We start from the raw sequence: 52,329 nt of genomic DNA, 5'->3' as shown, positions 1-52,329 counted from the left end.
CAGTCGGACGTGTTTCGATTCCCATCATGTCTGGAACACTAAAGCCGTAGATATCGGCATCAATCAACCCGACCTTCTTCCCTGCTCGTGCGAGGGCGACTGCTAAGTTAACGGAAACCGTCGATTTCCCGACGCCCCCTTTACCAGAAGCGATCGCGATGAACGTCGTACCAGATTCTGGTTTGAGAATTGATGGTGTCGTAGCTGCTTGAATCCCGTGATCACCGAGTGCCTCAAAACGGAGTCCCACCGTCTTGAATCCTTTTTCTTTCAGTTCCTTGACGATTTGCTGTTGGAGCACGAGTTGCTCCCCAGAACCGGATTGTGCTAAAGCGATTTTCAGACTGACATAATCACCTTTAATCCGGACGTCACGAATGCCGTTCGTATCTGCAAGCGGGCGGTCAATCGTCGGATCGACGAGCGTTCCGACTACCTCGCGAATTTCTTGTTCATTCAACATAGTGCCTTCCCCCTGAAAACGTTCGATTTAATCCCTATTAGTATAACAAAAATAAGAGAGCGCTTGCACATTTCGACACCGGAAAGGATGACTTTTCCATGTCCAGTGTCAGTTTTCATCATTTTACTCGATCATTCGCTCGTTTTAGAACATTCGGTTCCATGTACGAGGACCCACGACACCATCAACGTCAAGTCCTTGACGTGTTTGATAGGCACGCACCTTCTGAGCCGTCTCTGCATCAAAGCGCCGAGTCACGGTTGCTTTGACTGCACGCTGAATTCGTTCGATATCCCGTGGATTCATATTGGTTGCCCTTTGATACAACGGACGACCTGGATACGGAACGATCGCACGAGAGCGATTCGGCGTTTCTTCAGACACTCCTAGTAATTCAAAGTGTGGATAATCCTTAAAGCTCGTCCAGTCCCCACCCCAAGAAAAGCCACGTCGTTTCATCGCAGCAACAATCTTTTGAAAGCTTTGGTCATTTCGAAATAGCGCTTGTGTACCGTCTTGGGAATATTGAAAGAGGTCGACGGCAATTCCACGGTTATGATTCGATTGTCCCCCGCGTGCATTCGTTACGATTGGTCCCGGTAATGTCCGTCCCTGTGCGTACAACCGATTCTGTTCTGCAATCGATCGGTACCCTTGTGCGACGCCTACATAAATCCCTTGTGCATGCATCTCCCGAATGACCTCTTGCGTTCGTTTAGCGACTTCTCGTGACAGTCCCGAAGCATTCAACTTCCGATTCGCTCGCTCGAGTAACCAGCTGATCGATAATGCCATCTATGCTCACTCCCTTTGTCTCCTGTTCCCGAAAACAAAATCCGCTATACTTATGGAATGTAGAATGATTTTAACTCATATCAAAAGGAGCATCCTATGAAAAAACGCATCATTTGGACACTTAGCGTCACCTGTCTTTTACACCTTAGCTTCGTCCTGTATCTGACGCTGCAACTGACTGTCGCTACCAAGACGGAGTTACCGGACAATGCAACCGTCTTAAGTGAAGAAACCTCTTTTACAGGACATGTCGGTCAAACGACGGCACATACACCTACCCAATTCATACAATCTCTCTTTGTTTGGAGCATCCCGCTGACGATCGTCATCTTCTATCTTCTTCTGACGGTGTTGCACCGATTACGCTCCACTAAATCGACTTGACTTGAATCGCTGTTCTGACACCTCGTCAGGAGAGCGGTTTTTTAGTGCAAAAAAAAACCTCCCACCACAAGGGTGAGAGGGATTCGAAAATATTTAACTTTTTATCTCTCTTTATGCTAATTTAATTGAGCGACATAGTCTTCGTAATATTAGCCAAGCTCATTAACACTGATGTTATTTTTAGCCATAATAGTTTTTATGACTTCTATCCCAATTTCTTTAGAAAAATCTGTTTTAACAGTCGAGAGAAATTCTCTTTCGTCAGCTTTGTATAAACTTAGAACAGTAGGGATTAAGTAAAAGAATATGTACATAGGAACAACATACTCTATTTCTTCATTGTTCATAATACTAGTTATGCTTGATCTTTTCTCTACAACTATTCCTAACTCTTTACCTTCAGAGATTTCACTTAAATAAAAATTGATAGAAGCATCAGAAATCTGTAAATCTACTTTTATAGACGTGATAGGATGACCATTCGTTATAAATGCCTTAGTGATGATCAATTCTGCAGTTTGAGAGCTGTTTCCTTCAAACATATGATCTTGATTTATTACCATTCCAGTAAATCCGTTTATGTTATCTATCGATATGTTTCCATCTAACTCATAATCTTCTTTTATATATTTGAAGAAAAGCCAATGAAATAGATCTGAGTGAATGTTATGAGTTGCAGTCAAAGGTTCTATTGAATTTTCTCCGATTAATATTTTCACCCTTCTTAAACCATAAAATTCATTTGAAAAAATTACAACATGTATTTCGTTCGAAATCTCTACAAAAAGGACTTCAATTAATGCGATATTTAATCTTTCACTTTTCGGTAATAAATTTTTACCATCAGTAGGGTCAAAGACTCTCCTTGTACTAAATTCACATGACGCGGTTACTTTGAGGTATTTAAACTCTTGGTTAGCGTTTTCAAATTTAATTTGACTTGGATCAGATGCATTATTCCATTCGTACTTAAATGTTAACTCATCTTGATTTGCATCTGACGGTATATTTTTTACAGTCAATGGTTCATCGTGATCCCTTGTTAAAATTCTTTGCTGGACATCTTCAATGCTAGTAAAGCTTGTTTTCAGCTTTAATAAAGTATATCTTTGGCTCTTACTCAAATAGCTCATTTAATTCATCTACCCCTCTAAATTAATAGTGGAAACTTCGAATTTGCAGTATCTCTTCAGTAGTAAATTTGAAAAAGAATTAGAAAAGCTCAAATTAGCCTTAACCTCTCCTTGAGCAGAATTCATTAAGAGTAAGGAGAGATCTATGTCAAGTCGTTGTTCTTCATCAGAAGCTTGAAACAAAGAAAAGATGTCGCATTCTAGAGCTCCGTCTACAACCTTGTAATATTTACTATTACCGATAAATCCATTGTGAAGTTCTATAGCACACATGTTAGGATTCAAGCTTATCAACATCTTAGCTTGAAGCAAATCTTTTAATGCGTACAGCTGAAAAGATGAAAATTTTGTAGTCAAAGCTACTTTAAGGTACTTTGGTTGTCCTGGAGATTCTTTGAAATCAATTTCGTGTGCAATTTTACCTTTCTTGTCGTAAAAGGTAATGACCACTTTGGGTCGCGAGAAAAACATAAGCAACTTTTCAATTATTGTTAATATCGATAAAATTATTATGAAGATTAACGTGACCATAAGAGAAAAATACGTTCCAATCACGAGCGCAATTCTATCTTTGGGTACTTTTAAAGTTTCTAAGAGATAACTCTCGACAGTTGCATTGCTTTTTACTAATAAAAAAAGAGCTATTAAACTACTTAAAAGAGTCAGTAAAAAATCTGGAAGTTTAGTTTTTAATTTTTCTTTCATAATTTGTTAATATGTCCTGTAAATAAATATTCGATGAGATTAATAATATATGGGGAGTATTTCTCTGAAAAATTGTTCGGTACTGAAATATTTCCACTAGAATCAATTCTAATGGGATGTTTAGAGTCACATACAATTAAATCTATATATTTTATGGTTTGATCTTTACTTTCTAAGAAATCAAATGAGGCTTGAACATTTCTTTCTCTAGAAATTATTTCTTCTACAAATTCTTTTTCCTGATCTCCTTCATCTCCATCTTGTTTAAAAGAAAAATCTATAAATTTGTAGTTTGGATCCTCAGAAATTTCAAGTAATAAAGATAAAAACTTGTAATTAGTCATAATAAGAGGCTTAAAATAATTACTTATAAAATAGCTATTATTTTCGTGTATGTTTTTAAAGTAAACATCCGGAGTGAACGAGACACAAACATAAGGCTTACTTTCAACGAAGATAAGCCTTTCTTTTTCAGAGAATAGAGAAGAAATATTTTTTAATTCATTCACTGCCTTTTCATTTAATAAATGAATTGCCTTATAAGTTTTCATACTCTATTCTCCTTTCAATTTTTTATATTATGTAAATTATACCTTACCGTAGTTAATAGTTCTATTTTTTTATGTGTTAGTACGCTAAGACTTTTCTAATATATTTGTCCAAAAAAAAGCACCAGCAAGATGCTGATGCTTTAAATCTCTTAAATACGTTGTGATTAAATTAGATGATTGAACCAACTTGAACCAAGAAAACTTAATTTTCGCTGGTATATCAGTAACTCGATTAACGTTTCGAGAATTGTGGTGCACGACGAGCTGCTTTAAGACCGTATTTTTTACGCTCTTTCATACGAGCATCACGAGTCAAGAAGCCTTTCGCTTTGAGTGCGCCGCGGAATTCTGGATCCGCTTGAAGAAGAGCACGTGAGATACCGTGACGGATAGCGCCTGCTTGACCAGTGAAGCCGCCGCCTTTGACCGTTACGATTACATCGTACTTGCCTTCTGTTTCTGTGATTACGAGTGGTTCTTTTGCAGTCATGATCAATGTCTCATAACCGAAGTATTCGCTGATATCGCGACCGTTAACTGTGACTTTACCGTCTCCAGCAACGAGGAAAACGCGCGCTGCCGCGTGTTTCCGGCGACCAGTGCCGTAGTAACGTACATCTGCCATCGTGTAGTTCCTCCTAAATTCGTATTAACCGCGAAGTTCGTAAACTTCTGGTTGTTGTGCTTCGTGCTTGTGTGCAGCTCCAGCGTAGACGTGGAGTTTGTTGAACATTTGACGACCGAGGCTACCTTTTGGAAGCATCCCTTTGATCGCGAGTTCAAGCATGCGCTCAGGTTTGTTAGCAAGCATATCGCGTGCAACAGTCTGCTTTAAGCCGCCTGGATGACCAGAGTGACGGTAGTAGACTTTTTTGTCGAGTTTGTTACCAGTTAAAACGATTTTCTCAACGTTGATGAGGATAACATTATCCCCACAGTCAACGTGTGGTGTGAACGTAGGCTTGTGCTTACCACGGAGAAGTGATGAAACTTCGCTCGCAAGGCGACCGAGTGTTTTACCTTCAGCGTCGATAAGGAGCCATTTGCGTTCTACATCAGTAGCTTTCGCCATGAAAGTTGTGCGCATGTAAAATACCTCCTAAGGAATTAAAAGTTCTGTTTTTGATTTTTCATTTATTCACTAGGTGAATCTATCATAATCTTAGGTGTACGGGGCTAAGATTGTGGTTTCATAATAAATGAAATGCCAATAAACATTGTATGTTTTTTAATAGCCAATGTCAATTGCCTTTTTTCACTCCGGATAGAAAACTTCCCATAGATAGAGTCCATGAGGAGGCGCCGTCACACCTGCGACGTTTCGGTCCTTTGCCAGCAACATTTTTTTAATGTCCTCTGGTGCAAAACGACCGCGTCCGACGTCGAGTAACGTCCCGACCATGATCCGGATTTGATTATAGAGAAAACCACTGCCTTGGAACCGAAAAACGAGTTCGTCACCGATCGTCATCAACTCTGCCTCGTAAATCGTCCGGACCCGGTTATACGTTTCCGTCTTCGCGACACAGAACGAACTGAAGTCGTGCGTCCCGACGAGATGCGCCATCCCTTGGCGTATCCGCTCAAGATCAATCGGATACGGAACATGAACCGACAGATTCCGACGAAACGCATTTTCTTCGCGGCGGACGAAATAGCGGTATTCCTTCCCTACGACATCGTAACGTGCTTCAAAGGTCGATTCGACCTCCTCGCAGCTCCGGACACGAATATCCGCTGGTAAGAGCGTATTAAGTGCCTTAACGACGTTCTCCGGGGGAATCGCTAGTTCCGTATCAAAATGAATGACTTGCCCGTAGGCGTGAACTCTTGCATCCGTCCGTCCCGATCCGATGATCTTGATGGGATGTTTGTGCATCCGCGCAAGCGTCGTTTCAATCACTTCTTGAATCGTCAATCCGTTTGGTTGCACCTGATACCCGGCGTAGCCGGTTCCGTCATATTGAATCGTACATTTTAAACGACGCATTACCCGATCCCTCGCAATCCTACTAAACTGATCGTCAGGAGGACGAGTAGGATCATCAGACCCGTATCCCGCATCGTCCACTTGGACTCCCGTAGACGTGTCCGTCCCTCTCCTCCACGATAACCACGTGCTTCCATCGCTGTCGCAAGATCCTCTGCCCGCTTAAAGGCGGAGATGAACAAGGGAATCAATAACGGAATGATCGCTCGTAAACGTTCCTTGATCGGTCCTGCTGATAAATCAACACCACGCGCTTGCTGTGCCTTCATGATCTTCTCCGTCTCCTCTGCTAAGGTTGGTAAGAACCGAAGTGAGATCGATAACATGAGCGCGATCTCATGCGTCGGGACACGGACGACCTTGAACGGCTTCAACAACAATTCAATCGCATCTGTCAATTCGATCGGCGAGGTCGTCAGCGTGACGAGTGTCGTGATCGAGACGAGATAGAAGAAACGTAACGAGACGATGATCGCGAGTCGCAGTCCTTCTTCGTAGATCCGAAGCCAGCCGAACTCAAAGAGGACAGCCCCTTCGCGCGTGAAAAACAGTTGGATGACGAACGTAAAGACGATCAAGAACAGAATCGGTCGCAGTCCCTTTAGAACATAACGAAGCGGTAACCGACTACTCATGAGTGCTAAGAACGTAAAGACAAGTAAAAAAATGTTCGTTGCTGCATTGTTTGCGAGAAAGACGAGCGGAATGAAGCAAAAGGCGAAGATGATCTTCGCGAGTGCTGACGAGCGGTGCAAATACGACTGACCGGGAATATGTTGTCCGACGATCATTCGCTCACCCCTTTCGTCATCAACCAATCGATCAATTCAGTCTCCGTCCGGAGGTCCGGACGTTCTAGCCCACGCTGATCAGCGACTTGCCAAGCAAGCGATAAGACGTGTGGGAGATCGAGATGGAATTGCTCGAGTAGTGTTTCTTCTTTGAACAGGTCAAGCGGTAGTCCGTCAAACGCCACCTGTGCATCTTCCATGACGATCACGCGCTCGGCATACTCAAGCACCTGATCCATGTCGTGCGTGATTAGGAGCAACGTCATACCGGTTTCTGCATGGAGCCGGGCAAACAGACTCAGCATATGCTTGCGTCCTTGCGGATCGAGTCCTGCCGTCGGCTCATCGACGATCAACACGTCTGGTTGACTAGCGAGTACGCCGGCAATTGCAACACGCCTCATTTGCCCACCAGACAGGTCAAACGGCGAACGACTCCAAAAGACTTCATCGAGTCCGACAGTCCGTAATGCCTCTTTCGCTAATTGCTCAGCCGTTGCGGCATCATGACCGAAGTTCATCGGACCGAACATGACGTCTTTTAAGACCGTCTCTTCGAACAATTGATATTCCGGATATTGAAAAACAAGCCCGACGCGACGTCTTAATGGCTTGAGGTCCTGTTTTTTCTTCGGTTCGACGATGATGTCATCGACTTGTACCTTCCCCGCTGTCGGCTTGAGCAACCCATTGATGTGCTGCACGAGCGTCGATTTCCCGGATCCGGTATGCCCTACAAACGCAACAAGCGCCCCTGACGGAATCTCAAGATTCACATCACGCAGCGCGACTCGTTCGAACGGACTATTGAGTTGATACGTATAATTTAATTCCTGGATTAAGATTGGCATAAACGGTTCACCAATTCTCTTTCATCTAGTATCGTCTCCTCGAGTGAGAGACCTTGCGCCCGTAAACGTTCTTGTACCCGAACAACGAATGGAACATCGAGTCCGATGTCTTCTAAGAACGATGCATGACGAAAGACTTCCTGAGGGGATCCTTCTAATACGATTTTCCCGGCATCCATGACGATGACACGACTAGCTCGTAATACTTCGTCTAATTCGTGTGTAATCGCGATGACCGCCATTGGGTGAGTCGCATGGAGTTCTTGAACGGTCGACATGACCTCTTGTCGTGCTAATGGATCAAGCATCGATGTAGCTTCATCGAGCACGAGAACATCAGGGCGCATCGCAAGCGCCGAAGCGATTGCGACACGCTGCTTCTGTCCGCCGGATAGTTGATGGGGTTCCCGATCAACAAAATCCGTAAGGCCAACGCGCGCTAGACTGTCGTCGATACGACGAACCATTTCCTCGCGTGGCACACCCCAGTTTTCTAGAGCAAATGCCACGTCGTCGCGCACGGTCGTGCCAACGAATTGATTATCTGGATTTTGGAAGACGATGCCGATCGCTCGGCGCATCTCCCACAGTTGCTCCGGATTTGCACTTGAAAAGCGCTCAGCAACCGTAACGGTCCCTGTCTCCGGTAACAACAATCCATTAAACAATTTCGTCAGCGTTGATTTTCCAGAGCCGTTGTGACCAACGATAGCAACCCATTCACCTGAACGAATCGTCAGAGAGACCTCTTGTAAGGCTGCTTGTTCCTGTTCCGGATACCGATAGGTGACCTGTTCCAGTTCAATCAGCTTGTCCATGATCTCTCCTCCTTCATCAAATCAATACTTTCATTTTGTAGCAAAAGGGCAGAAGCGGGATACGCACTGCCCTTTTATGGCGAATCATTTAATGAGGATTAAACGAGTTCGATGATGACCATTTCTGCGCCGTCACCACGACGTGGTCCCATTTTCATGATGCGTGTGTAACCACCTTGACGCTCAGCAAAACGTGGAGCCACATCAGCGAATAATTTTTGGATCGCGTCTTGTGCTTTGCCCTCTGCGTTTTGACCAGCAGCTTCACGGCGAACGAACGATGCAACTTGACGACGAGCGTGGAGATCACCGCGTTTACCTAAAGTGATGAGTTTCTCTACGACTGGACGAAGTTCCTTCGCTTTTTGTTCTGTAGTTTGGATACGCTCATTGATGATGAGATCAGTCGCAAGGTCACGCAAAAGTGCCTTACGTTGTGAGCTTGTACGGCCTAATTTCGAGTATGCCATGGATGGATTCCCTCCTTCGTGCAATTAATAGTATTAGTCTTCTTTGCGCAAGCCTAGTCCGAGTTCGTCGAGTTTCGCTTGAACTTCCTCGAGTGATTTACGTCCGAGGTTACGGACTTTCATCATCTCGTCTTCGCTCTTGTTCGCGAGTTCTTGAACCGTGTTGATACCAGCGCGTTTCAAACAGTTGTACGAACGAACTGAGAGATCGAGTTCTTCGATCGTCATTTCGAGTACTTTTTCTTTTTGATCTTCTTCCTTTTCGACCATGATTTCAGCATGGAGCGCTTCGTCTGTAAGACCAACAAAGATGTTTAAGTGTTCTGTCATGATTTTCGCACCGAGTGACACTGCTTCTTCAGGGCGGATTGAACCGTCCGTCCAAACATCAAGCGTCAATTTATCGAAGCTCGCATCTTGACCAACACGTGTTTTTTCAACTTGATAATTTACACGTTGAATTGGCGTGTAAATTGAGTCGATTGGGATGACACCAATTGGCATATCGTCCCGTTTGTTATCTTCAGCCTGAACATACCCACGACCACGGCGTGCTGTAAGACGCATATGAAGTGATGCACCTTCTGCAAGCGTTGCGATGTGAAGTTCTGGGTTGAGGATTTCGACGTCGCTGTCATGCGTAATGTTCGCAGCAGTGACAACACCAGCGCCTTGAATATCGATCTCAAGCGTTTTCTCTTCTTCCGAGTACACTTTGAGGGCGAGTTTCTTAAGGTTCAAGATGATTTGGGTAACGTCTTCTACAACGCCATCAATCGTCGAGAACTCATGAAGAACGCCATCGATTTGGACTGCAGTGACTGCAGCACCCGGAAGTGAAGACAATAGGATACGACGCAATGAGTTACCAAGCGTTGTACCGAATCCACGCTCAAGCGGCTCAACTACGAATTTACCAAACGTAGCGTTCTCGCTTAACTCGATCGTTTCAATCTTCGGTTTTTCGATTTCGATCATCTGAACCCCTCCTTGAATATCGTCATGTTGGCCATCGCGTTCAATCGCCAACCGCCTTGTGTACGTTTCTACTGCCTTGCTTGGTCAAACGATCAACAAAAGTCTACTCGAATCCCCGCTCTGCAGTACAAGACGGGTTACACGCGACGACGTTTTGGAGGGCGGCAACCGTTGTGTGGTACTGGAGTAACGTCACGGATTGCAGTGACTTCGAGACCGATTGCTTGAAGAGCACGGATAGCTGCTTCACGACCTGCACCAGGACCTTTAACGTTAACTTCTACAGTACGCATACCGTTATCCATTGCTGTTTTAGCAGCTGTTTCAGATGCCATTTGTGCAGCGAAAGGAGTCGATTTACGTGAGCCTTTGAAGCCCATGTTACCTGCAGTTGCCCAAGAGATTGCATTCCCTTGCATATCAGTGATCGTAACGATCGTGTTGTTGAATGTTGAACGGATATGCACGATACCAGATTCAATATTCTTTTTGACTTTACGTTTACTACGAACGTTCTGTTTGCGTTTTGCCATCTTAGTTTACCCTCCCTTACTTCTTCTTGTTCGCTACTGTACGGCGTGGGCCTTTACGAGTACGCGAGTTGTTTTTAGTGTTTTGACCACGAACTGGAAGACCACGACGGTGACGAACACCACGGTAGCAACCGATTTCGATCAAACGTTTGATGTTGAGTGAGATTTCACGACGAAGGTCACCCTCAACTTTGATTTTGTCTAAACCATCACGAAGTTGGTTCAATTGTTCCTCAGTCAAGTCGCGAGTACGAGTATCTTCAGAGATACCAGTTTCTTTCAAGACTTTTTGAGCAGTCGTTTTACCAACACCATAGATGTAAGTGAGTGAGATGACGATGCGTTTCTCACGTGGAATATCTACACCAGCAATACGTGCCATGTGTGCACCTCCTTGTTTAATTACCCTTGTTTTTGTTTATGCTTAGGGTTTTCGCAAATAACCATTACTTTGCCTTTACGGCGGATAACTTTACATTTTTCACAGATCGGTTTAACCGAAGGTCTTACTTTCATTGTGAATACCTCCTCCTGAAAAAATCGGAGTTTTTATTTGAAACGGTATGTGATCCGTCCGCGAGTCAAGTCGTATGGTGACAACTCAACCGTTACTTTATCTCCTGGCAAGATCCGAATGAAGTGCATCCGAATTTTTCCTGAGACGTGCGCGAGGACCGTGTGGCCGTTTTCTAACTCCACCTTAAACATCGCGTTTGGAAGCGGCTCGATAACCGTACCTTCCACTTCGATTACATCTTGTTTCGCCATCAATTATACCCCTTTCTCTATAAAGTTGATTGGGAGCCCAGACGATTTGTAGCGCTAGGGGCTTTCTACAAGAGCCATTGAGAGATCATCGGTCACAAACACGAGTGGATACTGGCTTATAGAAAGGTGACACCAATAACGCGCACAGCTCACTCTGCATCGACCGTTAAGATCTCGTAGCCGTCGTCTGTGATGGCGATGGTGTGCTCAAAGTGGGCGCACATGCTACCGTCCACCGTCACTACCGTCCAATTGTCGGATAGTGTGCGAACATAGCGTTTCCCGACGTTGACCATTGGCTCAATTGCCAGTGTCATGCCGGTTTTCAGGCGCGGCCCTTTCCCCGGTGGTCCATAATGTGGAATTTGCGGATCTTCATGCAAATTTTGTCCCACGCCGTGGCCCACATATTCGCGGACTACAGAAAAATTCGCTGCTTCAACATGTGACTGAATCGCATGCGAAATATCTGTCAGGTGCACGCCAGCTTTGGCGCGCTCCAATCCTTTATACAGAGATTCTTCAGTTACGTCAAGTAACCGCTTCGTCTCTTCAGAGATTGTACCTACCGGATATGTCCAGGCTGAATCTCCGTGATACCCATTGTACTCTGCTCCGATGTCAATCGAGATGATGTCACCGTCCTGAAGTACACGATCTCCCGGAATACCATGGACAAGCTCTTCGTTCACGGAAGCACAGATGCTACCCGTGAAACCATTATACCCTTTAAACGATGGTGTTGCCCCTTGACTTCGAATATAGCGTTCAGCGATCGCGTCGAGTTGCCCCGTCGTGATACCTGGGCGAATGTGAGCTTGAAGCTCCTTATGCGTCCGGGCGACGATTTGTCCTGCCTTACGCATGATGTCGATTTCACGCGGCGCTTTCGTGATGATCATTACTGATCACCAAGGAGTGCCTGAACATCGGAATATACATCGTTGATTGGACGATCACCGTCCAAATTACGAAGATACCCTTTTTCTGCGTAAAAGTCAATCAAAGGTTGCGCTTGAGCGACGTTGACTTCCAAGCGACGACGTACTGTCTCCTCTTGGTCATCTTCACGTTGTACAAGTGCTGATCCGTCGATATCACAGATCCCCTCCACTTTTGGTGGGTTGTAGAGAACATGATACGTTGCTCCGCAAGTTGGGCAAATCCGGCGACCTGTCAAACGAGGGACAAGTTTCTCCGGGTCTACACCGATGTGGATGACGTGATCAATTTGTTTGCCCAGATCTTCAAGTAATGCTTCAAGAGCATCTGCTTGTTTCACTGTGCGTGGGAAACCGTCAAGGAGAAAACCATTTGCACAGTCTTCTTTGGCGAGACGCTCACGTACGATGCCGATTGTGACTTCGTCCGGAACGAGTTCCCCTTTATCCATGTATGATTTCGCTTCTTGTCCGAGTGGCGTTGAATCTTTGATCGCCGCGCGGAACATGTCGCCTGTCGAGATGTGGGGGATCGCATAGTCTTCGATGATTTTCGCAGCCTGCGTTCCTTTACCAGCACCCGGCAAACCCATCAATACTAGATTCATGTCGGTAGCCTCCACTTCTATAGCTCTATAGACACAACAGAAAGGAAAGGGATGGTCCCCTTCCTCCCGCCTTATCGGATAAAGCCTTTGTAGTGTCGTTTAACCAATTGACTTTCAATCTGTTTCATCGTCTCTAGTCCTACACCGATGACGATCAACAAGCTCGTTCCACCAATCTGCACCGAGTTCGGTAAGCCAGCAAACTTAATGAAGAATGTCGGCGTCACCGCGATGACAGCGAGGAAGAGTGAACCGAAGAATGTCAGACGGTATAGAATCTTCGTGATGTACTGCTCCGTTTGCTTACCAGGACGAATACCAGGAATGTATCCGCCTTGTTTTTGAAGGTTCTCTGCCATTTGTTCCGGGTTAACCTGAACGAATGTGTAGAAGTACGAGAACGCGATGATCAGTGCCACATAGATCGACATACCGATTGGACTCGTATAGTCGAAGATGTCACGGATCTTCGTTGCCGTCTCCGGACTTGCAAAGAAACTCGCAATCGTTGGTGGCGTCACCATGAACGACACCGCGAAGATGACTGGAATAACACCGGCAGCGTTCAATTTGATCGGCAAGTGTGCCGATTGACCGCCAACTGGTGTCCGGTTCACCGTACGCTTAGCGTACTGAATCGGAATCTTACGTGCAGCTTGCTGGACGTAGATGACTCCGACGATGACCGCGATGATGATTAAAAGCAAGAGTACGATATAAAGCACGTTTACAAACAAAGCATCCCCTGCATTTTGGAGCTTCGTTTCGTAAATCTGGCGGAATGCATTCGGGAAGCCCGCGACGATCCCAGCGAAGATGATCATTGATATCCCGTTACCAATGCCCTTCTCCGTGATGAGTTCACCGATGAACATCAAGAATGCTGTTCCCGCTGTCAATACGAGTGCAATCATAACGTATGTCCAGGTGCCGAACTGTTCGTCGACAAGACCTGGGTAGATACGGTTAAATCCAAGCGCGATTCCAAACGCTTGGACTAAGCCGAGTACGATCGTTCCATAGCGCGTTACCGTTGCTAACTTCTTACGGCCCGCCTCTCCTTGTTTTGCCCATTCGGCAAACTTTGGAACAACGTCCATCTGTAAGAGTTGGACAACGATCGAGGCCGTGATATACGGCATGATTCCCATCGCAAAGAGTGAGAAATTCTGCAAAGCATTCCCACCGAACGAGTTCAAGAAACCAAGAATACCATTCTGGTCGATCTTGAACACTTCCGTGTTTACCATTGGCACCGGGATATGTGCTCCGATACGGAACACGATGACCAAGGCCAAGGTAAAGAGAATGCGCCGACGAATGTCGGCTACGCGCCACATATTGGAGATCGCTTGAAACATTAGATCACCTCAACCGTACCGCCGGCAGCTTCGATTGCTTGCTTCGCAGCGTCGGAGAACTTATGAGCTTTAACTGTTAGTTTCTTTTCGATCTTACCGTTAGAAAGAATTTTCACGCCGTCTTTCATGCCTTTGACTGCACGAGTCTCGACAAGAAGTTCTGGAGTGACTTCAGTTCCTTCTTCAAAACGGTTGAGTGTGTCAAGGTTAATGACCGCGAACTCTTTACGAGTTGGGTTGTTGAAGCCGCGTTTTGGTAAACGACGGTAAAGTGGGTTTTGTCCACCTTCGAAACCTGGACGAACACCACCGCCTGAACGAGCTTTTTGACCTTTGTGACCACGGCCAGAAGTCTTACCGTTACCAGAAGACATACCGCGACCTACACGGTTGCGTTCTGAACGTGAACCAGCAGCTGGTTTCAATTCATGGAGTTTCATAGTGGGGCACCTCCTCATAAAATTATATCGAACTATTACTCTTGAATTTCTTTTACTGTCACTAAGTGTGACACGTGGTTAATCATCCCACGCATAGCAGCGTTGTCAGGTACGACAACAGTCTGGTGCATCTTACGGAGACCAAGCGTACGAGTAGTAACGCGTTGGTTCTCCGGACGACCGATCATGCTGCGTGTGAGGGTAACTGCGAGTTTCGCCATCTGTTTTCCCTCCCTTTCTTAACCGCGAAGTTCTTCGACGGTTTTACCGCGGAGTTTCGCAACTTCTTCAGCACGTTTGAGTGATGTGAGACCTTCGACAGTCGCACGAACCATGTTGATTGGAGTGCTTGATCCAAGTGATTTTGAAAGAATGTCGTTGATTCCCGCTAATTCGAGAACCGCACGAACTGGACCACCAGCGATGACTCCAGTACCTTCAGAAGCAGGCTTCAAGAAGACGTGACCTGCACCGAATACACCGTTGACTTCGTGTGGAATTGTTGTGTTAACGATTGGAACGTTAACCATGTTTTTCTTAGCATCTTCGATTGCTTTACGGATCGCTTCAGGCACTTCCTGAGCTTTACCCGTACCGAAACCTACGTGACCATTCTTGTCACCAACGACGACGAGTGCAGCAAAACGGAAGCGACGGCCACCTTTTACTACTTTCGCGACGCGGTTTACGGTAACAACGCGTTCTTCGAGTTGATCCATGTTAATTTCTAACTGGCGCATGTAGAGGTTCCCTCCTTTTCTATTAGAATTTGAGACCAGCTTCACGAGCTGCTTCAGCTACAGCTTTGATACGTCCATGATAGAGATATCCTCCACGGTCGAAAACGACTGTTTCGATACCTTTTTCAAGAGCGCGCTCAGCTGCGAGCTTACCAACTGCTGCCGCAGCGTCAGTCGTGTTGCCTTTTTCAAGGTCGAGTGATGATGCAGATGCGAGTGTTGCATGTGTTGCATCGTCAATGACTTGTACGTAAATGTTCTTGTTCGAACGGAATACGTTCATACGTGGACGTGTTGCAGTCCCGATGATTGTACGACGGACACGACCATGACGTTTTTTACGCGTAGCGTTTTTATCTGCCTTTGAGATCATTTATGCCACTCCTTTCCGGTCAATTCGCATGTGCGAATTACTTACCTGTTTTACCTTCTTTACGACGAACGACTTCATCACTGTAACGAATACCTTTACCTTTGTACGGCTCAGGTTGACGGTACGAACGGATCAATGCAGCGACGTGACCAACACGTTCTTTGCTGATTCCGCGAACGATGAGTTGCGTATTCGTAGGAACTTCGACTTCGATGCCTTGTTCCGGAGTGTACTCGATTGGGTGTGAGTAACCGAGGTTGAGTACGATTTTGTTACCTTGCTTTTGTGCACGGTAACCAACACCTTGGATATCGAGTGTCTTAGCGAAACCGTTGCTTACACCTTCAACCATGTTCGCGATAAGCGCACGAGTCGTTCCGTGGATCGTACGGCTTGCTTTCTCGTCGTTCGGACGAGTGACAGTCAATTCATTACCTTCTACGTTGATCGCCATAGCTGGGCTGAACTCGCGTGAGAGTTCCCCTTTAGGACCTTTTACCGTAACCGTGTTGTTTTCAACTGTTACTGTAACGCCTGCTGGGATGACGACTGGCTTTTTACCAATACGTGACATTTAAGACACCTCCGTTCTTTTTATGCGTGTATTACCAGATGTATGCGATCACTTCGCCGCCGACTTTTTGTTGGCGAGCTTCTTTGTCAGTCATTACACCTTTAGATGTTGAAACGATAGCGATTCCGAGACCACCGAGTACTTTCGGGATTTCATCAGCTTTCGCGTAAACGCGAAGACCTGGTTTCGAGATACGTTTGAGTCCAGTGATAACGCGCTCGTTGCTTGCGCCGTATTTAAGGAATACGCGGAGCGTACCTTGTTTGCTGTCCTCGAGATATTCAACATCGCGGATGAAACCTTCACGTTTGAGGATTTCAGCGACTTCACGTTTGATTGTAGAAGCTGGCATTTCCAACTTCTCATGGCGAACCATGTTTGCATTACGAATGCGTGTAAGCATATCTGCAATCGGATCTGTCATAACCATGCGATGTACCTCCTTTCACAACTTTAATGAATTACCAGCTTGCTTTTTTAACACCAGGGATTTGACCTTTATGAGCAAGATCACGGAACTTAATACGGCTGATACCGAATTTACCAATGTAACCGTGTGGACGGCCAGTGATACTACAACGGTTGTGTAAACGAACCGCTGAAGAGTTACGTGGGAGTTTGCTCAAGCCGATGTAGTCGCCTTGTGCTTTCAATTCTGCGCGTTTTTCAGCGTAGCGCTCAACGAGTGCTTGACGTTTTACTTCACGTGCGATCATTGATTTCTTAGCCATGTTGTCGACCTCCCTTATTTTTGGAATGGCATGCCGAGTGCAGTGAGAAGCTCACGTGACTCTTCATCCGTGTTAGCAGTAGTTACGATAACGATGTCCATACCACGGACTTTCGATACGCGATCGTAGTCGATCTCTGGGAAGATCAATTGTTCCTTCACGCCTAGCGTGTAGTTACCACGGCCATCGAAAGATTTTTTCGATACGCCACGGAAGTCACGTACACGTGGAAGTGACACGTTGATCAACTTGTCGAGGAATTCGTACATGCGCTCGCCACGAAGTGTAACCTTCGCACCGATTGGCATACCTTCACGAAGTTTGAAACCAGCGATTGATTTCTTAGCTTTCGTGATGAGTGGCTTCTGACCAGTGAGGAGCTGAAGCTCTTCAACTGCCATGTCAAGTGCCTTAGAGTTCGTAACAGCGTCACCAACACCCATGTTGATTACGATTTTATCGACTTTCGGCGCTTGCATTACAGAACTGTAATTGAATTTCTCCATCATTACTTTGACGATTTCGTCTTGGTATTTAGCTTTTAAACGGTTCATCAGAAAGTGGACCTCCTTTCTTTAAATCTTCTTATTTATCTAAAGCTTCGCCCGATTTTTTAGCGATACGTACTTTCTTGCCGTCAACCACAGTGAAACCAACGCGTGTTGGGTTACCTGTCTTAGGGTCGATGAGCATAACGTTCGATACGTGAATCGGTGCTTCTTTCTCGACAATTCCGCCTTGCGGGTTGAGTTGAGAAGGTTTTGAGTGTTTTTTGATCATGTTAACGCCTTCGACGATTACGCGATCTTTTTTAGGCATAGCTGTAAGGACAACGCCTTGTTTGCCTTTGTCTTTACCAGTCATAACCTGAACTTTATCACCTTTTTTGACATGCATCGTTAGAGCACCTCCTTGTAGGAATTCTTTGGAATTAAAGTACTTCCGGTGCCAACGAGACGATCTTCATGAAGTCTTTTTCACGAAGTTCGCGTGCGACTGGTCCGAAGATACGTGTGCCACGTGGGCTTTTGTCATCTTTGATGATGACTGCTGCGTTTTCGTCAAAACGGATGTACGAACCGTCTTTACGACGAACGCCACGTTTAGTACGAACGACTACTGCGCGTACAACTTCACCTTTTTTGACAACGCCACCTGGTGTTGCTTGTTTTACTGTACAAACAATAACGTCACCGATGTTAGCAGTTTTACGACCAGAACCACCGAGGACTTTGATCGTCAAGACTTCACGAGCTCCTGAGTTGTCTGCTACTTTTAAGCGAGATTCTTGTTGAATCATACGATTGTACCTCCCTCCGGATGTTTATTCACCCGAACTAATTAGAGTTTAGATGATTACTGCTTCTTCAATGACTTCTACGAGACGGAAACGTTTGTCCTTAGATAATGGACGTGTTTCTTGAATGCGTACAACATCACCGATTTTAGCTGTGTTGTTTTCATCATGCGCTTTGTACTTTTTAGAGTAGTTTACGCGTTTGCCGTAAAGCTTGTGCTTTACTTTTGTTTCAACTGTAACTACGATCGTTTTGTCCATTTTGTCAGAAACGACGCGTCCAGTTAACACTTTGCGGTTGTTAGTGCGTTCCATTGAGTGTTCCTCCTCTCAGAATCCGAGTGAATTATGCGTTGTTGATGCCGAGTTCGCGTTCACGAAGAACGGTTTTCGCGCGTGCAATCGACTTGCGCACTTCACGGATACGAGCAGGGTTCTCAAGCTGACCAGTCGCGAGTTGGAAACGAAGGTTGAACAACTCTTCTTTCCACGAACCGACTTTACCGTTAAGCTCTTCAGTTGTTTGCTGACGGAGATCAGTTGCTTTCATTCGTATCACCACCATTTTCTTCACGTTTTACGAACTTACATTTTACTGGAAGTTTGTGTGATGCAAGACGGAGAGCTTCGCGTGCGATCTCTTCCGATACTCCTGCGATTTCGAACATTACTTTACCCGGTTTGACGACTGCTACCCAGCCCTCCGGAGCACCTTTACCTGAACCCATTCGGACTTCAAGAGGTTTTTTAGTGTATGGCTTGTGTGGGAAGATCTTGATCCACACTTTACCACCACGTTTCATATAACGAGTCATCGCGATACGCGCTGATTCGATTTGACGGCTAGTGATCCAGCTAGCTTCTTGAGCTTGGATACCGAACTCGCCGAAGTGTACTGTAGTACCACGTTTCGCTTTACCACGCATGTTGCCGCGGTGAACACGACGATATTTTACACGTTTTGGTAACAACATGTTGTGTTGCCTCCTTCCCTAGACGGATGTGGATTATTCTTCGTTTGCTGCTGCTTTTTTCGTAGGAAGCACTTCACCGTGGTGGAGCCATACTTTTACGCCAATTTTGCCGTAAGTTGTATCAGCTTCTGCAGTACCGTAATCGATGTCTGCACGGAGTGTATGAAGTGGAACTGTTCCTTCCGAATACTTCTCAGAACGAGCGATATCAGCGCCACCAAGACGACCAGAAACTTCAGTCTTGATTCCTTTGATACCAGAACGCATTGAGCGTTGGATTGATTGCTTCATAGCACGACGGAACGATACGCGACCTTCAAGTTGGCGAGCGATGTTCTCAGCGACGAGCTTAGCAACTGCATCCGGGTTTTTCACTTCAACGACGTTAACGTGAACGCGTTTGCCTTTTGCAAGGTTAGTGATGTCTTTACGAAGTGTTTCGATTTCAGAACCGCCTTTACCGATAACCATACCAGGCTTAGCAGTGTGAAGTGAGATGTTCAAGCGGTTAGCTGCGCGCTCGATTTCTACTTTAGAGACACTAGCGTCTTTAAGACGTTTTTCGATATATTCACGAACTACGTAGTCTTCATGAAGGAGATCAGCATAGTCTTTATCTGCGAACCAACGTGATTCCCAGTCTTTGATGATACCTACGCGAAGACCAGTTGGGTTAATCTTCTGACCCACGGTAATCCCTCCTTATTTTTCAGATACCACGATGTGAACGTGGCTCGTACGTTTGTTGATGCGGCTTGCGCGACCCATTGCACGTGGGCGGAAACGTTTGAGCGTTGGACCTTCGTTTACGTAAGCCTCAGTGACTACGAGGTTTTCGATGTTCATGTCGAAGTTGTGCTCAGCGTTCGCGATTGCCGATTTCAATACTTTCTCAACGATTGGCGTTGCTGCCTTGTTCGTGTAAGCAAGAATCGAAAGTGCTTCGCCGATTTGCTTCCCGCGGATTAAGTCTACTACGAGACGTGCCTTACGAGGAGCAATGCGAACCATATTAGCCGATGCTTTTGATTGCATAATGAGTACCTCCCCTCAGATTAACGTTTCGTTTTCTTATCGTTTCCAGCATGTCCTTTGTAAGAACGTGTTGGAGCGAATTCACCAAGTTTGTGACCGACCATATCTTCTGTCACGTAAACCGGTACGTGTTTACGACCATCGTAGACAGCGATCGTGTGACCGATGAACTCTGGGAAGATTGTCGAGCGGCGTGACCAAGTTTTGATGACATGTTTGTCACCAGCTTCGTTGGCTTTATCAACCTTAGCGAGCAGATGGTGATCTGCGAATGGACCTTTTTTCAAGCTGCGACCCATAGTTGTACCTCCCTTTGGCATGATTCAGGAACGGTTCCTACGAACCGTCCAGAAATCATGTAATTATTTTTTAGAACGACGGACGATATATTTATCGCTCGCTTTGTTTTTCTTACGAGTTTTGTATCCGAGTGCCGGTTTACCCCAAGGAGTAAGTGGGCCCGAACGACCGATTGGAGCACGTCCTTCACCACCACCGTGTGGGTGATCGACTGGGTTCATGACAGAACCACGAACTGTAGGACGTTTTCCGAGCCAGCGTGAACGACCAGCTTTACCGATATTGACGAGCTCGTGCTCTTCATTACCGACAGCGCCGACTGTTGCACGGCAAGTAGCAAGGATCATACGAGTTTCGCCTGATTGAAGACGAACGATCGCGTATTTACCATCTTTACCGAGAAGCTGAGCAGAAGTACCAGCTGCGCGAACGAGCTGACCACCTTTACCTGGCTTAAGTTCGATGTTGTGGATCAACGTACCGACTGGGATGTTTGAAAGTGGAAGAGCATTACCGACTTTAATGTCAGCTTCTGGTCCAGCCATGACTTGCATGTCTACTTTCAAGCCTTTCGGTGCGAGGATGTAGCGTTTTTCACCATCGATGTAGTGGATCAATGCGATGTTAGCAGAGCGGTTTGGATCGTACTCAATTGTAGCGACACGACCAGCGATGCCATCCTTGTTCCGTTTGAAGTCGATGATACGATATTTACGTTTGTGTCCGCCACCTTGGTGACGTACTGTCAAGCGACCTTGGTTGTTACGTCCGCCCTTTTTCGAAAGCTTTTCAGTTAACGATTTTTCAGGACGTGAAGCCGTAATCTCAGCAAAGTCAAGTGCAGTCATATTACGACGACCGTTAGTGGTCGGTTTAAACTTTTTAATTCCCATCGAGAGTTCCCTCCTTTTCTACAGAGTTCCGATTAACCGAGGTAATCGAGTTCTTTGCTATCTGCAGTAAGCGTGACGACCGCTTTTTTGCGGCGTGCTGTGTAACCAGCGTGACGACCTACGCGTTTTGCTTTTGGTTTTGAGATCAATGTGTTGACTTTGTCAACTTTCACTCCGAAGATCGCTTCAACTGCATCTTTGATTTGAGTCTTAGATGCCTTCACGTCTACTTCGAATGTGTACTTTTTCTCAGCCATTTGGTTTACTGAACGTTCAGTAATGACAGGACGTTTGATAATGTCGTGTGTGTGTGCCATTATGCAAGCACCTCCTCTACTCTCGCAACAGCGTCCTTCGTAATGATGACTTTGTCATGAGCGACAAGATCAAGGACGTTTACACCTGCAGCGTCAACGACTGTGACACCTGGGATGTTGCGTGTTGAAAGAACGACTGACTCGTTGTAATCAGCAGTAACGACGAGAACTTTACGTTCGATTGAAAGAGCAGCGAATACTGCGATCATGTCCTTAGTTTTAGGAGCATCGATTGTCAATCCTTCAAGAACGATGAACTCGTTGTTAGCGACTTTCGAAGAAAGTGCTGAACGAAGTGCGAGACGACGAACCTTTTTAGGAAGTTTGTAAGCGTACGAACGTGGTGTTGGACCGAAGACTGTTCCACCGCCAACCCATTGTGGCGAACGGATCGAACCTTGGCGTGCACGACCAGTACCTTTTTGTTTCCATGGTTTACGGCCGCCACCGCGAACTTCCGAGCGACCTTTTGTATCATGTGTACCTTGGCGACGTGAAGCTTGTTGCATGACGATTGCATCGTATACGACTGCTTCATTTGGCTCGATTCCGAAAACGGCATCTGCGAGCTCGATGTCTCCAACTTGTGTACCTGTTTGGTTAAGCAAAGCTACTTTAGGCATTCGTTATTCCTCCTTTCCTTGCAAACGGATTAGTTGCCTTTAACCGCAGTTTTGATGACAACTTGGCTCTTACGTGCGCCTGGGATAGCACCCTTGACGAGGAGTAAGCCGCGTTCTGCATCAACTTTTACGATTTCAAGGTTTTGAACAGTGATTTGCTCTCCACCCATGCGTCCAGGGAGCAATTTCCCTTTGAATACACGGTTAGGAGCAACAGGACCCATTGAACCTGGGCGACGGTGGTAACGCGAACCGTGAGCCATTGGACCACGTGATTGGTTGTGACGCTTGATTGCACCAGCGAAACCTTTACCTTTCGACGTACCTGTTACATCAACCATTTCGCCTGCAGCGAAAGTATCTGCTTTAATCTCTTGACCGATTTCGAAATCTGCTACTGATGTACGGATTTCTTTAATGAAGCGCTTAGGTGTCGCGTTTGCTTTCGCAGCGTGACCTTTTTGCGGTTTGTTTTGACGACCTTCTTTGATATCACCAAAGCCGAGTTGAACTGCTTCGTAACCGTCAACTTCCGTTGTTTTCAATTGAAGAACAACGTTACCTTCGACTGAAACGACAGTAACAGGGACGACTTCGCCTGACTCGTTGAAGATTTGTGTCATACCGAGTTTAGTTCCTAAGATTCCTTTAGCCATGAGATACACCTCCTAATATTGAATGATTTTGATCTTCTGGCTAGTATCAACTATCTATAGAAGAAAAATTAAAGTTTGATTTCGATGTCAACGCCCGATGGAAGTTCGAGACGCATAAGCGCATCAACAGTTTTCGGTGTTGGGTTAACGATGTCGATCAAACGTTTGTGTGTACGCATTTCGAACTGCTCACGAGCATCTTTGTACTTGTGAACGGCACGAAGTACTGTGTAGACCGCTTTCTCCGTTGGGAGTGGGATCGGACCAGATACAGTAGCACCTGAACGTTTTGCTGTGTCGACAATCTTCTCAGCCGATTGATCAAGCACGCGGTGATCGTATGCTTTCAAACGGATCCGAATTTTTTCATTTGCCATGTTATTTCCCTCCTTTTCGCCTATTTCGTAAATAGACATTCTCCGCGGAAATTTCCACACTAGCCATGGCAATGCCGCCTGGTGTGTCATAACCTCCCGCTTCATCGCGTTGTGTTTGTGACCAACATATTCTATCATACTGAATCACCAGCAAGAATGCAAGCACTAATAAAATAGAATATGTATTCAAGTCTCTCACCACTCGCACAAACACTTTCCTCAGTATATAAGATGTCAGACCATGTTGCAAGACTGTTTTCAAAGAAATGAAAAAAGGTCTTCCGCCACGGGAGACGGAAGACCTTTATCTTAAAAATTACTCAACGATTTCTGTAACTGATCCAGCGCCTACTGTACGGCCACCTTCACGGATTGAGAAACGAGTTTCTTTTTCAAGAGCGATTGGTGCGATGAGTTCAACAGTCATTTCGATGTTGTCCCCAGGCATAACCATTTCAGTACCTTCTGGAAGTTGAACCATACCAGTTACGTCAGTTGTACGGAAGTAGAACTGCGGGCGGTAGTTCGCGAAGAATGGCGTGTGACGGCCACCCTCTTCTTTAGAAAGAACGTAAACTTGCGCTTTGAACTTTTTGTGTGGTGTGATTGTGTTTGGTTTCGCGAGAACTTGTCCACGCTCGATGTCGTCACGTGATACACCACGGAGAAGAGCACCGATGTTGTCGCCAGCTTCAGCATAGTCAAGAAGCTTACGGAACATCTCTACACCAGTACATACTGATTTTTTAGTTTCTTCGTGAAGACCAACGATTTCGATCTCGTCGTTGACTTTAAGAACTCCACGCTCAACGCGGCCAGTAGCAACTGTACCACGACCAGTGATTGAGAAGACATCCTCAACTGGCATCATGAAGTCTTTTTCAGTGTCACGAGTTGGTTCTGGGATGTACTCATCGACAGCTGCCATGAGTTCCATGATTTTTTCTTCCCATTTAGCTTCGCCGTTAAGCGCGCCAAGAGCAGAACCTTGGATAACTGGGAGGTCATCACCTGGGAAGTCATACTCAGAAAGAAGTTCACGGATTTCCATTTCGACGAGCTCAAGAAGCTCTTCGTCGTCAACCATGTCAACTTTGTTCATGAATACTACGATGAAAGGAACACCTACTTGACGTGAAAGCAAGATGTGCTCACGTGTTTGTGGCATTGGACCATCTGTTGCAGAAACAACGAGGATCGCGCCGTCCATTTGTGCAGCACCAGTGATCATGTTTTTAACATAGTCAGCGTGACCTGGGCAGTCAACGTGTGCATAGTGGCGTTTTTCTGTTTCGTACTCGATGTGAGCTGTTGCGATTGTGATACCGCGCTCGCGCTCTTCTGGAGCACCATCGATTTGGTCAAACTTAGTTGCAGCTTTACCTTGTGATTTTGCAAGTACAGCTGAGATAGCTGCTGTCAAAGTTGTTTTACCGTGGTCGACGTGGCCGATTGTACCAACGTTAACGTGCGGTTTAGAACGGTCGAATTTTTCCTTACCCATTCTGAATTCCTCCTCTATGTGTCTAATAATTTTTTATAACTAGGAAGGTGAGTCGTAAGATAACGTACACCTTCCTTAGCTTACACTAATCAGAAAAGCGTGACAACCTGTGAAGGATTAGCCGTTTGCTTTTTTGATGATTTCTTCTGCAACTGATTTCGGTACTTCTTCGTAGTGATCGAAGTGCATCGAGTACGTTCCGCGACCTTGTGTGCGTGAACGAAGACCAGTAGCATATCCGAACATTTCAGAAAGTGGAATCATTGAACGGACAACTTGAGCGTTACCGCGTGCTTCCATACCTTCTACGCGACCACGGCGTGATGTAACATCACCCATGATGTCTCCCATGTATTCGTCTGGGATGACGATTTCAACTTTCATCATTGGCTCAAGGATAACAGCGCCGCTCTTATCTTTAAGTTGTTTGACTGCCATTGAAGCCGCAACTTTAAATGCCATCTCGTTTGAGTCGACATCGTGGTACGATCCGAAGACGAGTGAAGCTTTTACGTCAACGACCGGGTAACCAGCAAGGATACCGTTTTGAAGTGCTTCTTCGATTCCGTTCTCAACCGCTGGGATGTATTCACGTGGAACAACACCACCGACGATTTTGTTGTTGAACTCGAAGCCAGCGCCTTCTTCGTTCGGCTCGAATTCTACGACGACGTGACCATACTGACCACGACCACCAGATTGACGAGCGAACTTCGAATCGATCTTCGCCGCTTGGCGGATCGTTTCACGGTAAGCTACTTGTGGAGCACCAACGTTTGCTTCGACTTTGAACTCGCGACGCATACGGTCAACGATGATGTCGAGGTGAAGCTCACCCATACCTGAGATGATCGTTTGACCAGTCTCTGGGTTTGTTTCAGTGCGGAACGTTGGATCCTCTTCAGCAAGCTTAGCGAGGGCTTGACCCATTTTATCTTGGTCAGCTTTCGTTTTTGGTTCGATAGCGACCGAGATAACTGGTTCTGGGAATGTCATTGATTCGAGAACGACGTTGTCTTTCTCTGCACAAAGCGTATCTCCAGTAGTCGTATCTTTCAAACCTACAGCTGCAGCGATGTCACCCGCGTATACCATCGGGATCTCTTCACGGCTGTTTGCGTGCATTTGAAGGATACGTCCAAGACGCTCACGTTTGCCTTTTGTTGAGTTTTTAACGTACGATCCTGCCGAAGCTGTACCAGAGTACACACGGAAGAATGTCAATTTACCGACGTAAGGGTCAGTCATGACTTTGAACGCGAGTGCAGAGAATGGTGCTTCGTCCGAAGACTCACGCACGATTTCTTCATCCGTATCCATGTCGATACCTGAGATCGCTTTTACGTCGATTGGTGATGGGAGGTAATCGAGAACTGCGTCAAGCATAAGCTGAACACCTTTGTTCTTGAATGCCGAACCTACGAGTACAGGATAGAAGTCAACTGTCAGAGTTGCTTTACGGATAGCCGCTTTCAACTCGTCGATTGTGATTTCTTCACCCTCGAGGTATTTCATCATCAATTCTTCTTCGTAATCCGCAACTGCTTCGATCAATGATCCACGGAGTTCTTCAGCTTGATCAGCGAGATCAGCTGGGAAACCGTCAGTCACTTCGATGTCAGTTCCAAGATCGTTACCGTACATGTATGTTTTCTGTTCGACGAGGTCGATGATTCCTTTGAATTCATCTTCCGCACCGATTGGAATTTGGATCGCGTGTGCGTTCGCTTGGAGGCGTTCGCGAAGCGTTCCGACCGAGTACAAGAAGTCTGCACCGATTTTATCCATTTTGTTAACGAAAACGATACGTGGTACGCCGTAAGTTGTAGCTTGGCGCCATACTGTCTCAGTTTGTGGCTCAACACCAGACTGAGCGTCAAGTACTGCTACCGCACCATCAAGTACGCGAAGTGAACGTTCAACCTCAACTGTGAAGTCTACGTGTCCAGGTGTATCGATGATGTTTACGCGGTTACCTTTCCATTGAGCAGTTGTTGCTGCCGATGTAATCGTGATCCCACGCTCTTGCTCTTGCTCCATCCAGTCCATTTGTGAAGCACCTTCGTGCGTTTCACCAATCTTGTGGATACGACCCGTGTAATACAGGATACGCTCAGTCGTTGTTGTTTTACCAGCATCGATGTGAGCCATGATCCCGATGTTACGAGTGTTCTTAAGGGAGAATTCTCTTGCCATCTTTAAACATTCTCCTTTCGCATTTTAGTTTAGTGGTCGTGTGTTGCCACACGTCATGACTATACCCGAAAGCCACCTCATAATTCCATTAAAAATGGCATGCATGAGGTGGTGATTTTCGGAATTACCAGCGGTAGTGAGCAAACGCTTTGTTCGCTTCCGCCATTTTGTGCATATCTTCGCGCTTCTTAACAGAAGCACCAGTGTTGTTTGCAGCGTCCATGATTTCGTTAGCAAGGCGCGCATCCATAGTTTTTTCGTTACGGAGACGTGAGTAGTTCACGAGGTAACGAAGTGCGAGTGTCGTACGACGCTCTGGGCGAACTTCGACAGGAACTTGATAGTTAGCTCCACCTACACGGCGTGCTTTAACTTCAAGAACTGGCATGATGTTGTTCATCGCTTCTTCAAAGACTTCCATTGCATCGCGACCTGAACGTTCAGCGATAGTTTCGAAAGCTTTGTATAAGATTTGTTGAGCAGTACCTTTTTTACCATCTAACATAAGACGGTTGATAAGGCGGGTAACGAGTTTAGAGTTGTAGATCGGATCAGCCATTACATCACGACGTTCTGCTTGACCTTTACGTGGCATTCCGAGTCCCTCCTTTCATATAGTGAGGTGATATCTTAAGATATCTAGATTATTTTTTAACTTTAGGACGTTTAGTACCGTATTTCGAACGACCTTGCATACGGCCGTCAACACCAGCTGTATCAAGTGCACCACGAACGATGTGGTAACGTACCCCTGGTAAGTCTTTTACACGGCCGCCGCGGATAAGAACAACACTGTGCTCTTGAAGGTTGTGGCCGATACCTGGGATGTAAGCTGTTACTTCCATTGTGTTCGTCAAACGTACACGTGCGTATTTACGAAGAGCCGAGTTCGGTTTCTTCGGAGTCATTGTACCTACACGAGTACAAACACCACGTTTTTGTGGTGAGCTGATGTCAGTACGAGCTTTAATGAAGCTGTTGTACCCTTTGTTCAGCGCTGGCGAATCTGATTTCACAACTTTTGATTGACGTCCTTTACGGACTAATTGGTTGATAGTAGGCATCTTTGAGATCCTCCCTTCCTGAATTCATGACAAATTTCAAAACCACCGAGCCGGGTGGTTCATCGAAAGTCATAATGAAACGTTTTGCGTGGCTCAGGCATTCCATCGCCACACAAAACGCATTATCAAACTTTCTTAATGGCAACAGCTGTTGCTGCGACATCGATTCCACAAGCTTTTCCAAGCTCTTGCTTAGAAGGAACATTCACGACTGGAACGTTAGCTTGTTTCGCCGCATCGAGCAATGCTTGTTTTACGTGTTCATCTGCGTCATCCGCAATGATCACTTCCGACGCCTTGCCAGATCGCAATGCTTTGAGCGTTTGCTTTTGACCGACAAACTTCAAATCTGCGCCGACTACTTTTTTGTAAGACATGAAGATATCCTCCAAAATAACACAGCCGGTTGGCAACACTATATCATAGTAGCACCGCCATACCGGCGTGTCAAGGCGTTTTATTCTACCGGAGAATCGGCTTCTACAGGTGCTTCGCCAGCTACTTCGAGATCGATCTGACGGTAACGTGACATCCCAGTACCAGCTGGAACCAACTTACCGATGATGACGTTCTCTTTCAAGCCGCGAAGGTAGTCGCTCTTCCCTTTAATCGCTGCATCCGTAAGGACACGAGTCGTTTCTTGGAACGACGCAGCCGATAGGAATGAATCTGTTTCAAGTGACGCTTTCGTGATACCGAGAAGAACTGGTTTCGCCGAAGCGAGAGCTTTCCCGTTACGGAGCGCTTCTTTACAAGCTTCCTTGAACGTGCTGATATCGACGAGCGAACCTGGTAAGAGTGAAGTCTCACCAGACTCGATGACACGTACGCGACGGATCATTTGGCGAACCATGACCTCGACGTGTTTGTCACCGATCTCAACCCCTTGCATCCGGTATACTTTTTGAACTTCTTGAAGCAAGTAGTTCTGAACGCCGGATACACCTTTAACGTTCAAGAGTTCTTTCGGATCGATCGAACCTTCCGTGAAGACTTGACCGGCTTTGACCTCGTCCCCAAGCTGAACACGTAGACGCGAACCGAATGGGATCGTGTATGTGCGTGTTTCGCTGAGTCCTTGGACCGTCAATTCACGTTTGTCACGCGATTCCGTGAAGTCGATGACTTGACCATCGATTTCCGAGATAACCGCTTGACCTTTCGGGTTACGCGCTTCGAACAACTCTTGGATACGCGGAAGACCTTGTGTGATATCGTCTCCGGCAACCCCACCTGTGTGGAAGGTACGCATCGTAAGCTGCGTTCCTGGCTCACCGATTGATTGTGCCGCGATGATACCGACAGCTTCGCCGACTTCGACGTCGTTGCCTGTTGCCAAGTTGCGTCCGTAACATTTCTTACAGACACCATGGCTTGTGTTACATGTGAAGGCAGTACGGATCTCGACGTTGTCGACACCAGCGTCAGTGATGACACGTGCGATGTCTTCATCGATGAGTTCGTTCGTCGAAACGAGGACTTCTCCTGTTTCGGGGTGAACGACGTTTTCGAATGCAGTACGGCCGACGAGGCGGTCGTAGAGGCTTTCGATCTCTTCCGTTCCTTCACGGAGTGCTGTGACGCGGATACCACGATCCGTTCCACAATCATCTTCACGGATGATGACGTCTTGAGCAACGTCAACGAGACGACGAGTCAGGTAACCCGAGTCAGCCGTTTTCAAGGCTGTATCGGCAAGACCTTTACGTGCACCGTGTGTCGAGATGAAGTATTCCTGTACCGTTAGACCCTCACGGAACGATGATTTGATTGGGAGCTCGATGATCCGTCCACTTGGAGCGGCCATGAGTCCACGCATACCAGCGAGCTGCGTGAAGTTCGACGCGTTACCACGGGCACCGGAGTCACTCATCATGAAGATCGGGTTGAGACGGTTGAGGGATTTCATCAGACGAGACTGAATTTCATCCTTCGCATCATTCCACGATTTAACGACGCGCTCATAGCGCTCGTCTTCTGTGATGAGACCACGACGGTACGATTTCATGACGCGGTCGACATTGTCCTGGGCTTCAACAAGAATCTCTTGTTTATCCGGAAGAACGATGATGTCCGCGATCCCTACCGTGATACCGGCACGAGTCGAGTGTTTGAATCCGAGGTTTTTCATGCGGTCGAGCATGCGGCTTGTTTCTGTCGTCTCAAACCGTTTGAAGACTTCCGCGATGACATTTCCAAGGAATCCTTTTTTGAACGGGTCGATGATCGGACGGTTCTTCAGTTCTGCCGCGACATCTGTTCCTTTTTCAAGGAAGTACTTGTCTGGCGTCGCTTCTTGAAGGTTCGTCATCGTTGGTTCGTTCAAGTAAGGGAACGTCGTTGGGAGGATCTCGTTGAAGATCAACTTACCGACTGTTGTAATCAATAATTTCTCGTTTTGCTCTTCCGTGAATGTCGGGTTCTTGAGAACGCCGGCTGGAATCGCAACACGTGTATGGAAGTGCGCATAACCGTTTTGATAAGCGATGAGCGCTTCATTCACTGTCGAGAAGATTTTACCTTCGCCGATCGCATTTTCGCGCTCGAGCGTGAGGTAGTAGTTACCGAGGACCATATCCTGCGATGGTGTAACAACAGGTTTACCGTCTTTCGGGTTCAAGATGTTTTGTGCAGCGAGCATGAGAAGACGCGCTTCTGCTTGTGCTTCTGCCGAAAGTGGTACGTGAACCGCCATTTGGTCACCATCGAAATCGGCGTTATATGCCGTACATACGAGTGGGTGAAGGCGAATCGCGCGTCCTTCGACGAGCGTTGGTTCGAACGCCTGGATACCGAGACGGTGAAGTGTCGGTGCACGGTTCAAGAGAACCGGATGCTCACGGATGACTTCTTCAAGAACATCCCAGATTTCAGGTTGAACGCGCTCGATTTTCCGTTTCGCACTCTTGATGTTCGGTGCGATGCCACGAGAGACAAGTTCTTTCATGACGAACGGTTTGAAGAGTTCAAGGGCCATTTCTTTTGGAAGACCACATTGATACATCTTCAGATTCGGACCAACGACGATAACCGAACGACCAGAATAGTCGACACGTTTACCGAGCAAGTTTTGACGGAAACGTCCTTGTTTCCCTTTCAACATGTGTGAAAGTGATTTAAGTGGACGGTTACCTGGTCCTGTGACTGGACGACCACGACGACCGTTATCGATCAAGGCATCGACTGCTTCTTGAAGCATCCGTTTTTCATTCTGAACGATGATGTTCGGAGCGCCAAGGTCAAGAAGACGCTTGAGACGGTTGTTACGGTTGATGACGCGGCGGTACAAGTCGTTCAAGTCAGACGTCGCGAAACGTCCGCCATCGAGTTGAACCATCGGACGAAGTTCCGGTGGGATGACTGGAAGTACTTCAAGCACCATCCATTCTGGATTGTTGCCCGAGTTACGGAAAGCATCGAGAACTTCAAGACGTTTGATCGCACGCGTACGACGTTGTCCTTGAATCATACGAAGTTCTTCACGTAATGCAGCGACTTCTTTATCGAGTTCCACGTCACGGAGCAATTTACGAACTGCTTCCGCACCCATTTCAGCAGTAAACGAACGACCGAACTTCTCACGATAGGCACGGTATTCTTTCTCTGAAAGGAGTTGTTTCTTCTCAAGTGTCGATTCGCCTGGATCTGTTACGACGTACGACGCGAAGTAGATGATCTCTTCTAACGCACGTGGTGACATGTCGAGGACGAGTCCCATACGGCTAGGAATTCCTTTGAAGTACCAGATGTGCGAAACCGGTGCTGCGAGCTCGATGTGACCCATGCGCTCCCGACGGACTTTCGACTTCGTGACTTCAACGCCACAGCGATCACAAATGATTCCTTTATAGCGGATCCGTTTGTATTTACCACAGTAACATTCCCAGTCTTTTGTTGGACCAAAAATACGTTCACAGAACAAACCATCTTTCTCCGGTTTGAGTGTACGATAGTTGATCGTCTCCGGCTTTTTCACTTCCCCGAAAGACCATGAACGGATCTTTTCGGGGGAAGCGAGGCCGATTTGCATATATTCAAATCTATTAACATCTACCAAGGGGTGGACCTCCCTTTCGCTTATTCCTCTTCAGTAACAACTGGTGCGACAGGCGCTTGAACTTCTTCGAGTGCTGGAGTCGCGTTCGGGATATTGTCCTCGTCTTCGTCACGCATTTCGATCTCTTCATCATCAGCAGACATCATCTTAACGTCCATACCGAGGGATTGAAGCTCTTTAATGAGGACTCGGAACGATTCCGGTACGCCCGGTTGTGGTACATTCTCACCTTTGACGATTGCTTCGTACGCTTTGACACGACCGATCGTATCATCCGACTTGATTGTAAGGATTTCTTGGAGCGTGTAGGCTGCGCCGTATGCTTCAAGTGCCCATACTTCCATCTCACCGAAACGCTGACCACCGAACTGGGCTTTACCACCAAGCGGTTGTTGTGTAACGAGTGAGTATGGTCCTGTCGAACGTGCGTGAAGTTTATCATCGACCATGTGAGCAAGTTTAATCATATACATGACACCGACAGAGATACGGTTATCGAACGCTTCACCCGAACGACCATCATAAAGGACAGTCTTCGCGTCGCGATCCATACCTGCTTCTTCAATCGTTGCCCAAACATCTTCCTCACGCGCACCATCGAATACTGGTGATGCGACTTTAATGCCGAGTTGACGTGCTGCCATCCCGAGGTGAAGCTCGAGCAACTGCCCGATGTTCATCCGTGATGGAACCCCAAGTGGGTTCAACATGATGTCAATTGGCGTACCGTCTGGCATGTACGGCATGTCTTCTTCTGGAAGGATACGTGAGATAACACCTTTGTTACCGTGACGACCCGCCATTTTATCACCCTCGTGAATCTTACGCTTCTGAACGATGTAAGCACGGATCAACTGGTTGACACCAGGTGAGAGCTCGTCCCCATTATCGCGGTCGAAGATTTTGACGTCGAGAATGATTCCATCACCACCGTGTGGAACACGGAGAGATGTATCACGGACTTCACGTGCTTTTTCACCGAAGATTGCATGAAGAAGACGTTCTTCCGCTGTCAATTCCGTTACACCCTTCGGCGTAACTTTACCGACGAGGATATCGCCGTCCTTGACTTCCGCACCGACGCGAATGATTCCGCGATCGTCGAGGTTTTTCAAGGCATCATCACCGACGTTCGGAATATCACGTGTGATTTCTTCCGGTCCGAGTTTCGTATCACGCGACTCACATTCGTATTCTTCGATGTGGATCGATGTGTAGACGTCGTCTTTGACAAGACGTTCACTCATGATGACAGCATCCTCATAGTTGTAACCATCCCATGTCATGAAACCGACGAGTACGTTACGACCAAGCGCAAGTTCCCCACCGTCCATCGATGGACCATCTGCAAGGATCTCGCCTTTATCGACTGGGTCGCCTGCTTTGATGATTGGTTTTTGGTTATAACACGTTCCTTGGTTAGAACGGATGAATTTTTGAATCTTGTAACGGTCGAGTTCACCTTCGACGATGTTGCCATCGACTTCCGTCGTACGACGGACAAGGATTTCACGCGCCGTAACGCGCTCAGCGATCCCTGCGTGCTTCGCAACAACAGCGGCTCCTGAGTCTTTTGCAGACACGTACTCCATACCTGTACCGACAATCGGAGATTCCGGGTTCAGAAGTGGGACGGCCTGACGTTGCATGTTCGCTCCCATGAGGGCACGGTTCGAGTCATCGTTCTCAAGGAACGGGATACAAGCCGTTGCGGCAGATACAACCTGCTTCGGTGAAACGTCCATATAATCGACACGTGCTGGTTCAACAGACAAGTTTTGTCCACGGAAACGTGAAAGGACGTGTGAATCTTGGAACGTCTTCTCTTCCGTCAACAACATGTTTGCCTGTGCGACGACGTAAAGATCCTCTTCGTCTGCAGTCATGTAATGGATTTCATCTGTGACGACGCCCGTTTCCGGATCGACACGACGATATGGTGCTTCGATGAAGCCGTACTCATTGACCTTCGCGTACGAAGACAACGAGTTGATCAAACCGATGTTTGGTCCCTCTGGCGTTTCGATCGGACACATACGGGAATAGTGCGAGTAGTGTACGTCACGAACTTCGAAACCAGCGCGCTCACGTGTCAAACCACCGGGTCCGAGTGCTGAAAGACGACGTTTGTGCGTCAATTCTGCAAGCGGGTTCGTTTGGTCCATGAACTGAGACAACTGCGAGCTACCGAAGAACTCTTTAATCGATGCGATAACTGGACGAATGTTGATCAATGCCTGTGGCGTGATCGCATTCTGATCCTGAATCGACATCCGTTCTTTAACGACACGTTCCATCCGCGAGAGACCGATCCGGAATTGATTCTGGAGCAGCTCACCGACTGAACGGAGACGACGGTTACCGAGGTGATCGATATCGTCTGTCGTACCGACTTCATGCAACAAGTTGAAGAAGTAGTTGATCGCAGCAATCATGTCAGCAGGCGTGATGTGCTTGATGTCACGATCGATGTTACCGTTACCGATGATATTGATGATGCGTTCACCTTCAGCATCGTCCGGTGCGAACACCTTGATTGACTGTAAGTTGAAAGCCTCACCCTGCGTCACGCCGCCTGTAGGCGTCGCTTCGATGTAACCAACGGATCCTTCGAGGAATGGAAGGACTTTATCGAGCATACGACGATCAAGGACCGTTCCTGCTTCCGCGATGACTTCACCTGTCTCTGGGTCAACGAGCGTTTCCGCAAGTTTCTGACCGAAAAGACGGTTCTTAAGATGAAGCTTTTTATTGATTTTATAACGACCAACGTTTGCCAAATCATAACGTTTCGGGTCAAAGAAGCGCGACACGAGTAACGCTTTTGCGTTTTCGACTGTCGGCGGCTCTCCCGGACGTAGACGCTCATAAATCTCGATGAGGGCTTTTTCCGTTGATTCCGTATTATCTTTTTCAAGTGAATTCCGGAGGTACTCATCATCACCGAGAAGATCGATGATTTCCTGATCCGTACCGAAACCAAGAGCACGTAAAAGAACCGTTACTGGAATCTTACGCGTGCGATCAATGCGAACATAAACGATGTCTTTCGCGTCTGTCTCGAGCTCGAGCCATGCACCACGGTTTGGGATGACTGTCGCGGAGAATCCACGCTTACCGTTCTTATCTAACTTATTGTTGTAATAAACACTTGGCGAACGAACAAGCTGCGAAACGATTACGCGCTCCGCTCCATTGATGATGAATGTTCCCGACTCCGTCATAAGCGGGAAGTCACCCATGAAGACTTCTTGTTCTTTCAATTCACCCGTCTCTTTATTTTGAAGACGGACTTTAACGCGTAGTGGTGCCGAATAGGTCACGTCGCGCTCTTTCGATTCATCGATCGAATACTTCGGCTCTCCGAGCGAGTAGTCGATGAATTCTAATACGAGATTCCCTGTGAAATCGGAAATCGGCGAAATGTCATGAAACATTTCACGAAGACCTTCCCGCAGGAACCACTCATACGAATTCGTTTGAATCTCGATTAAGTTTGGAAGTTCCAATACTTCGCTGATACGTGCATAGCTTCTTCTCTGACGGTGACGACCGTACTGAACAAGTTGACCAGTCAACTGATTCACCTCTCAGACCCACTTCTTCTTATAGAGAAGGACGGGTGTAATATCGAACATTGAAGCCATTTTTTGATTGATAAGCGCAAAAAAGCGACGTCTTGTCTACTCAATCATCTGTAGTCGAGAACGCCAGCTGCTTTCAAACATCTTATCCAAAAATCACTCCAATGGCATTTTATAATACTATCATAGACACAACATGAGGTCAACGACAAATCCTTCGATTTGTCAAGACCGAATTGATTTAAATATCGAGTACCCTTTATCCCGGGTAACTGTCTCACACATACCGAATACTTCTTCCATCAACTTCTTTGCTGATGGTCCACCTTGTTTCTTTTGAATGACGACCCAAAGTTCGCCACCAACGATGAGATGATCATATGCTTCTCGGAGAATACGATGAACGACCGTTTTTCCTGCCCGAATCGGTGGATTCGTCACGATCGCTGCGAATGTCGATTCGCCTACCCCATCATACCCGTCACTCACACCGGTCGTCACGGAAACACCGTTCGCGCGCGCATTGTCTGCCGCTAGTTCGAGCGCCCGTTCATTGACATCGATCAAGTGTGCCGGACGTCCTGTCGACTTCGAGAGCGCAATGCCCATCGGTCCATATCCACAGCCGACATCTAAAATGTCTCCAGCTACAGCCGGTTCCGTGAATGCCTCAATCAACAGACGTGAACCAAAATCGATTCCGTTCTTTGAAAAGACACCGTGATCCGATGTAAAGCGGAGCGTTTGACCACGCAGGACATATTCCCACGTCTTCGGATCTCGTTTCGATGAAGGGTCATTCGTATAATAATGATCCGCCATGTTTCCTTCCCCTCTCATGTAAAAGATGAAAACAAAAGAAGCTCGCAATGCGAGCTTCTCTTGTTTCTACGGAAGAAGAAAATTACTTAACTTCTACAGTAGCGCCAGCTTCTTCAAGCTTAGCTTTCATTGCTTCAGCGTCTTCTTTCGAAACGCCTTCTTTAACTGGTGCTGGAGTTCCGTCTACGAGAGCTTTCGCTTCTTTAAGACCGAGGCCTGTCAATTCGCGAACTGCTTTGATGACGTTGATTTTACCAGATCCAGCGTTAGTAAGGATAACGTCGAATTCAGTTTGCTCTTCAGCTGCTGCGCCTGCGCCAGCACCTGCAACTGCTACTGGAGCTGCTGCTGATACGCCGAATTCTTCTTCGATTGTTTTTACGAGTTCGTTAAGTTCAAGAACAGTCATGCCCTTGAGGTCTTCGATAAATTGCTCTTTGTTGAAAGCCATTATGGTTTTCCTCCTTTGATTTAGCCCACGTTGGGGTGTGAAAATTGTGTTGGTTGCCTATCCCGCTAAGCAGAAATTAAGCAGATTGTTCTTCTTTTTGCTCTGCGATTGCGTTCGTTGCCACCGCGAGTCCACGGATTGGCGCTTGAAGCACGCTGAGGAGCATCGAAAGGAGACCTTCGCGTGATGGAAGTTCCGCAAGGGCTTTGACATCTTCTACTGAAGTGACTTTGCCTTCGATGATACCACCTTTAAGTTCGAGAGCCTTGTGCGTTTTAGCGAAGTCGTTCAAGATCTTAGCTGGCGCGATAACGTCTTCATTGCTGAAGGCGATCGCACTAGGACCTGTGAAGACTTCATCAAGACCTTCGAGGTTGCTTTGAACTGCCGCGCGGCGGAGGAGACCGTTTTTGTAAACTTTGAATTCAACGCCCGCTTCGCGGAGTTGTTTACGAAGTTCAGTGACTTCTTCTACTGTGAGACCACGGTAGTCGACGACAACTGTTCCTGCGCTCGCTTGGAGTTTCTCAGCGATCTCAGATACGAGATCCGCTTTGACAGCGATAACTTTTTCGTTTGCCATTTCTGTTGCACCTCCTGGTAGATGAAATGTACCGGTGCGAGGGGCTGCTCGATTTCAAATAAAAAGCCTCCGTCTGCAAAGCAGAGGAGGCGTAATCGTCAAAAAGGATACCTGAACAAACAGGCTCTCTGAGCAAGAACACCTCGGAAGGATTTATGCCCATATGAGCACCTTCTGTCTACGGTATGTCGAAATATATCAACGTTTTATACTGTAACAGCGTTCTTAGAACGTTGTCAAGTTCGTTTTAGACGAAATTATTTCGCGAAGTCAGCTGAAGATACTTTTACACCAGGACCCATTGTAGAAGCGATCGCGATGTTCTTAAGGTATACACCTTTAGCAGTAGCAGGCTTAACTTTTACGAGAGTTTCGATAACTGTGTTGATGTTATCAACGAGTTTCTCGTTATCGAATGATTTTTTACCGACAGGAACGTGGATGTTACCTGATTTGTCGACACGGTACTCAACTTTACCAGCTTTGATATCGTTGATTGCTTTTGTGACGTCAAATGTAACTGTACCTGTTTTCGGGTTTGGCATGAGGCCTTTTGGTCCGAGAACGCGACCAAGTTTACCAACTTCACCCATCATGTCTGGTGTCGCGACGATAACGTCGAAGTCGAACCATCCTTGTTGGATTTTGTTGATGTACTCAGCATCACCAGCGTAATCTGCTCCAGCAGCTTCCGCTTCTTTTAATTTCTCACCTTTCGCGAAGACGAGAACTTTTTGTGTTTTACCAGTACCGTGTGGCAATACGACTGCTCCACGGATTTGTTGGTCTGCTTTCTTCGGATCTACTCCGAGACGAACAGCCAATTCGATAGTCTCATCGAATTTCGCAGTTGCAGATTTTTTAGTCAAATCTACAGCTTCTGCGAGTTCGTATGAAACCGTACGATCGATAAGCTTAGCAGCTTCTTTGTACTTCTTACCCATTTTAGGTTCCTCCTTTGTGGTTGTGCGGAAAATCCTCCCACATAATGAAAGGGTAGCAGGCTTCAAGAAACTATCCGCCTGCGACCCTCATCGTTGTTCATGGTAATCAAAAAGACATTAGTCTTCGATTACGATACCCATAGAACGTGCAGTACCTTCAACCATCAACATTGCTGTTTCAACAGATGATGCGTTAAGGTCTGGCATTTTTGTTTCAGCGATTTCACGAACTTTGTCACGTTTGACTGTCGCTACTTTCTTACGGTTCGGTTCACCTGAACCACTCTCAATTCCAGCTGCTTTCTTCAAGAGAACTGCTGCTGGAGGAGTTTTAGTGATGAATGTGAATGAACGATCTTCAAAAACCGTGATGACTACAGGGATAATCAAGCCGGCTTGGTCTTGTGTACGAGCGTTGAACTCTTTACAGAAGCCCATGATGTTCACACCTGCTTGACCGAGTGCCGGTCCAACTGGTGGAGCTGGGTTTGCTTTGCCCGCAGGAATTTGAAGTTTTACGAGTTTCATAACCTTCTTCGCCACGAGACACACCTCCTTAATTCTTTAATGTGGTTTAATTGGACGTTGCGCGTCCTCCCACTCATTCTATTCGACGAGTTATTTATCGAAATAAGCACAACATCAAACACGAAAAATTGTATCATTAAAACAAAACATTCGCAATAGGAAACTTAATCGATTTTATCGACCTGTGCGAAATCAAGCTCGACCTTCGTTTCGCGACCGAACATATCAACAGAGACTTTCATTTTCTCAGCATCTGTATCAAGCTCCTCGATCGTACCTTCGAGATTTTCGAAAGCTCCTTCTTTGATTCGGACGATTTGGCCGAGTGAGAAGTCGTAACGGCTCTTCAGATCGACAAGACCCATTGATCCAAGGATATTTTCTGCTTCTTCCGGAAGAAGTGGGGTCGGTTTTGAACCGCCGCCGACTGATCCGAGGAAGCCTGTGACGTTCGGAGTATTCCGGACGACATACCAGGAATCATCCGTCATGACCATCTCAACGAGGACATACCCCGGGAAGATCTTGACTTCACGTTCCTTGATTTTCGTTTCTCCCTTTTTGTTCGTTACTTCTTCTTGTACCGTTTCAATCGGAACGAGTACACGGAAGATTTTTTCGTCCATGTTCATGGATTCAATTCGACGTTCAAGGTTCGCCTTGACGTTGTTTTCGAATCCGGAATACGTTTGGACGACAAACCATTGTTTCTCCATGGTAGGCCACCTCTTCTTTTTACTTAATCAACCAGCTCATCAATGCGCTAAGCCCTGAATCGACGCCGAAGATGAAGACACCCATGAAGATCACCATACCGATGACCGTCAATGTGTATTTCGTCAGCTCTTTCCGTTTTGGCCAGCTCGTCTTTTTCAATTCATTCCATACGTCACGCAAAAATTTCATCGTACTTTCCCTCCAGGATGTAATAAATCGGGACAGATGAAGCTTTATTTCGCTTCTTTATGAATCGTATGCGCGTTACAACGACGGCAGAATTTCTTCAATTCCAAGCGGACAGTGACGTCCTCTTTTTTCATCGTCGTATAGTCGCGGGCACCGCAATTATCACAAGCAAGGCCTACTTTCTTCGCCATCTCAAAGTCCTCCTTCTTTGCCACTCTTCTCTTCTGTTGAGGTACTTTCCTTCCGAAAAAGAGCGTAAAAAAAAACGCCTATGAGCGGCGTCTCGCTAGTAAGGCGCTAGTTATACAGTAGCATAGGAAGGGATTACGGTCAATCTACCTCTCTGTTAGACCGTCATCTTTCGTGCTTCGAGATAACGCTCAAGCTTGCGCTTGACGCGTTGCAAGGCATTGTCGATCGATTTGACATGACGATCGAGGTCGTCAGAGATTTCCTGATACGTCCGTCCGTCAAGATAGAGCGCGAGGACTTTGCGTTCAAGGTCGCTTAAAATTTCATCCATCTTCGATTCAATGTCTGCATATTCTTCCCGGTTGACGATCAAGATTTGTGGGTCAGAAGGTGCTGTCGACGTAATGATATCGAGTAACGTCCGCTCCGATTCATCGTCATAGATCGGTTTATCGAGTGAGATGTACGAGTTCAACGGGATATGTTTCTGACGTGTCGCCGTCTTGATCGCAGTGATCATCTGTCTCGTAATGCATAATTCGGCAAATCCTTTAAACGAGGCAAGCTTATCCGTTCGGTAATCTCGTACTGCTTTATAGAGACCAATCATTCCTTCTTGAATGATATCTTCTCGGTCTGCCCCGATCAAAAAATAAGAACGGGCTTTGGCGCGCACGAAATTTCGATACCGCTCGATCAAAAATTCGAGCGCATCGCTGTTGTCGAACTCTTTCGCTTGTTCTACAAGCGCTTCATCGGTCATGCACCCAAACTGGTCGAACGAAACCAAACTCATCTTGTATCCCTCCAAGCATCATTGACGAATAGTTCAATTGTTTTTAATTATACAATAATTACCTGTCGCACGACAATGAAAATTGGCATGACCTCTTTTGTTGTATCCAAAATGTATCTTTTCATAAAAAACACCGTTCTTCCAAAGTAGGAAAAACGGTGATCTGCTCATGCGAATGGTTTATATCATGTATCTGAATTCTTTCGACGACGGATCGCTTCTAAACGTGCGACGACGTCTTCTGGTAAATCAATCTTCGAGCGCGGTTGAGCCGTCGTCTTCGCAGACGTCGTCTGTTGTTTGATGACAGCGACTGCCGCTTTCCACTCTCGCCGGAGCTCTTGCGCCGATATGCGGAGTGCTCCGAGCGTGAAGATGACCCACTGCTCCGTATAATCATTCGTCGCTACCGTTAGCTTGACTCGGATATCTTGTAGCCAATCAGCAGCTGTCTTTTCAATCCATTCATCTGCCGTTTCGTTCTCCCGTGTGTAGACGATATCAATCCCGCTTTTTTGCATCCGGGATTCACGTCCCGGTTGAAGATAGGCATCGAAGACGATCGTAACGCTGAGACCTGTGACAGCTTGGTATTCCGCCATCGCATGAATCAGCCGTTCCCGTGCCAATTCAAAATCTTGCTCCCGCAACGTCCGAAATTCTGGCCATGCGCCAATGATATTATAGCCATCTACGATGAGACGATCATATTTCATCGCGCATACGGCTTTCTAGTCCGGTAGACTTCATATAGTAATAACGAAGCAGCAACCGATGCGTTGAGCGATGTGACATGTCCCGCCATCGGGAGGTGGACGAGGAAATCACATTTCTCACGGACGAGCCGGCTCATTCCTTTTCCTTCACTTCCAATGACGATTCCGAGTGGCATCGTCCCATCAAGTGTCCGGTAGTCATCACTTTCGCGCGCATCCGTTCCGACGAACCAGATGCCTTGTTTCTTTAGATCCTCCATCGTCCGCGCAAGGTTCGTCACGCGAACGACAGGAATATGTTCGATCGCGCCTGTTGATGCTTTTGCGACGACTTGCGTCAATCCGACTGATCGACGCTTCGGAATGATGATCCCGTGTGCCCCGACAGCATCTGCTGTCCGCAAGATTGATCCGAGATTATGTGGATCTTCCAGTTCATCGAGTAGGATCAAGAGCGGTGTTTCGTCCTTTTGACGCGCGAGCTCAAAGATGTCTTCCATCTCAGCGTACTCATACGCCGCTACCGCTGCGACGACACCTTGGTGATTTTCCGTTCCAGCTAAACCGGTTAACCGTGAACGCGGTACGAGCTGGATTTGAATCCCTGCTTCCTGCGCCATCGCGTGGATGACGGCAAGTGGTCCTTTTTGTTGTCCTTCCTGCAGAAACAGCTTGTTCATCTCTCGTCCGCTCCGTAATGCTTCTAGAACCGGATTTCGACCCGACAAGAAATCTTGTCCTTCTTCGAGCGGTTCGATCGCGATGGGCTGTTCCTTGACCGGAGCGGCTTTTCGTTTCTCTTGTGCTGGACGTTGTGCCTTCGTTTTCGGCTTCATACCGGTAGCCTTAGGATTCGTCTGTTTTTTCGGCTTCGAGTAGTTCGAACGCTTGTCCGATGAGTTCTTCAAGGCGATCCCCTCCTTCTGAAAGATAAATATAACCGAGCAATGCTTCAAATGCTGTCGCGTAGCGATACGTATGGACGTCCGTGCTCTTCGGGATGGAACCGGATTTTGCGTTCTTCCCGCGCCGGACGACCGCTGCCTCTTCTTCCGTCAACGCATCCGTGTTCAACCAGTGCGTCACGACCGTCGCTTGTGCTTGTGCCCGAACGTACCGGACAGCTGCTTTATGCAACTCGCCCGGCTTCACATAACCTTGTTCGAGCAATCGCTCGCGCACACGAATCTCATAGACGACGTCGCCCATGTACGCTAACGCGAGTGCGTTCAGTTGTTTGTAGTTCTTCATCCGCGCTTCCACCGCATCCCTTGTGCTGTATCTTCGAGCAGAATGCCTTGGTCACGTAGTTGGTCGCGAATTGCATCTGCTCGTGCAAAGTCACGATTTTGACGTGCTGTGTTCCGCTCTTCGATCAACTGTTCGACTTCTTCATCGAGTAAGCCTTTATCAACTGTCAACGTCACACCTAGGACGCCTGATAATTCCGAGAAGAGTGCGAGGAACTGTTCGAGCACCTGTTTCGATACATGCGCTTCTCCAAGGTATAGGTTGGCTTCTTTTGAGAGATCAAACAAATCCGTCACCGCGTTCGCTGTATTGAAATCATCATCCATCGATGTGATGAAGTGTTCCTTGATTGCCGCTAGACGATTCAACCACTTCTCGTCACCTGTTCCGAGATCAGCCGTCATGTCAAGTCGGTGTTCAATGTTTGCGACCGACTCCCGGATCCGTGCGAGACCATTCGCTGCTTGGTCGATCAGTTCACGACTGTAGTTGATCGGGTGACGATACTGAACCGACAACATGAAGAATCGTAACACCATCGGATCAACCGCTTGGATTGCTTCATGAACCGTCAAGAAGTTACCGAGCGACTTCGACATCTTCTCGTTTTCGATGTTCAAGAACCCATTATGCATCCAGTAGTTTGCGAACTTCTGAGAATTGCATGCTTCCGACTGGGCGATCTCATTCTCATGGTGCGGGAACTTCAAGTCTTGTCCACCGGCATGGATATCGATCGTCTCTCCGAGGTATTTCTTCGCCATCGCCGAGCACTCGATGTGCCAGCCTGGTCGCCCTTCGCCCCACGGACTCGTCCATGCCGGCTCGCCTGGTTTTGCTGCTTTCCAGAGCACGAAATCAAGCGGATCTTCTTTTTTCTCTCCGACTTCGATTCGTGCACCTGCACGCAACTCGTCGATTGACTGTTGGCTTAATTGTCCGTAATCCTTGAAACTACGCGTCCGGAAGTAGACATCTCCGCTTGAAGCGTAGGCATTGCCTTTTTCAACAAGGACTTCGATGAATGCGATGATATCGTCCATCGTTTCCGTGACGAGTGGATGGATGTCCGCTTTTTGGACATTTAAAGCACCCGTATCCGCGTGATACGCTTCAATGAAACGTTTCGTCAACGCATGATAATCTTCTCCCAGTTCGTTTGCTGTCCGGATGATCTTATCGTCGACGTCCGTGAAGTTCGAGACGTATTTGACCTCATATCCGCGGTATGTGAAGTAGCGACGGACTGTATCGAAGACGATCGCTGGACGTGCATTGCCGATATGAATGTAGTTGTACACAGTTGGACCACAGACATACATCTTGACCTTTCCTTCTTCTAATGGTTTAAATGGTTCCTTTTTTCCGGTCATGCTGTTGTACAGTTGAATCATGACGTCGCCCTCCTTTAATCCGTTCAATTTCTTGTTTTAATACTTCTAGTTCCATTTCAATCCGCTCTTGGCATTCGCTGACCGGATCCGGGAAACGATGATCAAGTGGTGCTTCGACCTTCATGCCGTCTTGAATGACGACACGTCCCGGAATGCCGACGACGGTCGCATTTGGAGGAACGTGTTTTAAGACGACGGAACTGGCACCGATTTTTGAGTATGCCCCGATCGTGATATCACCTAGGACACGAGCACCGGCAGAGACAAGTACGCCGTCTTCAATCGTCGGATGACGCTTTCCTGTTTCTTTCCCCGTTCCGCCGAGTGTCACGCCTTGAAACAACGTGACGTCATCGCCAATGATCGTCGTCTCACCAATGACGACACCCATCCCATGGTCAATAAAGAATCGGCGTCCAATCGTCGCTCCTGGATGAATCTCGATGCCTGTCAAAAAGCGACTGAATTGCGAAATCAATCGACCGAGCAAGCGAAACTTCGCGTTCCAGAGCCGATGGGCCAGGCGATGCATCCAAATCGCATGTAAGCCCGGGTATGTCAAAATGACTTCTAACGTGCTGCGGGCAGCTGGATCTTGCTCAAACACATTGCGGATATCTTCTCGCATCCGTGTCATATACGTTCTCCTTTCCATAAGAAAAAGCGCCTCTATGCATTGCTGCACAGAGACGCTAACGAAGCGCGGTCCCACTCTGTTTGGACGATTGACTCGTCCCTCTCGACGTCCGTTAACGCCGGAGATACGTCTGCGCCTACTTTCACGGATTTCGGGCAGCACTCAGAGGGGCATTTCATGATTCGCTTCTTCAAGCCCTCGCACCATTCGAGCTTGTCTCTGGAGAAGAAGACGCATCGTTACTTTCCTCGTCTACGCTTTCGTTATTCTGCTTCAAGCCGTGCAAGCACACGGTCTTTTCCTAGTAATTGAATCGTGTTCGGGAGTTCTGGACCATGCGTCTGTCCTGTCGTCGCAACACGAATTGGCATGAACAAGTTTTTTCCTTTTTGACCAGTCGCTTTTTGCGTCGCTTTGATCGATGCTTTGATTGCTTCTGGTGTCCACTCTTCGAGAGCGCGTAACTGGTTCGCGAATTCTGCAAGTACAGTCGGAACCGTCTCGCCACTCAAGACAGTGTTTGCCTCTTCATCATACACCACTTCATCCTCAAAGAACATCTCTGAAAGCTTGACGATTTCCGCGCCATGCGTCATCTGTTCGCGGTATAGCGCGACAAGATCACGTGCCCAAGCGAGCTCTTCTTCTGAAGGTGACGCTTCGACGCGACCTGCTTCTTGTAGGAACGGAAGACTTGCTTCGAATACTTCTTCGAACGATTGATGTTTCATATACTGACTGTTGATCCAAGCCAATTTGTTTTGGTCAAAGACAGCCGGACTCTTCGAGAGACGATCCGCGTCAAAGATCTTGATTAACTCTTCTTTTGTGAAGATTTCCTCTTCGCCGACAGGTGACCAGCCGAGAAGCGTGATGAAGTTGAGTAATGCTTCCGGGAGATAACCGAGCTCTTTGTACTGCTCGATGTACTGAATGATCGAGTGATCACGCTTCGAGAGTTTCTTGTGTGCTTCATTGACAATCAATGTCATGTGACCAAACGTCGGGTATTCCCAACCGAACGCATCATAGATCATCATCTGTTTCGGTGTGTTCGAAATATGATCATCTCCACGAAGAACGTGACTGATCGCCATCAAGTGATCGTCGATGACGACAGCAAAGTTATACGTCGGAATGCCGTCTTTTTTAACGATGACCCAGTCACCGAAGTCTTTTGATTCGAACGAGACGTCGTCTTTGACGATATCATTCCATGTATACGTGACATCTTCCGGTACACGAATCCGAATCGATGGCGTGCGACCTTCTGCGCGGAACGCTTCTTCTTGTTCTGCTGTCAGGTTACGGTGTGCCCCTGAATAACGTGGTGCTTCTCCGCGTGCGATTTGCGCTTCGCGTTCTGCTTCGAGCTCTTCCGATGTCATGTAGCAACGGTAAGCGAGTCCCTTTTCAAGTAACTCATCCGTATACTTTTGATAGATATCAAGACGCTCCATTTGTGAATAAGGACCGTACTCACCACCGCGACCTGGACCTTCGTCCCAATCGACACCGAGCCACTCGAGATTCTTCATTTGACTCTCGACACCACCTGCGATGTTCCGCTTTTGGTCCGTATCCTCGATTCGTAATACCATCTTGCCGCCTAAATGGCGTGCAAACAGATAGTTAAATAATGCAGTCCGGGCATTCCCGATATGCAAGTGTCCTGTTGGACTTGGGGCATAACGTACTCGTACTTCTGCCATTGCCAATCACTCCTTCGACTAAAATTCGCTTATCTAGTATACCTTATTCTTCGATTCGTTTCAGTAGAATCACTGCTTGACAAGCGATTCCCTCTTCTCGTCCCGTAAAACCTAACCATTCCGTTGTCGTTGCCTTGACATTGATCTGTTCAATGTCCGCTTCGAGTAATTCTGCGATCCGAGCGCGCATCGTGTCGATGTACGGACGAAGCTTTGGTGCCTGTGCGATGACTGTCGCATCTAGGTTGCCAAGCTCATACCCTTGTTGTTTAACGAGCGCGTAGACATGCTGCAGTAATTTTGCTGAATCCGCATCCTTGAATTCAGGATCCGTATCCGGAAAATGTTTTCCGATATCCCCCGCTGCAATCGCACCAAGTGCTGCGTCGGCAATCGTATGTAACAAAACGTCTGCATCCGAATGACCGAGCAATCCTTTCGTATGCGGAATCTCAATGCCGCCTAAAATCAATTTCCGATCCTCTGCAAAGGCATGTACATCAAAACCTTGTCCAATTCGAATCATCGTCATTTCCCTCGTTTCATTAGAATTGCTTCACCGAACCATAGATCGTCCGGTGTCGTCATCTTGATATTTTCGTAGTGACCGTGGACGATCGTTACTTTTCCTCCGTCCCATTCTATCAAACTTGCATCATCGGTTCCTAGGTATTTTGTTGCCGCTTTTTCATGAACCGTGCGAATCGTTGCAAGATCAAATGCTTGTGGTGTCTGGGCTGCCATCAAGTGTTCTCGCGGAACGGTCTCACTGATGTGATTCGCTTCGATCCGTTTGACGGTGTCTTTGATCGGTACGGCGAGAATCGCTGCTTGATCCAACACTGCCGCCTGGACGACCGCATGAATCGCTTCTTGTGAAATGAACGGTCGAGCCCCATCATGAATCAGGACGATCCCTTCGCCTTCTAATGCCTCAAGACCACGGAGAACACTTTCTTGACGTTCGGCCCCACCCGCAACCAGTTTGATGGCTGTCGCATAGGACGAAGTGACGTGCGTAAACCAGTCTTTCTCCATTGGATTGATCGCAAGAACGATTTCCGCACATGCCGGGTCCGCCTCGAAGACATCTAGTGTCCAAGCGATGATTGGACGGTCTCTTAGTTCAAGCATCAATTTATTACGATCTGCGCCCATCCGCTTACCGGCACCGGCAGCGGGGATGACGACGCGATATGTGGCTGTAGACATCTCATTCCCTCTTTTCTATCTCACTGATCATCGTGATCCATTCCATCACACCGAAAACGGACTCGATCATGAAATCGAATCCGTTGCGGGTCTATCTGAATGCCTCTCGATATCTCTCTAGGCATAGTGTCTCATTTTTCCTGTGGTTTCGCAAAAATCATTCGTCCAGCTGACGTCTGTAAGACACTCGTGACGACGACGCCAATCGTTTTCGAAATGAGATGTTTGCCTCCTTCGACGACGACCATCGTTCCATCTTCGAGATAGGCGATTCCTTGCTTTTGTTCTTTCCCTTCCTTGATGACAAGGACGGTCATTTCTTCTCCTGGAATGACGACTTGTTTGACCGCATTCGCCAGGTCATTGATGTTAAGGACAGGAACATGTCGGACTTCACAGACTTTGTTTAAGTTATAGTCGTTCGTGACGACGATTCCTTTGACGAGTTCCGCAAGTTTGATCAATTTGATGTCGACTTCCGGTACATCCTCGAAGTCGCCATCATAAATTTCGACCTCGACTCCAGGGATCTCTTGTAATTCTTTTAAGACATCGAGCCCGCGGCGTCCACGGTTTCGTTTCAACGTATCAGAAGAATCCGCGATGTACTGCAACTCACCGATGACGAATTGCGGAACGATCAGTTTCCCTTCGACGAAGCCTGTTTTCGTGATATCTGTGATTCGTCCGTCGATGATGACGCTCGTATCGAGCACTTTACTATTCGACTTTGCTGGAACGACGACTTCAGATGCCGTCTTTTTTTCACTTTGGTTGCTACGTAAGAAGATTTTCGTCAATTCATGACGTTTTCGATACCCGACCGTAAAGCCGAGATATCCGAATAACGCGGTCACGAAGATTGTTAAGACATTACTGAGGACAGGAATCCCAACTAAGTCGATTAACGTACTGACGAGAAATGCTAATACTAATCCGATCAACAAACCAAACGTACCAAAAAAGAGATCTGCTACTGGGGCTTTGACGAGTCGTTCTTCTAAAAATCGGAGAAGTCGAATTACCGAATCCGTAATGAATAATCCAATTAATAAGAATATGAGTGCACCAATCGTTCCAGTTACGTATTCGCTCATCAACCATGCCGGGAAAGTCGTACTTGTCGCTGTTTCAATCAATTGGAAAAACTGAGGAAGCAACAAGATCCCAAGGGCAAGTCCGAGTAATGCAAAAAATACCCGTATGACGATTTTCAATCTTCTCACCTCCTTTGCCTATTTTAAGTTCATTGTAACATGTACTGAATTGAACTACCTACGCTGGAAGGAGGGGAAACTGTTTACATATCCATTACAGTTCCCCCATTTTTTACGTCATTCCAGCTTAAAACGGAATGGTTTCGCGTAATGCTTCGTCCACGCTCTCGACACCGACGACCGTAATCCCGTCCGGATACGTCCAGCCTCCTAAGTTATTTTTCGGAATGATCGCTCGTGTAAAACCGAGTTTGGCTGCTTCTGCTACACGTTGCTCAATGCGCGATACACGACGAACTTCTCCCGTCAACCCGACCTCACCAATCACGACATCCGTCGGACGCGTCGGTTTGTCACGGAAACTAGAGGCAATCGCAACACAGACGGCTAAGTCGATCGCTGGTTCATCGAGCTTCACACCACCCGCTGCCTTGAGATAGGCATCTTGTGTTTGTAAGAGAAGACCCGATCGTTTCTCAAGAACGGCCATCAATAACGCTACTTTATTTTGATCGATTCCGGTCGCCATCCGTCTAGGATTCCCGAATGACGTCGGTGAAATCAGTGCTTGCAGTTCGACAAGGACCGTCCGTGTCCCTTCCATCGAAGCGACGATCGTTGAACCGGATACGCCGGATGTCCGCTCTTCGAGGAAAATTTCTGACGGATTTAAGACCTCTTCAAGGCCAGACTCCCGCATCTCAAAAATTCCGATCTCATTCGTTGAACCAAATCGGTTTTTAACAGCACGCAGAATCCGAAACGTATGGTGACGTTCGCCTTCGAAATACAAGACAGCATCCACCATGTGCTCAAGTAAACGTGGTCCAGCAATCGAACCCTGTTTTGTAACGTGACCAACGATGAAGATCGCAATACCGCGACTCTTCGCAATTTTCATCAGCATCGCCGTACATTCACGTACCTGTGTTACACTCCCGGGTGCGGACTGAATTTCATCAATGTAGACGGTTTGAATCGAGTCGATGATTAAAAACCGTGGCTGTTCTTCATCAACGACACGTTCAATCATGTTCATGTCCGTTTCACTGAGGACGAACAAATCCTGTGTCGGCAATCCAAGCCGTTCCGCGCGCAATTTGGTTTGTTTAAGCGATTCTTCCCCTGAGATGTAGAGCACTTTTTCACCACGTTGGGCAAGCCGTGCACTCGTCTGCAGTAAGATCGTCGACTTCCCGATCCCCGGGTCTCCTCCAACAAGCACCATCGAACCTGGAACGATGCCACCTCCGAGGACACGGTCGAATTCACCACTTCCGGTAAAGACACGACTCTCTTCTTGCGAGACGATATTCGCGAGGCGCTCTGGCTTTAATTGTTTTGTCGTCGTATGAACAAAAGCGGCACCGCGCCGTCCTTTTTTTTCTTCGACGACTTCTTCGACCATCGTGTTCCATTCTCCGCATCCAGAACAACGTCCCATCCATTTCGGTGATTCAGTTCCACAGCTTTGGCAAACGAATTTTGTTTTTAACTTAGCCAATCGATTCATCCTTTCTGTTTCAAAAAAAGACCAGCTTCGCTCAGAAAGTGCGAAAGCTGGCCCTGTGCTCAGTGCTTATTCCGTTGCGGCAGAACTCACGTGATTCCGGCGAACGATGAATTCGTTCTCTTCGACATCAAGCGCAACATGCTCTCCTTTTTGGATATCACCTGCGAGCAATGCTTCTGACAACCGGTCTTCCGCTTCCCGTTGAAGGGCACGACGGATTGGACGCGCACCGTACTCTGGATCGTATCCGATATCGGCGATCTTCGAGAGGGCAGCTGGTGTCAATTCGAAATGAATTTCCTGTTCAGCCAAACGTTTTTCAAGGGTTTTCGCCATCAACTTCACGATCTCTTCGATATGTTGTTTCTCGAGTGAATGGAAGACGATCGTTTCATCAATCCGGTTCAAGAACTCTGGACGGAAGGCCCGTTTGAGTTCTTCCATGACTTTATCTTTCATGTCTTTGTATTCGCGATCCGTATCTTCAGAAACAGCGAATCCAACATATTTATTACGTTTAAGGGCACTTGCACCGACGTTCGACGTCATGACGATAATCGTGTTACGGAAATCAACCGTGCGACCTTTCGAGTCTGTTAGACGCCCATCATCGAGTACCTGCAAGAGAATGTTGAAGACTTCCGGGTGCGCCTTCTCGATTTCATCAAGTAAGATGACCGAGTACGGTTTCCGGCGAACTTTTTCAGTCAATTGACCGCCTTCTTCGTAACCGACATATCCTGGAGGTGAACCGACGAGACGGCTCGTTGCATGTTTCTCCATGTACTCTGACATGTCGATCCGGATGATTGCATCCTCATCTCCGAACATCGCTTCGGCAACCGCACGGGCGAGTTCTGTTTTACCAACCCCAGTAGGACCGAGGAAGATGAATGAACCGATCGGACGTTTTGGATCTTTCAGTCCAGCACGTGCCCGACGAATGGCTTTTGAAATCGATTTAACGGCTTCGTTTTGACCGATGACACGATCGTGAAGGATTTCTTCGAGGCGAAGGAGACGATCCGTCTCTTCTTCCGCGATCTTCGTGACCGGTACACCTGTCCAGTTGGCAACGACTTGTGCGATGTCATCTTTTGTGACTTCAAGTTTTTCGTTGCCTTGTTTATTCTGCCATTCCTCTTTCAAACGCTCAAGCTCATCGCGTAATTTTTGTTCCGTGTCGCGGAGGCTTGCTGCTTTTTCAAACTCTTGGCTTTGGACAGCTTCGTCCTTGTCCTTACGGATACCTTCGAGTTTCGCTTCGACTTCTTTTAAGTTCGGTGGTGCTGTGTATGAACGCAACCGAACTTTCGATGCCGCTTCATCGATCAAATCGATCGCTTTATCCGGAAGGAAACGATCCGAAATGTATCGATCCGACAATGTGACGGCTTCTTGAATCGCTTCGTCTGTGATCGTCACACGGTGGTGTGCTTCATAACGATCGCGAAGACCAAATAGGATTTGTGTTGCTTCATCCGTTGTTGGCTCTGCGACTTGAATCGGTTGGAAACGACGTTCGAGTGCCGCATCTTTTTCGATGTATTTCCGGTACTCATCAAGAGTCGTTGCTCCGA

69 protein-coding genes and 2 other annotated features (2 of these 71 running past the window's edge) are annotated in these 52,329 nt (G+C 47.1%); of the genes, 1 reads left to right on the top strand and 68 read right to left on the bottom strand.

Translation table 11 applies throughout. The features are described 5' to 3' along the window. On the bottom strand, window positions 1-463 hold the 5' end (the start) of the coding sequence (locus ACN9MT_RS00875) for an Mrp/NBP35 family ATP-binding protein (RefSeq protein ID WP_023466657.1). Its footprint begins 569 nt before the window's first position; only the first 463 of its 1,032 coding nucleotides appear in the window; the start codon lies at window positions 461-463; the stop codon falls past the left edge of the window. A gap of 144 nt (window positions 464-607) precedes the next feature. After that, window positions 608-1,258, bottom strand: a complete 651-nt coding sequence (locus tag ACN9MT_RS00870) for a M15 family metallopeptidase (protein WP_426272585.1) — start codon at window positions 1,256-1,258, stop codon at window positions 608-610. 96 nt (window positions 1,259-1,354) lie between these two features. Between ACN9MT_RS00870 and ACN9MT_RS00865 the strand changes: the two genes are divergently transcribed. Beyond that, window positions 1,355-1,642, top strand: coding sequence for a hypothetical protein (locus tag ACN9MT_RS00865; RefSeq protein WP_426272584.1), 288 nt, complete (start codon window positions 1,355-1,357; stop codon window positions 1,640-1,642). Window positions 1,643-1,791: 149 nt separating this feature from the next. On the opposite strand, the gene ACN9MT_RS00860 is transcribed toward ACN9MT_RS00865, so the two are convergent. From ACN9MT_RS00860 to clpC, 66 genes are all read right to left on the bottom strand, one after another. Then, on the bottom strand, window positions 1,792-2,775 hold the full coding sequence (locus tag ACN9MT_RS00860) for a hypothetical protein (protein WP_426272583.1): 984 nt from the start codon (window positions 2,773-2,775) through the stop codon (window positions 1,792-1,794). 9 nt (window positions 2,776-2,784) lie between these two features. Further along, window positions 2,785-3,480 (bottom strand): hypothetical protein, encoded by a 696-nt coding sequence (locus ACN9MT_RS00855; protein WP_426272582.1) that lies wholly within the window; start codon window positions 3,478-3,480, stop codon window positions 2,785-2,787. Further along, window positions 3,477-4,031, bottom strand: a complete 555-nt coding sequence (locus tag ACN9MT_RS00850; protein WP_426272581.1) for a hypothetical protein — start codon at window positions 4,029-4,031, stop codon at window positions 3,477-3,479. Before ACN9MT_RS00850 ends, ACN9MT_RS00855 begins: the two co-directional genes overlap by 4 nt. 232 nt (window positions 4,032-4,263) lie before the next feature. Continuing rightward, window positions 4,264-4,656, bottom strand: a complete 393-nt coding sequence (rpsI, locus tag ACN9MT_RS00845) for a 30S ribosomal protein S9 (RefSeq protein ID WP_023466655.1) — start codon at window positions 4,654-4,656, stop codon at window positions 4,264-4,266. Window positions 4,657-4,680: 24 nt separating this feature from the next. After that, window positions 4,681-5,118, bottom strand: coding sequence for a 50S ribosomal protein L13 (rplM, locus tag ACN9MT_RS00840; protein ID WP_023466654.1), 438 nt, complete (start codon window positions 5,116-5,118; stop codon window positions 4,681-4,683). A 168-nt stretch (window positions 5,119-5,286) separates the two neighbouring features. Beyond that, window positions 5,287-6,021 carry a tRNA pseudouridine(38-40) synthase TruA gene (gene truA, locus ACN9MT_RS00835; protein ID WP_426272580.1) on the bottom strand — a complete coding sequence of 245 codons (735 nt, stop codon included), beginning with the start codon at window positions 6,019-6,021 and terminating at the stop codon, window positions 5,287-5,289. Next, the gene (locus ACN9MT_RS00830) at window positions 6,021-6,812 is read right to left on the bottom strand and encodes an energy-coupling factor transporter transmembrane component T family protein (RefSeq protein ID WP_035399348.1); all 792 of its coding nucleotides are present in this window, start codon (window positions 6,810-6,812) and stop codon (window positions 6,021-6,023) included. Before ACN9MT_RS00830 ends, truA begins: the two co-directional genes overlap by 1 nt. Next, window positions 6,809-7,663 carry an energy-coupling factor transporter ATPase gene (locus ACN9MT_RS00825; protein ID WP_368916116.1) on the bottom strand — a complete coding sequence of 285 codons (855 nt, stop codon included), beginning with the start codon at window positions 7,661-7,663 and terminating at the stop codon, window positions 6,809-6,811. The genes ACN9MT_RS00830 and ACN9MT_RS00825 overlap by 4 nt, the downstream gene beginning before the upstream one ends. After that, the gene (locus ACN9MT_RS00820) at window positions 7,651-8,481 is read right to left on the bottom strand and encodes an energy-coupling factor ABC transporter ATP-binding protein (RefSeq protein WP_023466650.1); all 831 of its coding nucleotides are present in this window, start codon (window positions 8,479-8,481) and stop codon (window positions 7,651-7,653) included. Before ACN9MT_RS00820 ends, ACN9MT_RS00825 begins: the two co-directional genes overlap by 13 nt. A gap of 98 nt (window positions 8,482-8,579) precedes the next feature. Further along, window positions 8,580-8,951: a 50S ribosomal protein L17 gene (gene rplQ / locus ACN9MT_RS00815; protein WP_023466649.1), complete on the bottom strand. Its 372-nt coding sequence runs from the start codon at window positions 8,949-8,951 to the stop codon at window positions 8,580-8,582. A gap of 33 nt (window positions 8,952-8,984) precedes the next feature. Further along, on the bottom strand, window positions 8,985-9,929 hold the full coding sequence (locus ACN9MT_RS00810) for a DNA-directed RNA polymerase subunit alpha (RefSeq protein WP_023466648.1): 945 nt from the start codon (window positions 9,927-9,929) through the stop codon (window positions 8,985-8,987). A gap of 137 nt (window positions 9,930-10,066) precedes the next feature. Beyond that, window positions 10,067-10,462: a 30S ribosomal protein S11 gene (gene rpsK / locus ACN9MT_RS00805; RefSeq protein ID WP_023466647.1), complete on the bottom strand. Its 396-nt coding sequence runs from the start codon at window positions 10,460-10,462 to the stop codon at window positions 10,067-10,069. A gap of 16 nt (window positions 10,463-10,478) precedes the next feature. Next, window positions 10,479-10,844, bottom strand: coding sequence for a 30S ribosomal protein S13 (rpsM, locus tag ACN9MT_RS00800; protein ID WP_023466646.1), 366 nt, complete (start codon window positions 10,842-10,844; stop codon window positions 10,479-10,481). 20 nt (window positions 10,845-10,864) lie between these two features. Then, complete coding sequence (gene rpmJ / locus ACN9MT_RS00795; protein WP_003156543.1) at window positions 10,865-10,978, bottom strand: 50S ribosomal protein L36; 114 nt, start codon at window positions 10,976-10,978, stop codon at window positions 10,865-10,867. A 33-nt stretch (window positions 10,979-11,011) separates the two neighbouring features. Further along, window positions 11,012-11,230: a translation initiation factor IF-1 gene (gene infA, locus ACN9MT_RS00790; protein ID WP_012369032.1), complete on the bottom strand. Its 219-nt coding sequence runs from the start codon at window positions 11,228-11,230 to the stop codon at window positions 11,012-11,014. A gap of 149 nt (window positions 11,231-11,379) precedes the next feature. Further along, window positions 11,380-12,132, bottom strand: coding sequence for a type I methionyl aminopeptidase (gene map, locus ACN9MT_RS00785; protein WP_023466644.1), 753 nt, complete (start codon window positions 12,130-12,132; stop codon window positions 11,380-11,382). Continuing rightward, window positions 12,132-12,779 (bottom strand): adenylate kinase, encoded by a 648-nt coding sequence (locus ACN9MT_RS00780; protein WP_023466643.1) that lies wholly within the window; start codon window positions 12,777-12,779, stop codon window positions 12,132-12,134. The genes map and ACN9MT_RS00780 overlap by 1 nt, the downstream gene beginning before the upstream one ends. A gap of 71 nt (window positions 12,780-12,850) precedes the next feature. After that, window positions 12,851-14,140, bottom strand: coding sequence for a preprotein translocase subunit SecY (secY, locus tag ACN9MT_RS00775; protein WP_023466642.1), 1,290 nt, complete (start codon window positions 14,138-14,140; stop codon window positions 12,851-12,853). Then, window positions 14,140-14,580 (bottom strand): 50S ribosomal protein L15, encoded by a 441-nt coding sequence (rplO, locus tag ACN9MT_RS00770; protein ID WP_035399353.1) that lies wholly within the window; start codon window positions 14,578-14,580, stop codon window positions 14,140-14,142. The genes secY and rplO overlap by 1 nt, the downstream gene beginning before the upstream one ends. A gap of 35 nt (window positions 14,581-14,615) precedes the next feature. Continuing rightward, window positions 14,616-14,801, bottom strand: coding sequence for a 50S ribosomal protein L30 (gene rpmD, locus ACN9MT_RS00765; RefSeq protein ID WP_023466640.1), 186 nt, complete (start codon window positions 14,799-14,801; stop codon window positions 14,616-14,618). Window positions 14,802-14,819: 18 nt separating this feature from the next. Then, window positions 14,820-15,320: a 30S ribosomal protein S5 gene (rpsE, locus tag ACN9MT_RS00760; protein ID WP_023466639.1), complete on the bottom strand. Its 501-nt coding sequence runs from the start codon at window positions 15,318-15,320 to the stop codon at window positions 14,820-14,822. Window positions 15,321-15,342: 22 nt separating this feature from the next. Beyond that, entirely contained in the window at window positions 15,343-15,693 is a 351-nt protein-coding gene (gene rplR / locus ACN9MT_RS00755; RefSeq protein WP_023466638.1) for a 50S ribosomal protein L18, read from the bottom strand. Between the two features lie 37 nt (window positions 15,694-15,730). After that, complete coding sequence (gene rplF, locus ACN9MT_RS00750) at window positions 15,731-16,267, bottom strand: 50S ribosomal protein L6 (protein WP_023466637.1); 537 nt, start codon at window positions 16,265-16,267, stop codon at window positions 15,731-15,733. A 31-nt stretch (window positions 16,268-16,298) separates the two neighbouring features. Further along, window positions 16,299-16,697 (bottom strand): 30S ribosomal protein S8, encoded by a 399-nt coding sequence (gene rpsH / locus ACN9MT_RS00745; protein WP_012369023.1) that lies wholly within the window; start codon window positions 16,695-16,697, stop codon window positions 16,299-16,301. A gap of 31 nt (window positions 16,698-16,728) precedes the next feature. Continuing rightward, window positions 16,729-16,998, bottom strand: coding sequence for a 30S ribosomal protein S14 (gene rpsN / locus ACN9MT_RS00740; RefSeq protein WP_023466636.1), 270 nt, complete (start codon window positions 16,996-16,998; stop codon window positions 16,729-16,731). 14 nt (window positions 16,999-17,012) lie between these two features. Next, a complete protein-coding gene (rplE, locus tag ACN9MT_RS00735; RefSeq protein ID WP_023466635.1) occupies window positions 17,013-17,552 on the bottom strand; it encodes a 50S ribosomal protein L5 in 540 nt (179 codons plus the stop codon). A gap of 31 nt (window positions 17,553-17,583) precedes the next feature. Further along, the gene (gene rplX, locus ACN9MT_RS00730) at window positions 17,584-17,895 is read right to left on the bottom strand and encodes a 50S ribosomal protein L24 (RefSeq protein ID WP_012369020.1); all 312 of its coding nucleotides are present in this window, start codon (window positions 17,893-17,895) and stop codon (window positions 17,584-17,586) included. Window positions 17,896-17,929: 34 nt separating this feature from the next. Continuing rightward, window positions 17,930-18,298: a 50S ribosomal protein L14 gene (rplN, locus tag ACN9MT_RS00725; RefSeq protein WP_012369019.1), complete on the bottom strand. Its 369-nt coding sequence runs from the start codon at window positions 18,296-18,298 to the stop codon at window positions 17,930-17,932. Between the two features lie 48 nt (window positions 18,299-18,346). After that, the gene (rpsQ, locus tag ACN9MT_RS00720) at window positions 18,347-18,610 is read right to left on the bottom strand and encodes a 30S ribosomal protein S17 (RefSeq protein WP_023466634.1); all 264 of its coding nucleotides are present in this window, start codon (window positions 18,608-18,610) and stop codon (window positions 18,347-18,349) included. Window positions 18,611-18,641: 31 nt separating this feature from the next. After that, the gene (gene rpmC / locus ACN9MT_RS00715) at window positions 18,642-18,845 is read right to left on the bottom strand and encodes a 50S ribosomal protein L29 (RefSeq protein ID WP_012369017.1); all 204 of its coding nucleotides are present in this window, start codon (window positions 18,843-18,845) and stop codon (window positions 18,642-18,644) included. Next, window positions 18,832-19,269, bottom strand: a complete 438-nt coding sequence (gene rplP, locus ACN9MT_RS00710; RefSeq protein WP_012369016.1) for a 50S ribosomal protein L16 — start codon at window positions 19,267-19,269, stop codon at window positions 18,832-18,834. The genes rpmC and rplP overlap by 14 nt, the downstream gene beginning before the upstream one ends. Window positions 19,270-19,302: 33 nt before the next feature. After that, a complete protein-coding gene (gene rpsC / locus ACN9MT_RS00705; protein WP_023466633.1) occupies window positions 19,303-19,959 on the bottom strand; it encodes a 30S ribosomal protein S3 in 657 nt (218 codons plus the stop codon). Between the two features lie 12 nt (window positions 19,960-19,971). Then, complete coding sequence (gene rplV, locus ACN9MT_RS00700) at window positions 19,972-20,304, bottom strand: 50S ribosomal protein L22 (protein ID WP_012369014.1); 333 nt, start codon at window positions 20,302-20,304, stop codon at window positions 19,972-19,974. A gap of 20 nt (window positions 20,305-20,324) precedes the next feature. Next, window positions 20,325-20,603 carry a 30S ribosomal protein S19 gene (rpsS, locus tag ACN9MT_RS00695; protein WP_012369013.1) on the bottom strand — a complete coding sequence of 93 codons (279 nt, stop codon included), beginning with the start codon at window positions 20,601-20,603 and terminating at the stop codon, window positions 20,325-20,327. 63 nt (window positions 20,604-20,666) lie between these two features. Further along, window positions 20,667-21,497 carry a 50S ribosomal protein L2 gene (gene rplB / locus ACN9MT_RS00690; protein ID WP_023466632.1) on the bottom strand — a complete coding sequence of 277 codons (831 nt, stop codon included), beginning with the start codon at window positions 21,495-21,497 and terminating at the stop codon, window positions 20,667-20,669. Window positions 21,498-21,529: 32 nt separating this feature from the next. Continuing rightward, complete coding sequence (rplW, locus tag ACN9MT_RS00685) at window positions 21,530-21,814, bottom strand: 50S ribosomal protein L23 (protein WP_023466631.1); 285 nt, start codon at window positions 21,812-21,814, stop codon at window positions 21,530-21,532. Then, the gene (rplD, locus tag ACN9MT_RS00680) at window positions 21,814-22,437 is read right to left on the bottom strand and encodes a 50S ribosomal protein L4 (protein WP_023466630.1); all 624 of its coding nucleotides are present in this window, start codon (window positions 22,435-22,437) and stop codon (window positions 21,814-21,816) included. Before rplD ends, rplW begins: the two co-directional genes overlap by 1 nt. 29 nt (window positions 22,438-22,466) lie before the next feature. Further along, window positions 22,467-23,093 carry a 50S ribosomal protein L3 gene (gene rplC / locus ACN9MT_RS00675; RefSeq protein WP_023466629.1) on the bottom strand — a complete coding sequence of 209 codons (627 nt, stop codon included), beginning with the start codon at window positions 23,091-23,093 and terminating at the stop codon, window positions 22,467-22,469. A gap of 68 nt (window positions 23,094-23,161) precedes the next feature. Next, a complete protein-coding gene (gene rpsJ / locus ACN9MT_RS00670; RefSeq protein ID WP_029343090.1) occupies window positions 23,162-23,470 on the bottom strand; it encodes a 30S ribosomal protein S10 in 309 nt (102 codons plus the stop codon). A 316-nt stretch (window positions 23,471-23,786) separates the two neighbouring features. After that, a complete protein-coding gene (gene tuf / locus ACN9MT_RS00665) occupies window positions 23,787-24,974 on the bottom strand; it encodes an elongation factor Tu (protein WP_035413159.1) in 1,188 nt (395 codons plus the stop codon). A gap of 117 nt (window positions 24,975-25,091) precedes the next feature. Further along, on the bottom strand, window positions 25,092-27,170 hold the full coding sequence (gene fusA / locus ACN9MT_RS00660) for an elongation factor G (RefSeq protein ID WP_035413156.1): 2,079 nt from the start codon (window positions 27,168-27,170) through the stop codon (window positions 25,092-25,094). 124 nt (window positions 27,171-27,294) lie between these two features. Continuing rightward, entirely contained in the window at window positions 27,295-27,765 is a 471-nt protein-coding gene (gene rpsG, locus ACN9MT_RS00655; protein WP_023466623.1) for a 30S ribosomal protein S7, read from the bottom strand. A gap of 49 nt (window positions 27,766-27,814) precedes the next feature. Beyond that, complete coding sequence (gene rpsL, locus ACN9MT_RS00650; RefSeq protein ID WP_023466621.1) at window positions 27,815-28,234, bottom strand: 30S ribosomal protein S12; 420 nt, start codon at window positions 28,232-28,234, stop codon at window positions 27,815-27,817. Between the two features lie 125 nt (window positions 28,235-28,359). Beyond that, window positions 28,360-28,611 (bottom strand): ribosomal L7Ae/L30e/S12e/Gadd45 family protein, encoded by a 252-nt coding sequence (locus tag ACN9MT_RS00645; RefSeq protein WP_023466620.1) that lies wholly within the window; start codon window positions 28,609-28,611, stop codon window positions 28,360-28,362. Between the two features lie 80 nt (window positions 28,612-28,691). After that, a complete protein-coding gene (gene rpoC / locus ACN9MT_RS00640) occupies window positions 28,692-32,291 on the bottom strand; it encodes a DNA-directed RNA polymerase subunit beta' (protein ID WP_035413153.1) in 3,600 nt (1,199 codons plus the stop codon). 20 nt (window positions 32,292-32,311) lie between these two features. Next, window positions 32,312-35,869 (bottom strand): DNA-directed RNA polymerase subunit beta, encoded by a 3,558-nt coding sequence (rpoB, locus tag ACN9MT_RS00635; protein WP_035399374.1) that lies wholly within the window; start codon window positions 35,867-35,869, stop codon window positions 32,312-32,314. A gap of 231 nt (window positions 35,870-36,100) precedes the next feature. Beyond that, window positions 36,101-36,697, bottom strand: coding sequence for a class I SAM-dependent methyltransferase (locus tag ACN9MT_RS00630; RefSeq protein ID WP_035413150.1), 597 nt, complete (start codon window positions 36,695-36,697; stop codon window positions 36,101-36,103). A gap of 82 nt (window positions 36,698-36,779) precedes the next feature. Next, window positions 36,780-37,148, bottom strand: coding sequence for a 50S ribosomal protein L7/L12 (gene rplL / locus ACN9MT_RS00625; RefSeq protein ID WP_023466613.1), 369 nt, complete (start codon window positions 37,146-37,148; stop codon window positions 36,780-36,782). Window positions 37,149-37,224: 76 nt separating this feature from the next. Further along, window positions 37,225-37,731 carry a 50S ribosomal protein L10 gene (gene rplJ, locus ACN9MT_RS00620; protein WP_023466611.1) on the bottom strand — a complete coding sequence of 169 codons (507 nt, stop codon included), beginning with the start codon at window positions 37,729-37,731 and terminating at the stop codon, window positions 37,225-37,227. A gap of 50 nt (window positions 37,732-37,781) precedes the next feature. Further along, window positions 37,782-37,933: a sequence feature (ribosomal protein L10 leader region), on the bottom strand. A 55-nt stretch (window positions 37,934-37,988) separates the two neighbouring features. Continuing rightward, the gene (gene rplA / locus ACN9MT_RS00615; protein WP_064300983.1) at window positions 37,989-38,675 is read right to left on the bottom strand and encodes a 50S ribosomal protein L1; all 687 of its coding nucleotides are present in this window, start codon (window positions 38,673-38,675) and stop codon (window positions 37,989-37,991) included. A gap of 117 nt (window positions 38,676-38,792) precedes the next feature. Continuing rightward, window positions 38,793-39,218, bottom strand: coding sequence for a 50S ribosomal protein L11 (gene rplK / locus ACN9MT_RS00610; RefSeq protein ID WP_023466609.1), 426 nt, complete (start codon window positions 39,216-39,218; stop codon window positions 38,793-38,795). 149 nt (window positions 39,219-39,367) lie between these two features. Beyond that, window positions 39,368-39,919 carry a transcription termination/antitermination protein NusG gene (nusG, locus tag ACN9MT_RS00605; protein WP_023466607.1) on the bottom strand — a complete coding sequence of 184 codons (552 nt, stop codon included), beginning with the start codon at window positions 39,917-39,919 and terminating at the stop codon, window positions 39,368-39,370. Window positions 39,920-39,938: 19 nt separating this feature from the next. Continuing rightward, window positions 39,939-40,109, bottom strand: a complete 171-nt coding sequence (gene secE, locus ACN9MT_RS00600; RefSeq protein ID WP_023466605.1) for a preprotein translocase subunit SecE — start codon at window positions 40,107-40,109, stop codon at window positions 39,939-39,941. A 44-nt stretch (window positions 40,110-40,153) separates the two neighbouring features. After that, window positions 40,154-40,300, bottom strand: coding sequence for a 50S ribosomal protein L33 (rpmG, locus tag ACN9MT_RS00595; RefSeq protein ID WP_023466603.1), 147 nt, complete (start codon window positions 40,298-40,300; stop codon window positions 40,154-40,156). A 155-nt stretch (window positions 40,301-40,455) separates the two neighbouring features. Then, window positions 40,456-41,097 carry an RNA polymerase sporulation sigma factor SigH gene (gene sigH, locus ACN9MT_RS00590; RefSeq protein WP_035413147.1) on the bottom strand — a complete coding sequence of 214 codons (642 nt, stop codon included), beginning with the start codon at window positions 41,095-41,097 and terminating at the stop codon, window positions 40,456-40,458. Window positions 41,098-41,282: 185 nt separating this feature from the next. Beyond that, a complete protein-coding gene (locus ACN9MT_RS00585; protein ID WP_035413144.1) occupies window positions 41,283-41,813 on the bottom strand; it encodes an NYN domain-containing protein in 531 nt (176 codons plus the stop codon). Continuing rightward, entirely contained in the window at window positions 41,810-42,493 is a 684-nt protein-coding gene (gene rlmB / locus ACN9MT_RS00580; RefSeq protein WP_369792041.1) for a 23S rRNA (guanosine(2251)-2'-O)-methyltransferase RlmB, read from the bottom strand. The genes ACN9MT_RS00585 and rlmB overlap by 4 nt, the downstream gene beginning before the upstream one ends. A 166-nt stretch (window positions 42,494-42,659) precedes the next feature. After that, entirely contained in the window at window positions 42,660-43,064 is a 405-nt protein-coding gene (locus ACN9MT_RS00575) for a Mini-ribonuclease 3 (protein WP_035413140.1), read from the bottom strand. Further along, window positions 43,061-44,458: a cysteine--tRNA ligase gene (gene cysS / locus ACN9MT_RS00570; protein ID WP_035413137.1), complete on the bottom strand. Its 1,398-nt coding sequence runs from the start codon at window positions 44,456-44,458 to the stop codon at window positions 43,061-43,063. Before cysS ends, ACN9MT_RS00575 begins: the two co-directional genes overlap by 4 nt. Next, the gene (gene epsC, locus ACN9MT_RS00565) at window positions 44,412-45,131 is read right to left on the bottom strand and encodes a serine O-acetyltransferase EpsC (protein ID WP_255344377.1); all 720 of its coding nucleotides are present in this window, start codon (window positions 45,129-45,131) and stop codon (window positions 44,412-44,414) included. Before epsC ends, cysS begins: the two co-directional genes overlap by 47 nt. 9 nt (window positions 45,132-45,140) lie before the next feature. Continuing rightward, window positions 45,141-45,359, bottom strand: a binding site (T-box leader). Continuing rightward, window positions 45,359-46,807, bottom strand: coding sequence for a glutamate--tRNA ligase (gene gltX / locus ACN9MT_RS00560; RefSeq protein WP_056064904.1), 1,449 nt, complete (start codon window positions 46,805-46,807; stop codon window positions 45,359-45,361). It overlaps the preceding feature by 1 nt. 43 nt (window positions 46,808-46,850) lie before the next feature. Continuing rightward, entirely contained in the window at window positions 46,851-47,333 is a 483-nt protein-coding gene (ispF, locus tag ACN9MT_RS00555; RefSeq protein ID WP_029343079.1) for a 2-C-methyl-D-erythritol 2,4-cyclodiphosphate synthase, read from the bottom strand. 2 nt (window positions 47,334-47,335) lie between these two features. Continuing rightward, on the bottom strand, window positions 47,336-48,019 hold the full coding sequence (gene ispD, locus ACN9MT_RS00550) for a 2-C-methyl-D-erythritol 4-phosphate cytidylyltransferase (RefSeq protein WP_035413128.1): 684 nt from the start codon (window positions 48,017-48,019) through the stop codon (window positions 47,336-47,338). A 131-nt stretch (window positions 48,020-48,150) separates the two neighbouring features. Continuing rightward, window positions 48,151-49,236, bottom strand: coding sequence for a PIN/TRAM domain-containing protein (locus ACN9MT_RS00545; protein ID WP_035413125.1), 1,086 nt, complete (start codon window positions 49,234-49,236; stop codon window positions 48,151-48,153). A 127-nt stretch (window positions 49,237-49,363) separates the two neighbouring features. Further along, complete coding sequence (radA, locus tag ACN9MT_RS00540; protein WP_029343076.1) at window positions 49,364-50,740, bottom strand: DNA repair protein RadA; 1,377 nt, start codon at window positions 50,738-50,740, stop codon at window positions 49,364-49,366. A gap of 75 nt (window positions 50,741-50,815) precedes the next feature. Then, window positions 50,816-52,329 carry the 3' portion of an ATP-dependent protease ATP-binding subunit ClpC gene (gene clpC, locus ACN9MT_RS00535; protein WP_035413120.1) on the bottom strand. It continues 934 nt past the right edge of the window, so 1,514 of the gene's 2,448 nt are visible here — the last part of the coding sequence; its start codon lies off the right edge, out of view; it ends in the stop codon at window positions 50,816-50,818.

Origin of the sequence: Exiguobacterium sp. R-17, from assembly GCF_049913315.1 — a bacterium.
Classification (GTDB): Bacteria; Bacillota; Bacilli; order Exiguobacteriales; family Exiguobacteriaceae; genus Exiguobacterium_A.
This window is presented reverse-complemented; position numbering and strand designations above follow the sequence as displayed.

What these genes read in the sequence shown, in the direction of transcription:
- ACN9MT_RS00870 (WP_426272585.1), bottom strand. Translation starts at nt 1,258, where the DNA reads ATGGCATTATCGATCAGCTGGTTACTCGAGCGAGCGAATCGGAAGTTG.
- ACN9MT_RS00865 (WP_426272584.1), top strand. Translation starts at nt 1,355, where the DNA reads ATGAAAAAACGCATCATTTGGACACTTAGCGTCACCTGTCTTTTACAC.
- ACN9MT_RS00860 (WP_426272583.1), bottom strand. Translation starts at nt 2,775, where the DNA reads ATGAGCTATTTGAGTAAGAGCCAAAGATATACTTTATTAAAGCTGAAA.
- ACN9MT_RS00855 (WP_426272582.1), bottom strand. Translation starts at nt 3,480, where the DNA reads ATGAAAGAAAAATTAAAAACTAAACTTCCAGATTTTTTACTGACTCTT.
- ACN9MT_RS00850 (WP_426272581.1), bottom strand. Translation starts at nt 4,031, where the DNA reads ATGAAAACTTATAAGGCAATTCATTTATTAAATGAAAAGGCAGTGAAT.
- rpsI (WP_023466655.1), bottom strand. Translation starts at nt 4,656, where the DNA reads ATGGCAGATGTACGTTACTACGGCACTGGTCGCCGGAAACACGCGGCA.
- rplM (WP_023466654.1), bottom strand. Translation starts at nt 5,118, where the DNA reads ATGCGCACAACTTTCATGGCGAAAGCTACTGATGTAGAACGCAAATGG.
- truA (WP_426272580.1), bottom strand. Translation starts at nt 6,021, where the DNA reads ATGCGTCGTTTAAAATGTACGATTCAATATGACGGAACCGGCTACGCC.
- ACN9MT_RS00830 (WP_035399348.1), bottom strand. Translation starts at nt 6,812, where the DNA reads ATGATCGTCGGACAACATATTCCCGGTCAGTCGTATTTGCACCGCTCG.
- ACN9MT_RS00825 (WP_368916116.1), bottom strand. Translation starts at nt 7,663, where the DNA reads ATGCCAATCTTAATCCAGGAATTAAATTATACGTATCAACTCAATAGT.
- ACN9MT_RS00820 (WP_023466650.1), bottom strand. Translation starts at nt 8,481, where the DNA reads ATGGACAAGCTGATTGAACTGGAACAGGTCACCTATCGGTATCCGGAA.
- rplQ (WP_023466649.1), bottom strand. Translation starts at nt 8,951, where the DNA reads ATGGCATACTCGAAATTAGGCCGTACAAGCTCACAACGTAAGGCACTT.
- ACN9MT_RS00810 (WP_023466648.1), bottom strand. Translation starts at nt 9,929, where the DNA reads ATGATCGAAATCGAAAAACCGAAGATTGAAACGATCGAGTTAAGCGAG.
- rpsK (WP_023466647.1), bottom strand. Translation starts at nt 10,462, where the DNA reads ATGGCAAAACGCAAACAGAACGTTCGTAGTAAACGTAAAGTCAAAAAG.
- rpsM (WP_023466646.1), bottom strand. Translation starts at nt 10,844, where the DNA reads ATGGCACGTATTGCTGGTGTAGATATTCCACGTGAGAAACGCATCGTC.
- rpmJ (WP_003156543.1), bottom strand. Translation starts at nt 10,978, where the DNA reads ATGAAAGTAAGACCTTCGGTTAAACCGATCTGTGAAAAATGTAAAGTT.
- infA (WP_012369032.1), bottom strand. Translation starts at nt 11,230, where the DNA reads ATGGCGAAACAAGATGTAATCGAAGTGGAAGGTACGGTTATCGAGCCG.
- map (WP_023466644.1), bottom strand. Translation starts at nt 12,132, where the DNA reads ATGATCATCACGAAAGCGCCGCGTGAAATCGACATCATGCGTAAGGCA.
- ACN9MT_RS00780 (WP_023466643.1), bottom strand. Translation starts at nt 12,779, where the DNA reads ATGAATCTAGTATTGATGGGTTTGCCGGGTGCTGGTAAAGGAACGCAG.
- secY (WP_023466642.1), bottom strand. Translation starts at nt 14,140, where the DNA reads ATGTTTCAAGCGATCTCCAATATGTGGCGCGTAGCCGACATTCGTCGG.
- rplO (WP_035399353.1), bottom strand. Translation starts at nt 14,580, where the DNA reads ATGAAACTCCATGAATTGAAACCAGCTGCTGGTTCACGTTCAGAACGC.
- rpmD (WP_023466640.1), bottom strand. Translation starts at nt 14,801, where the DNA reads ATGGCGAAACTCGCAGTTACCCTCACACGCAGCATGATCGGTCGTCCG.
- rpsE (WP_023466639.1), bottom strand. Translation starts at nt 15,320, where the DNA reads ATGCGCCAGTTAGAAATTAACATGGATCAACTCGAAGAACGCGTTGTT.
- rplR (WP_023466638.1), bottom strand. Translation starts at nt 15,693, where the DNA reads ATGATCTCAAAGGCAGATAAAAACGCTACGCGTAAAAAACGTCATGGT.
- rplF (WP_023466637.1), bottom strand. Translation starts at nt 16,267, where the DNA reads ATGTCACGTATTGGTAAAAAGCCAGTCGTCATCCCAGCAGGCGTTACA.
- rpsH (WP_012369023.1), bottom strand. Translation starts at nt 16,697, where the DNA reads ATGGTTATGACAGATCCGATTGCAGATATGCTTACACGCATTCGTAAT.
- rpsN (WP_023466636.1), bottom strand. Translation starts at nt 16,998, where the DNA reads ATGGCTAAGAAATCAATGATCGCACGTGAAGTAAAACGTCAAGCACTC.
- rplE (WP_023466635.1), bottom strand. Translation starts at nt 17,552, where the DNA reads ATGAACCGTTTAAAAGCTAAATACCAAGACGAAATCGTCAAAGTAATG.
- rplX (WP_012369020.1), bottom strand. Translation starts at nt 17,895, where the DNA reads ATGCATGTCAAAAAAGGTGATAAAGTTCAGGTTATGACTGGTAAAGAC.
- rplN (WP_012369019.1), bottom strand. Translation starts at nt 18,298, where the DNA reads ATGATTCAACAAGAATCTCGCTTAAAAGTAGCAGACAACTCAGGAGCT.
- rpsQ (WP_023466634.1), bottom strand. Translation starts at nt 18,610, where the DNA reads ATGGAACGCACTAACAACCGCAAAGTGTTAACTGGACGCGTCGTTTCT.
- rpmC (WP_012369017.1), bottom strand. Translation starts at nt 18,845, where the DNA reads ATGAAAGCAACTGATCTCCGTCAGCAAACAACTGAAGAGCTTAACGGT.
- rplP (WP_012369016.1), bottom strand. Translation starts at nt 19,269, where the DNA reads ATGTTGTTACCAAAACGTGTAAAATATCGTCGTGTTCACCGCGGCAAC.
- rplV (WP_012369014.1), bottom strand. Translation starts at nt 20,304, where the DNA reads ATGCAATCAAAAGCATCGGCTAATATGGTTCGCATTGCTCCTCGTAAG.
- rpsS (WP_012369013.1), bottom strand. Translation starts at nt 20,603, where the DNA reads ATGGGTCGCAGCTTGAAAAAAGGTCCATTCGCAGATCACCATCTGCTC.
- rplB (WP_023466632.1), bottom strand. Translation starts at nt 21,497, where the DNA reads ATGGGAATTAAAAAGTTTAAACCGACCACTAACGGTCGTCGTAATATG.
- rplW (WP_023466631.1), bottom strand. Translation starts at nt 21,814, where the DNA reads ATGGCACACACACACGACATTATCAAACGTCCTGTCATTACTGAACGT.
- rplD (WP_023466630.1), bottom strand. Translation starts at nt 22,437, where the DNA reads ATGCCTAAAGTAGCTTTGCTTAACCAAACAGGTACACAAGTTGGAGAC.
- rplC (WP_023466629.1), bottom strand. Translation starts at nt 23,093, where the DNA reads ATGGCTAAAGGAATCTTAGGAACTAAACTCGGTATGACACAAATCTTC.
- rpsJ (WP_029343090.1), bottom strand. Translation starts at nt 23,470, where the DNA reads ATGGCAAATGAAAAAATTCGGATCCGTTTGAAAGCATACGATCACCGC.
- tuf (WP_035413159.1), bottom strand. Translation starts at nt 24,974, where the DNA reads ATGGGTAAGGAAAAATTCGACCGTTCTAAACCGCACGTTAACGTTGGT.
- fusA (WP_035413156.1), bottom strand. Translation starts at nt 27,170, where the DNA reads ATGGCAAGAGAATTCTCCCTTAAGAACACTCGTAACATCGGGATCATG.
- rpsG (WP_023466623.1), bottom strand. Translation starts at nt 27,765, where the DNA reads ATGCCACGTAAAGGTCAAGCAGAACGTCGTGATGTAATGGCTGATCCG.
- rpsL (WP_023466621.1), bottom strand. Translation starts at nt 28,234, where the DNA reads ATGCCTACTATCAACCAATTAGTCCGTAAAGGACGTCAATCAAAAGTT.
- ACN9MT_RS00645 (WP_023466620.1), bottom strand. Translation starts at nt 28,611, where the DNA reads ATGTCTTACAAAAAAGTAGTCGGCGCAGATTTGAAGTTTGTCGGTCAA.
- ACN9MT_RS00630 (WP_035413150.1), bottom strand. Translation starts at nt 36,697, where the DNA reads ATGGCGGATCATTATTATACGAATGACCCTTCATCGAAACGAGATCCG.
- rplL (WP_023466613.1), bottom strand. Translation starts at nt 37,148, where the DNA reads ATGGCTTTCAACAAAGAGCAATTTATCGAAGACCTCAAGGGCATGACT.
- rplJ (WP_023466611.1), bottom strand. Translation starts at nt 37,731, where the DNA reads ATGGCAAACGAAAAAGTTATCGCTGTCAAAGCGGATCTCGTATCTGAG.
- rplA (WP_064300983.1), bottom strand. Translation starts at nt 38,675, where the DNA reads ATGGGTAAGAAGTACAAAGAAGCTGCTAAGCTTATCGATCGTACGGTT.
- nusG (WP_023466607.1), bottom strand. Translation starts at nt 39,919, where the DNA reads ATGGAGAAACAATGGTTTGTCGTCCAAACGTATTCCGGATTCGAAAAC.
- secE (WP_023466605.1), bottom strand. Translation starts at nt 40,109, where the DNA reads ATGAAATTTTTGCGTGACGTATGGAATGAATTGAAAAAGACGAGCTGG.
- rpmG (WP_023466603.1), bottom strand. Translation starts at nt 40,300, where the DNA reads ATGGCGAAGAAAGTAGGCCTTGCTTGTGATAATTGCGGTGCCCGCGAC.
- sigH (WP_035413147.1), bottom strand. Translation starts at nt 41,097, where the DNA reads ATGAGTTTGGTTTCGTTCGACCAGTTTGGGTGCATGACCGATGAAGCG.
- ACN9MT_RS00585 (WP_035413144.1), bottom strand. Translation starts at nt 41,813, where the DNA reads ATGAAATATGATCGTCTCATCGTAGATGGCTATAATATCATTGGCGCA.
- rlmB (WP_369792041.1), bottom strand. Translation starts at nt 42,493, where the DNA reads ATGAACAAGCTGTTTCTGCAGGAAGGACAACAAAAAGGACCACTTGCC.
- ACN9MT_RS00575 (WP_035413140.1), bottom strand. Translation starts at nt 43,064, where the DNA reads ATGAAGAACTACAAACAACTGAACGCACTCGCGTTAGCGTACATGGGC.
- cysS (WP_035413137.1), bottom strand. Translation starts at nt 44,458, where the DNA reads ATGATTCAACTGTACAACAGCATGACCGGAAAAAAGGAACCATTTAAA.
- gltX (WP_056064904.1), bottom strand. Translation starts at nt 46,807, where the DNA reads ATGGCAGAAGTACGAGTACGTTATGCCCCAAGTCCAACAGGACACTTG.
- ispF (WP_029343079.1), bottom strand. Translation starts at nt 47,333, where the DNA reads ATGATTCGAATTGGACAAGGTTTTGATGTACATGCCTTTGCAGAGGAT.
- ispD (WP_035413128.1), bottom strand. Translation starts at nt 48,019, where the DNA reads ATGTCTACAGCCACATATCGCGTCGTCATCCCCGCTGCCGGTGCCGGT.